The following is a 57671-nucleotide window of genomic DNA, read 5'->3' as shown; positions in this document are numbered from 1 at the left end:
ACCGCCTCCTCGTGCCCGTCGGGGAAGGGACTCCAACTGTCCGGCTGGACCAGGCCGGCCGTGCCTTCACTGCCGCCACCGTCTGCGCCACCAGCACCACCGAAGGTCACCGAGTGCTCGTTGATGCGGGTGAACATGCCGCGGGAGACCAGCGTCCCGTCTGCCACACCCGCCAGGTACTCGGGCAACGCCGGGATACCGGTGTTGGCCACCACCGAGGCCGGACGCCGCCCGTGCTCGGTGTCCTCGCGCACGTGACGTTCCACGTCCCGGCCCCAGGAGGCCTTCGAGTTGTCGAAGGTGTAGTCCACGAAGTTCGGCGGACGGCGCGTGGCCCACACCGTCGACAGCGCACTGCCGGCGCTACCGGATCCCGGCGCGAGTTCCAGCAGGAACTGCACCGCACTGAGCCCACCGCCGACGACCAGCACCTTCTCGCCGGCGAAGTCCTCGCGACGATGGTAGTCCGCGGTGTGCAGCTGCCGTCCGGCGAAACGCTCGATGCCGGGGACGTAGGGGATGTAGGGGTGAGTCCACGTGCCGGTGGCGTTGATGAGCAGGCGGGTGGTGATGCGGGTGCACCGCCCGTCCAGCACCACGGTCAAGGTCAGCGGGCCACTTTCACCACCCTCACCGCCCTCCTCGTCCTCGACACGGATGACCCGCGCCGGGCGCCGCACCCTCAGGTCGAAGGCCTCCTCGTAGTTGCCGTAGTAGTCGGCGACCAGGGAGGACGCCGGCACACCCTCGTCCGGTCGTGGCATCGGCATGCCCGGCAGGTCGGCGATACCGTGGGCGCGGCCCAACGTCAACGAGTCCCACCGGTGACGCCACGCACCGCCGGGCCCGTCGTTGCCGTCGAGCACGAGCAGGTCCCCGCCGGGGGTGTAGCCCTTGCGGACCAGGGCGTGGGCGGCGGCGAGCCCGGCCTGCCCCGCACCGAGGACGACCACCTCGTAGCTCTCCACCGGTGGTCCCGCGTCCGCGCCCATCTACCGGACCTGCTCCAGCACGAGGTCGTCGGCGAGGTAGCTGCTGTGCGAGTCCCACTCGCCCTGCGTCCACAGGTAACCGTCGGTCATGCGGCCCAGGATACGTCCGGCCCACCCGTCCTGCTGCCCCGCCGGTGCACCGTTGACGGTGTCCGCCCCGAACCCCGCGGACGTCGGGTCGCGGCCGTGCACCCCGCCGTTGGCGCCCGTCGTCGCCCCGATCAGGTCTCCCGGCGCGCGCCAGGCGTGGACCTCGGCGTGCCCGTCCAGGGCGTCGACGTGCAGCTCCCCGGTGTCGCGGACCCCGGTGCCGGGGCTGCCGAGCAGGTGGATGGTGTCGGCATCCAGTGGGGTGGACGGGTCGCGTGCCGCCGCGCCGAGCAGGGTGGTGCCGTAGCTGTGCGCCACGACCTGCAGCTCGGCACCGTCGGCGGAGCGTTCGCGCAGCGCCGACTGCGCCCCACGCAGTGCTGGTGCACCGACCCCGGCGTAGGACGGGTTCAGTCCCTGCCCCAGGTCCGCCGGCGCCCGGTAGCCGTGCCAGGCGACGACGGCGTGGCCTGTGCCGCCGATGCGTCCGGCGTTCCCCGCGGAACCCGGCAGTGCCCCGTCGCCGGACGATCCGACGCCGCTGACCAGCGTGGTGACCTTCGGTGCGGTGTGCAGGTCGCCGACGACGACCACCGGCTGCCCGTCGAGTTCCTGCACCGTGACCCCGACGGCGTCCGGGTCCAGGCCGCGTAAGGCCAGCTCCCGGCGCGCGGCGCCGACCGCCTGACGCAGGGAGTCCTCGGTGGCGGCGTCCAGCGGGACGGCCAGGCCGGAGGGCATGGTCACCGCCGCGGCGGCGGCCTGCGCGGCGGCCGGGTCGACGAGTTCGGCCACCGTCGCGGCGTCCAGCGCCGTACGGTCCACCGCCGTGACTGTCGGGGCCTGACCCACTGCGCTCGCCGCCTCGACGACGGCGGCGGTCGCGGTGTCCAGGGCGTCGGTGAGCATCCGGCAGGCGTGCAGGACCATCGACCACGCCGCGGCCAGAGTGAGTAGCGGAGGTAAGGGCGCCGGCGGGGTTACTGTGCCGTCCGCCGAAACGCGCATCCGGAAGGTTCGCGCCATCCCCAGCACGGGCGCGGCCTGATTGCGCGCCGCGGCGAGCAGGGTGGCGTGGTGGCCCAGCACGACCCCCACCCAGTGCGCGGCGATGCAGGACGCCAGGACCCGGTTGGCGCAACTGTCGATACGGTGGCCCATCGCCTCGGCCGCACCACCCGACCAGCCCGGCAACCGGCCGTGCCCGCGCACCGCGCCAGCTGCCTCGCGCATCTGCCCGGACGCCGTGGCCCACTGCCGGGCGGTGGCGGCCGCCTGCTCCAGCGGGGCGTCGGCCAACTCCTGCATGTCCATCAGCGCGCTCCCGCCGTACCGGAGAGGGACCTCGCGGCGTCCTGCTCGGCGGTGCCGACCACCCCGGCGAAGGTCAGCAGGTCGGTGGCGATGACGTCCACCACCACCGACTCCCCGTCGACGGCCTCGGCGACCCGCGTGGTGCCCGCCGCCAGGGCGGCGAACGTCCGGCCCCCGGGCAGGCAGGACGCCGCGGGCAGCGAGCCGGCGACGGCGCGCGCGGCGCCGGCCACCGCGGACGCCTCGGCGTCCAACGCCTGTGAGGTGGTTCTGACCTGGGACAGGTCGATGCCGAACACGGTCATGGTGCCTCCTGGGCTGATGCGCTGGTGCGGTGCTGCCTGCGGTCCCAGGAGAGTACGACGCGGCGGTGGTCGTGGGGAAGCGTGGTCCCCAGGGGCGGGAAAGCTGTGGACAACTTTCGTCAGGTTTCACCTCCGACCCCGCAGGGCTGTGGATAAACCTTCGGCGACCGACCCGGGGCACGCTCAGCCGAGACGGCCCTCCAACCGCTCCACGTAGGCGCGGCTCGTGGCGTCCAATCCCGTGAACGTCACCGACTTGCCGCGGCGTTCGTACTGCTCACGCACGCCCTGCAGCGCGGCCACCGTGGAGGAGTCCCACACCGTGGCGTCGGTGAAGTCCACCGTGACCTGTGCCGGGTCGCCGGCGTAGTCGAACTGGTACACCAGGTCATTCGACGAGGCGAAGAACAGCTGGCCCGTCACCCGGTAGCGGCCGGCACCGGTGTCCCCGACCCGCTCGACGCGCGTCAGGTGCGCCACGCGCCGGGCGAAGGCCACCATCGCGGTGAGCACACCCAGAATCACCCCGACGGCCAGGTTGTCCGTCAGCACCGTGGACACCACCGTGACCAGCAGCACCACCGTCTCGGAGACCGGCATCACCCGTAGAGTGCGCACACTGTTCCAGTCGAAGGTGGTGAACGCCACCACCAGCATCACCGCCACCAACGCCGCCATCGGGATGCGCCCCACCACGTCCGACAGCGACACCGACAACACGATCAGAAACGCCCCGGCCAGGAAGGAACTCACCCGGGTGCGCGCACCGGCCTGCTTCACGTTGATCATCGTCTGGCCGATCATCGCGCAACCGCCCATGCCGCCGAAGAAACCGGTGACCACGTTCGCCACACCCTGGCCCAGTGACTCGCGGGTCTTGTCGGAGTGGGTGTCCGTGAGGTCGTCGACCAGCTTCGCCGTCAACAACGACTCCAGCAGCCCCACCAGCGCCAACGCCACCGCGTACGGGGCGATGATCCCCAGCGTCCCCATCGACAACGGCACGTCCGGCACCCCGAAGCCGGGGAACGACGACGGCAGTTCGCCCTGGTCACCCACCGTCGGCACGTCCCAGCCGAAGACCACCACCGCCAGCGTGATCAGCAGGATCGACGCCAACGGCGCGGGGAACTTCGAGGTCAACCGTGGGAAGCCGATAATCACCAGCAGGCCCACGGCCGTGAGCGGGTAGACCAGCCACGGCACGTCGAAGAGGTGCTGCAGTTGCGCGGAGAAGATCAGGATCGCCAGCGCGTCCACGAAACCCACCATCACCGACCGCGGGATGAACCGCATCAGCTTCGCCACCCCGAGCGCACCCATGACCATCTGCAGTACACCGCCGAGGATCACCGTGGCCAGCAGGTACTCCACCCCGTGGTCGCGGGCGACGGGGAAGACGACCAGGGCGATCGAACCCGCCGCGCCGGACACCATGCCCGGGCGTCCGCCCAGCACCGCGGTCACGCACGCCATGGTGAAGGCCGCGTAGAGGCCCATCATCGGGTCCAGGCCCGCCACGATGGCGAAACTCAACGACTCCGGGATCAGGGCGAACGCGGTCACCAACCCGCCGAGGACCTCGACGGTGAGCAGTTTCGGGCTGCGCAGCGCGCCCAGGACGCTGGCCGGGGAACGTTCGGCGGGAGAGGAGCTCACCCGACAATCCTAGGTCGGTGACGTACCCTTGGCAGCATGCGCATCGCCGTCATCCAGATGAACTCCGTGCCGGACGTCGACAAGAACCTCGAGAAAATCAGATCCTATATCGCCGGGTCCGCCGAGAATGGTGCTGACCTGGTGGTCTTCCCTGAGGCTGCGATGTTCCCCTTCGACGCGGGACGCCTCGACATCATCGCCCAACCGCTGGACGGCCCGTTCGCCCGCGCCGTGGAGAAGGCCGCGAAGGACGCCGGGACCACCGCCGTGGTCGGCATGTTCACCCCGGCCGACACCGTGTACCGCCTGCCGTCCGGTGAGTTGCAGACCGACCCGGTGGAGGGCTCCGGTGAGGCGAACAAGTTCCGCCGCGTGCACAACACCCTGCTCATCACCGGTCCCGGGGGAACCGAGCACTACCACAAGATCCACACCTTCGACGCCTTCGGCTACCGGGAGTCCGACACCGTCAAGCCCGGCACCCGCCGGGTCACCTACGACGTCAACGGCGTGACCATCGGCCTGGCTACCTGCTACGACATCCGCTTCCCCGGGCACTTCTACGCCCTGGCGGAGGCCGGCGCCTCGGTGATGGTGGTGCCCACGGCGTGGACGGACGGGCCGGGCAAGCTCGACCAGTGGCGCACGCTCACCGCCGCCCGCGCGCTGGACACCACCAGCTACGTGGTCGCCGCCGGTCAGGCGCGTCCCGGTTCCCCGGACCGTTACGGGCAGAACGACGGGCCGACGGGCATCGGCCACTCCGTGATCGTCAGCCCGGGCGGGGCGCGCCTGGCGGAGACCGGCTACGTCGCCCAGATCCTCATGGTCGACATCGACCCGAACCACGTGGAGAAGGTCCGCAAGGGCCTGCCCGTGCTCAAGGGGCACCGGCAGGACCGCGAGATCGGGAAGGCCGGTGCCGCCGGCGAGTAGCGGGCGGCACCGGCGGCGCCCCGCCCTTCCTCACGTGCGGCGCAGCAGCCACACGAAGTACGGCGCGCCGACGAGGGCGATCATCAGGCCGGCGGGGATCTGGGCCGGCGCGATCACGGAGCGGCCCAACCCGTCGGCGAGGCAGACCATCGCCGCGCCGAGCACCATCGCCACCGGCAGGACGCGCCCGTGGCGTCCTCCCACCAGGGAGCGGGCCAGGTGCGGGGCGACCAGGCCCACGAAGCCGACGACACCGACGGCCACCACGCTCACCGCGGCGAGCACGGCGGCCAGGGTCAGCAGGCCCAGGCGGGTGCGTTCCACGGGCACGCCGAGGATGCGCGGGGTGTCCTCGTCGACGGACATCAGGTCGATCTGCCGGCGCATGGCCAGCAGCACCGGCAGGGTGAGCAGCAGCACCACGGCGACGGGCACCACGTCGGGGAACGTCCTGCCGTAGGTGGTGCCGGACAGCCAGGTGAAGATGCGCGGGGTGTCGTAGGGGTTGGCGCGCAGCAGCAGGAAGGTGGTCACCGAGGAGATCCCGTAGCCGCAGCCGATGCCGATGAGCACGAAACGGTCGGGCAGCAGGCCACCACGCCACGACAGGGCAGCGACCAGGGCGAACGTCGCCAGGCCGGTGGTCACGGCGAGGGCCACCAGCACGGTGCGTCCGGAGCCGGGCAGCATGGTGGTGGCGATGACCGCGCCCAGGCCCGCGCCGGCGGTGATGCCGAGCAGCCCGGGTTCGGCCAGCGGGTTGCGCACGGTGCCCTGCACCACGGTGCCCGCCACGCCGAGGGCGGCACCGGCCAGCACTGCGGCGGTCACGCGCGGGGCGCGGGTGTCCAGGGCACCGCCGACGAGTCCGGGGGCGGCGTCGCGCAGCCACAGGGCGATGTCACCGAGGCGCAGCCACAGGCTGCCGGCGAGCAGTCCGTAGACCACCGCGGCGACGAGCAGGACCACGGCGGCGACCAGGACGACGAGGAAGCGTCGTCGTGCCTGGGCGGGGGTGGACGTCCCGCCGCGGGCACCGGCGTTGGCGCGCGCGGCGCGCACCACGCCCTGGTCACGCATGCGCATCGCCAGCACCACGATCACCACCGCGCCGAGCAGGGCGGTGGGGATGCCGGTGGGGATGGACGCGGCCTGTTCGGCGCCGAGCACGGCGCGCAGCAGTGCGTCGGCGAGCAGGACGATCAGGGCGCCGACCAGCCCGGTCACCGGGATGAGCACGGCATGGCGGCGCAGTCCGGGCACCTTCGTCGACAGCAGGCGGGCGAGCACGGGCGCGCCGAGCCCGATGAAGCCCAGCGGCCCGGCGACGGTCACGGACAGGGCGGTGAGCAGGACGGCGAGCACCACGGCGATGGTGCGCGTGGCGCGCACCGGCACACCGAGGGTGGTGGCGGTGTCGTCGTCGCCGAGGGACAGGACGTCCAGACGCCGCGACAGCAGCACGGCGGCGAGCAGCACCGCCACGATGACCGGGACGGCGCGGGCGGAGGCGTCCACGCTGAGCTGTGACAGGGAGCCGGAACCCCAGGCGAACAGGCCGGTGGTGTTCTGCTTGAACAGGATCAGCAGCATGCCGGTGACCGCGTCGAGCGCCATGGCGATCGCCGAGCCGGCGAGGATGAGTTTCGTGGTGCCGGTGGCCCCGCCGCGTCCGGAGCCGGCGCCGGTGAGGCTGAGCACCAGGGCCGCGCTGGCCAGGCCACCGCAGAAGGCGACCAGGCCGGACGCCCAGAACGGCACGGTGAGACCGAACGCCGCCACCGCGGTCAGTGCCACGTAGGAGCCGGCGGTGACCGCGAGGGTGTCGGGGGAGGCCAGCTGGTTGCGGGTCACCGACTGCAGCAGGATGCCGGCGACACCCAGGGCGAATCCGACGGTGATCCCGGCGAGCAGGCGTGGCACCCGCGAACCCGACAGCACGCTGTCCACCGGCACACCGTTGACGCTCTGCGGGGCGTCCGGGTGGCCGACGGCGTAGAGCACCAGCTCACGCATGCCCAGTCCGGAGGTGCCCTGGGTGAGGTGCCACAGTCCGACGACGGTGATCGCCACGACGAGCGCGACGATGAGCGCCAGTGGCGCGACGAGCGGTGCGGCGTGCGTCCTGCCGCGGGTCACCTGCCGTGTCACTCTGCGTCGGAGGCAGCCTCGACGGCCTTGACGGCCTCGACGAAGGCGTCGATCAGCTGGATGCAGGAGCGCGGTCCGCCGGCGGCCCACAGGTCGTTGGGGAACTCGTAGGTGTGGTCCTCCTCCACGGCGGAGAGGTTGTTCCAGATCGGGTTGGACGTCATGGCGGCGACGTAGTCGTCCGCGCCGCCCTGGGAGCCGGTGTAGAACAGGTTGGCGTCGCCGACGGCGGTGAGGCCCTCGATGTCGGTCTGGGCCAGGCCGTACGCCGGGTCGACGCCGCCGTCACCGTAGGACTCGTTGACGTCGTCGGTCCAGGCCGAGGTCATGCCGAGCTCCTCGCCGAGCTGCGTCATCAGCGCGCCGCTGGTGTAGGGGCGGATGGTGAGGTTGCCGCTCTCGACCCAGCCGTCGAAGTAGAGGAAGTCGGTCTGGTCGCGGTCCTCGAGGGTGGCCACGGTGTCGGCCAGCTCCTCGCGGGCGGCGGCGAGGTGGTCGTCGAACTCCTGGTTGACCTCCTCGGCACGCGCGGAACGCCCGGTGGCCTCACCGATCATGGACAGGGTGTTCTTCACGGTGCCGATCTGGTCCTCGGCGTCCGCGCCGGTGACGGCCAGGACGGGCACGTCGCGGTCCTCGAGCTGGGTGAGCACGGCGTCGTCCTCGCTGTAGGCCTCGACGATGATGAGGTCGGGGTCGGCGCCGTAGATGGCGTCGAGGTCGGGTTCACCGCGCTCACCGGCGTTGACGACGTCGTCCGGCAGGGCCTCGGCGCTGACGTAGGTGCCGTAGTCGTCGGGGGACGCCACGGCGACGGGGTCGACGCAGAGGCTGATCGCGTCCTCGATCTCCTGCCACTCCAGCACGGCGACGCGGCTGGCGGGCTTGTCGAGTTCCACGGTGCGGCCCAGGCCGTCGGTCATCGACACCGGGTCGGTGCTGGTCTCGACGTCGGCGTCGCAGCCCTCGGCGTTGGAGGTCGGTGCCTCGGAGTCACCGTCGGACGAGCCTGTGTCGGTGGTGCCGCAGGCGGCGAGGGTGAGCGTCGCGGTGGCGACGGCGGCGGTGAGCGCGGTGGCTGTCGCCGGGAATCGGGCCGGGAATCGGGCGGGGAAGCGGCGGCTTCTCGGGAGGTGCATGGTGGTCCTTTCAGGGGGTGGTGCGGACGCGTCCGCGGTCGGCGTGTCGTCCGATGGGGTCGATGCGCAGGCGGCCGGTGCGGGGGTCCACACCGACGTCGACGGGGATGTCGTAGGCGGCGGCGATGTTGTCGGCGGTCAGGACGTCCTGCGGTGGCCCGGTGGCCAGCACGCGGCCGCCGGCGAGCAGGACGAGCCGGTCGGCGACGCGCAGGGCGTGGTCGAGGTCGTGCAGGACGACGCCGATGGTGACGGGCTGGTCGCCGCTAGTGCCGCCGGTGCCGTCGGCCCCGTCCGCGAGGTCGCGGACGAGGTCGAGGATCTCGGTCTGGAAGCGCAGGTCGAGGTGGTTGGTGGGCTCGTCGAGCAGGACCACGCCGGTGTCCTGGGCGAGGCAGGCGGCCAGCCAGGCGCGCTGGACCTCGCCGCCGGAGAGTTCGCCGGCGCTGCGGTCGGCCTTGTCGGCCATGCCCGTGACCTGCAGGGCGTGGTCGACGGCGGCGACGTCCTCGGCGCCGAGCCCGGCGAAGCGACGCCGGTGCGGGTGGCGTCCGAAGCTGACGACCTCGCGCACGCTCAGCCCGTCCGGGGTGGGACGCGACTGGGAGAAGAGGGTGACGCGGGTGGCGAACTCGCGGGGGCTGAGCAGGTGGACGTCGCGGGCGGTCTCACCGTCGCCGAGCCGGACGCTGCCCTGATCGACCGGGTGCAGGCGTGCCAGGGAGCGCAGCAGCGTGGACTTGCCGGAACCGTTCGGGCCGACGAGCGCGGTGACCGTGCCGGGCTCGAGGGTGACCGAGACCCCGTGGACCACCGTGGAGCGGCCGTAGCCGAGGGTGAGGTCGTCGCCTGCCAGGGTCCGGGCGTCGTCAGTGCCTGTCTCGGGGCCTGTCTCTGTGCCTGTCTCAGGGCCGTCTTCAGTGGCAGGGGACATGGGGGTGCTGGGGTCCTTCGGGAGGTGGGGTTCCGGTGGCTTCTTTAGCCTAACCTCAAGAAGCGTAGGGGAACGTAACCCGTGTCCGCAATCTCGTTTTCAGGACATTCGATCCTGGTTTTCGGACATGCCGGACGCGCCGGACGTGCTCGCGGGGAGGTGCGTGCCGGGCGTGGTGCCCATCGTGCGGCGGAAGGTGTCGATGAAGGTGCTGGTCTGCGCGTAGCCGGGCTGTACCGCCACGTCCTGCACCGGCGTCCCGTCGCCGAGCAGGGTCAGGGCGCGCTGGATACGCAGCGTCATGCGCCAGCGTCCGAACGGCAGGCCGGTGGACTCGCGGAAGGCCCGGGTCACGGTGCGTTCGCTGGTGCCCAGGCGCCTGGCCCACACGTCCAGTCCGGAGTGGTCGCCGGGGTTCTCCAGCAGCGCGCGCACCACCGGGGCGATACGCGGGTCGTCGGGGACCGGCAGGTCCAGCGGGGTGTCGGTGGGGTGCAGGACGTCGAAGACGACGGCTTCGGCGCGGCCACGTGCGGCGTCGCTCAGCGTGTCCTGGCCGAGGTACGTCAGCAGCAACTCCAGCACCGGGGTCATCACCACCACCGTGACCTGGGCGGGCGCGGTGAAGTCGCCGGGCGTGCGGTCGGGCGCGAACAGGGTGCCGTAGAGGGTGACGCCCGAGGTGACCTCGCCGGAGTGCTCGGTGCCGGCGGGCAACCAGATGCCGCGGCCCTCGGGCACGGCGAAGATGCGGTCGTGTGCGCGGGTGATCATCGCCCCACGGCGCGCCCACACCAGCTCGTGGGAGTCGTGGCTGTGCGCCGGCCAGCTCGTCGGCGGGTTCGTCGCCCCGGCCGTGACGATGGAGGACGTCCCGGCGCTCACGGTTCGCCGCTCACGGTTCCGCGATGATCTGCTCGGCGTCCACGCCGGCACGCGTGAGGACGCCGACCGCGTCGCGGACGCCCGCGACGTCCTCCCCGGAGACCAGCACGAGGGTGCCGGGACGGTGGGTGACCGGGTCGTCGGCGGCCGCCGCGGCGGCGCCGGGGTCGCCCTCGTCGGCGACCAGCGGAGTGAACGTCAACCACGGGAAGCCCTGCGCCAGACCGCGAAGGTCGGTCAGGCCGTGCAGGTCGCGGGAGTGATCCACGCCCCAGAACAGGTGCACCGGCGGTGAGTCGTCCATCGCCGAGACGTCCAGTACGAGGGCGCGCAGCGCGGCGAGGCCGGCGCCGAGGGCGACCATGGCCACGGCGTCCGGGGCGTCCTGCCCGGTGGGCACGCCCAGCCCGCCGGCCGGGTTGGCGACGACCCAGGTCTCGCCGACGTGCGCGGTGAGCCCGGGGCAGTGGAACTCCAGGTAGCCGGCGTCGTTCGGCGGCAGCGTGGAGGCGAACTGGTGCCAGACGTCCGGGTCGGACGGGGTGCGGACCTCCAGGCTCTGCCCCGGCCAGCCGGTCTGCGGCGACGACGCCTGCAGTCGCACCACCGTGACCTGCGGGGTGCGCGGCACGACCTCCAGGACCTCGGCGGTGATGCTGGCGGGCACGCCGGCCTCGTCGTCCTCCACCGCCCCGAGCGCGACGATGCGCACCGCGTTGTCCACGGCCTGCAGGAGCTCGGTCAGTCCGTCGGGGATGCCGAGCTCCTCGGCGCGACGGTAGGTCAGGTCCGCGCCCGGGTAGGGCACGTCGAAGGCCTCGCACACCGCCCGGCCGGCGGCCTCCGCGGCGGCCCCGTAGTGGGCGGTCGTCACCCCGTACTTGCGCAGGTCACGGCCCAGCGTGGCGAGGTGGAAGGTGCACTCCTCGGTGAACTCCGCACTGTCGCCGACGAGTCCGTCGGCGGCGTAGAGTGCTGCGCGGCGCAGCATCGCCGGGTCTACGGCCGGTGGTGGTACGGGCGTGCCGGCTGTACCGTCTGCTCCTGCCGGGTGGGACGGTACGGCGGTGGGGGAGAGGGGGTCGGCGAGGCGGGCGAAGTGGGCGCGGGTGCGCGCGACAATGCTGGCGGTACCGTCCGCGCCGTCGTCGAGGCGTCCGCGGGCGGTGTCGACCGCACTGCCGAGGTCGGCGGGGCCGGTGGTGGCGGTGGTGCCGTGGCTCTCCTCTGTCATGGGGACCATTGTGGCATGTTCCACTGCCCGGAATGTCGGGTCTCGTCGAGTCCCGTTGAGACCCGTGGGGTTCAGGGGGTCGGGTTATTTCCATTCGTCGGGAATCGAGGTGTTTCCCCGGCCCGTCTCCGCCCGCTAGCGTGACCCGTCATGCAGACAGCTCGGTCTACACGAAGGCCCCTCCTCATCACCGGCGCGGTGCTCCTGTCGTCCGTCCTCGTCAACGGGGCCCTCGTGGCCTGTGGCCAGGCAGGCGCCGACCACGGAGACGACTACGACGGTCCACCGATCAGCGGCGGGACGCTCCGGGCGGCCTTCGACACCGACATCAAGTGCGCGGACGGCCAACAGGTCGGCAACAACACGGCCCTGAACGTGTCCCGGCAGATCACGGACTCGTTGACCGACCAGGACCCCGAGACCGGGGAGATCGTCCCCTGGCTCGCCACCTCCTGGGACATCAACGACGACTCCACCGAATTCACCTTCCACCTCCGCGACGGGGTGACGTTCCAGGACGGCACCGCCTTCACCTCCGCCTCGGTCAAGGAGAACTTCAGGCAGATCGTGGACCTCGGCGCGAAGTCCTCCCTCGGGTCGACCTACCTCGCCGGACTCGAGGGGGTCGACACCCCGGACCCGCACACCGTCACCGTGCGCTTCGCACGACCGAACGCACAGTTCCTGCAGGCCAGCTCCACGATGACCCTGGGTTTCTACTCCCCGGCGACCTTCGGGAAGACACCGGAACAACGGTGCACCGGGGACCTGGTCGGCACCGGTCCCTTCTCCCTCACGGACTTCAACGCCTCCGCCAACGCCACCCTGGAACGCAACGACGACTACGACTGGCCGTCCTCCCTGGCCGACCACGCCGGGCCCGCCTACCTCGACGGGATCGAGTTCACCGTGGTGCCGGAGGCGGGGGTGCGAAACGGCAGCCTCGCCTCCGGGCAGATCGACGTGGACACCGCCGTACAACCCCAGGACGAGGAGCTGCTGGAGCAGTCCGGCTACCCTCTGGTCGAACGGCCCAACCCCGGGGTGAACTACTCCTTCTTCCCCAACTGGTCGACAGGACCGTTCCAGGACGTGCGTGTGCGGCAGGCGGTGAACAAGGCGATCAACCGTGAGGAACTCACCGCCGTGCTCTCCTCACGGCAGAACCCGGCGACCTCCGTGCTGGCGAGCACCACCCCGGGCTACACCGACCAGTCCGACCTGCTCACCTACGACCCCGAGGCCGCGTCGACGTTGCTCGACGAGGCCGGCTGGACGCGCGACGACGACACCTCGACACGCACCCGCGACGGCGAAGCCCTGGAGATCCCCGTGGGCTACTGGCAGACCGCGCCGTTCCTCGAGGTCGTGCAGCAGCAGCTCCGGGCCGTCGGCGTGGACCTGCAGCTGCGCAGGCAGACGATGAGCGAGAGCGCCGCCGACCAGGAGTCCGACACCAACGACATCGACTTCTACAACCTGACCAGGTCGGACCCGGACGTGCTGCGCACCGTCTTCGACGCGTCCGGCCGCAACGTCAACAACCGCGGACCAGGTCGCGCCGACGACCTGCTGGAGAGCAGCCTCACCACCCTGGACCCCCGGGAACGCGCCGACATCGTCGCCGACACCACCACCGAACTCGTCGAACAAGGCCACGTGATCCCCCTCACGGAGCTTTCCGGCATCTCCGCCACCGCCCCTGAGGTGCACGGATTCCGGTACGAGGGGTCCAGTCGGCTGCAGCTCCACGACACCTGGTTGAGCACCGCCGTCACCGAGGGGGACCCGACGTGAACGCCCGTGAGATCGTCCGCCGGACCATCCACGGCACCCTCGTGGTGTGGGCCGCGTACACCCTGACGTTCCTGCTGCTCTACGTCCTGCCGGGTGACCCGGTGACCACGATGCTCAGCGGAACCGGTCAGGTCGAGGCCACCCCGGAGCAGGTCGCCGAACTACGCGCGGCCTACGGGCTCGACGGGTCCCTGCCGTCGCAGTACCTGCGCTCGCTCGGCGGCGTGCTCACCGGCGACCTCGGGACGTCCTACCTCACCGGTGAGGCCGTGACCACGCAGCTGGCGCAGACGGTCCCCGGCACCGTCCTGCTCGCCCTCACGGCCCTGGTCATCGGGGTCGGCGTCGGGGTCCTCACCGCCGTCGGGGCGGTGTACACCCGGCGGCCCCGGGTGGCCGGGCTGCTCGCCGCCCTGCCAGTACTGGGGATCTCGCTGCCGACGTTCTGGGTGGGCCTGTTGCTGCTGCAGGTCTTCTCCTTCCGCCTGGGCTGGGTACCGGCCCTCGGCGGTGGCGGCGTCACCGGTGCCGTCCTGCCGGCACTGACCCTCGCGGTCCCGGTGGCCGCCACCGTGGCGCAGGTCCTGCTGCGCAGCCTGACCGCCACCTGGCGTTCACAGTTCATCGGCACCTTCCGCGCCGCCGGGTTCCCCCGGTGGCGGCTGACCGTCACACACGCCCTGCGGGCGTCCCTGGGCCCGGTGCTCTCCGTCGCCGGCGTGCTCACCGGGGAACTGCTCGGCGGCGCGGTCGTCGTGGAGACCGTGTTCACCCGCAACGGCGTCGGGCGCCTGCTCACCACCGCGGTGACCTCGCAGGACGTCCCGGTCGTGCTGGGCGTGGTGCTGTTCTCCTCGGCCGTCTTCGTGGCCGTGGTCGTCGCCGCCGACCTCCTGCGACCGCTGGTGGACGCCAGGACGGCCCAACCACGCACCGCAGGTGCCCGGGCACCCCGCCCGTCCGCCGTGACCACCGGAAAGGCAACCGCATGACCGCCCCCGCACACCTCCCCCGCGCCCGCCCGGCCACCGCGGTGGCTCCTGTGGTGGCCTCTGTGGCGGCTTCCGGGGTCGTCCTGGTGCTGATCGCCTGGGTCCTCGTGCCGGGCCTGTTCACCTCCGCCGACCCGTTGACCGGGCAGCCGCTCGACCGGCTGCAGGCGCCGGGGACCGAACACCCCTTCGGCACCGACCACCTGGGTCGTGACGTGTGGGGGCGGGTCGTCCACGGCGCACGCGGCTCGCTGGGCACCGCAGCCCTCGCCGTGGCGGTCGGCGCCGTCGCAGGAAGCCTGGTGGGGGCGGTCGCCGGATACGCCGGTGGTGCCGTCGACACCGTCCTGTCCCGCGGCACCGACGTCCTGCAGTCGGTCCCCGGGCTGCTGTTGTCGATCGCGGTGGTCGCCGGGCTCGGCTTCGGCCCCGGAAAGGTTGCCGTGGCCGTCGGTGTCGCGGCGCTGCCGACGTTCGCCCGCGTCGCCCGCGGCGAGGTGCTGCGGTGGCGGACGAGCGCCTTCGTCGAGGCCGCCCGCCTCAACGGTGTGGGGTCCGCCCGGATCCTCTCCCGGCACGTGGCACCGCACGCCCTGGGTCCCCTGGCGGGCCTGGCGATCCTCCAGTTCGGTTCCGCCCTGCTCGCCGTGGCGGCACTGAGCTTCCTCGGGCTGGGAGCACCACCACCGGCACCGGAGTGGGGGCTGCTCGTCGCCGACGGACGCAGCTACCTCTCCAGCGCCTGGTGGCTGACGACGCTCCCGGGGCTCGTCGTCGCGGCCGCCGTCCTCTCCGTCAACATCCTCGCCAACGCGGTGACACGCCGCGCGGCGTCCCCACCACAAGGAGGTCACCATGACCGTCGTACTACATCCCGAAGCACACCCCGAAGAGTCCGTCCGACCGGCGGAGACAAGCAAACAGAATCAGAACCGGCACGTCCCGCCTGAGACGGCCCGGCCACCGGCCCTCGACCTGGCGGGCCTGACCGCCACCTACCGCACCCGTGCCGGGTACTCCCCGGCCGTCGCGGACGTCGACCTGGCCGTCGGGGTGGGGGAGACGGTGGCCCTCATCGGCGAGTCCGGGTCCGGCAAGTCCACCACCGCGCGCGTTGCGGCGGGCCTGGCACAGGACGGCCCCGGCGGTCCCGACGGACTCGCCGTGACGATCTCACACCACCGCATCCTGGGTCGCGACGTCTCCACCGCAGGGCCGGCGGCGTGGAACAGGCTCCACCGTTCGCACGTCGGCTACGTCCCGCAGGACGCCGGCGAGGGGCTCAACCCCGTGCGCACGGTCGGCAGCCAACTCGCCGAGGCGTTCCGCCTGCACGGCGGGGGACGCAGGGACGCGGTCCGTCGGACCGCCGAAGCCCTGCGCGACGTCGGCCTGGACGCGGCGGTGCACGCGCGCCGCCACCCGCACCAGCTCTCCGGTGGACAACGCCAACGCGTACTCATCGCCCTGGCGCTGATCGGCGACCCGGCGCTCGTCGTCGCCGACGAACCCACCTCCGCCCTCGACGTCACCGTCCAGAAGAAGGTCCTCGACCTGCTGGAGGCCCGCGTACGGGATTCCGGCGCCGCCCTGCTGCTGATCACCCACGACCTGGGTGTGGCCCACGGCCGGGCGGACCGCGTCGTGGTCCTCAAGGACGGCCGCGTGGTCGAGGAGGGGGAGACGGCCACCGTGCTGAGCTCCCCGCGGCACGCCTACACCCGGGAGCTCGTCGCCGCCGTCCCCGAGGCCCGACCCGAGGCCCGCCCCGAGGCGCCGCTGCGACGTCCGGACGCCCCGGCGGTGATCAGGGCGAGTGGTCTTACCAGGGTGTTCGTCCCCGGAGCCGCCCCGGCGGTCGACGCCGTCGACCTCACGGTCCGTTCCGGCAGCACGCTGGGTATCGTCGGTGAATCCGGGTCGGGCAAGTCAACGACCGCGCGGATCCTGCTCGGGCTCGAGCCGTTCGACGGCGGCGCCGCGGAGGTGCTCGGCCGCAGGCTCGACGGCAGGGGGAGCCGGGGTCGGAAAGGCGGGGACGCCGTCGCCCTGTCGCGACGCGCACGGCTGATCCACCAGGACCCCACCGGGGCGCTCGACCCCAGGTTCACCGTCGGACGGTCCGTCGCCGAGCCCCTCGACGGATTCGGCATCGGCGACCGCGCCTGGCGTCGACGGCGGGTCGCGGAGCTGCTGGACCTCGTCGCCCTGCCACGGGACACCGTGGACCGGCGTCCGTCCGAACTGTCCGGTGGACAGCGCCAACGCGTCGCCCTCGCCCGCGGTCTGGCGGTCGACCCCGAACTCCTCGTCCTCGACGAACCGGTCTCCGCCCTCGACGTCTCCGTGCAGGCCCGCATCCTGGACCTGCTGGTGGACCTGCGCGACGAACTGGGGTTGACCTACCTGTTCATCAGCCACGACCTCGCCGTCGTCCGCTCCATCGCCGACGAGGTCGCCGTCATGGCGGCGGGTCGGGTGGTCGAGTACGGAACCACGGCGCAGGTCTTCGACGACCCGACCGACGAGGTCACCCGGGCGCTGCTCGCGGCGGCCCCCAGCATCCCCCGGAAGGAGCCCCACCATGTCTGACAGCACGAACACCACGAAACGCCAGGTTCACCTGGCCGCCCACTTCCCGGGCGTCAACAACCACTCCGTCTGGTCCGACCCCGAGTCCGGCTCCCACATCGACTTCGACAGTTTCGAGCACTTCGCCCGCAGCGCCGAACGCGGCCTCTTCGACTTCCTCTTCCTCGCCGAGGGACTCAGGCTGCGGGAGCACAAGGGCAGGATCTTCGACCAGGACGTGGTTGGACGCCCCGAGACCGCCACGGTGCTCGCCGGGCTCGCCGCGGTCACCGGGCACATCGGGTTGACCGGGACCTTCTCCTCCACCTTCAACGAGCCCTATGACCTGGCCCGCACACTGGCCACCCTGGACCGGGTGTCCGGGGGACGGGCGGCGTGGAACCTGGTGACCACCCACAACGCCTTCACCGGGGCGAACTTCCGGCGCGGCGGCTTCCTCGACGGCGCCGACCGCTACCGTCGGGCCGAGGACTTCCTCGCCCTGGCCAGGACGCTCTGGCACTCCCACGACCACGGCGCCGACGGCTCCTTCGCGCACACCTCGGAGTTCTTCGACGTCCGCGGGCACTTCCCGGTGCCCACGACGCCCCAGGTCAGCCCGGTCATCTTCCAGGCGGGCGACTCCCCTGAAGGGCGGGACTTCGCCGCACGCAACGCGGAGGTGATCTTCTCCCGACACTCCGAGGCAGAGGCGGGACGGGAGTTCCGGAAGGACATCGACCGGCGTCTCGCCGCCGTCGGACGCGATGCCGGGGACCTGAAGATCTACCCCGGGATCTCCGTCATCCTCGGTGACACCGCCGCCGAGGCGCAGGAGCTCCACGAGGACGTCCGGCGTCGCCAGGTCACCGGGCCCGGTGCGATCGCCTTCCTCGAACAGGTCTGGGGCACCGACCTCACCCACCTCGACCCGGACGGGCCCCTGCCGGAGCAGGACCCCGACACCGGCAACGCCGACATCACCCGCGGTCGGGTGCGCCACGACAAGGACCCCCGCGCGGTCGCCGACCGGTGGCGCGAGCTGGCACGGGAGCGCGACCTGTCGATCCGCGACCTCGTCACCGAGGTGTCCGGACGTGGCGGCACGCTGGTGGGGACGCCACACCAGGTCGCCGAGCAGTTCGACGAGCTGACCCAGGCACGAGCGGCGGACGGCTTCATCCTGGTTCCGCACCTCTCGCCGGGCGGGTTGGACGGGGTGGTGGACCGTGTGGTCCCTGAACTCCAGGACCGTGGCGTGTACCGGGAGTCCTACCCGGACACGTTCCCGGACAACACCCTGCGCGGCAACCTCGGCCTGCCCGCCTACGACCACCAGTACGCGGAGGTGCCGGCATGACCGTGGTGATCCGGGTGGCCCCGCAGGCCGCCCTCGACCTCCCGGCGCTGCGCGCGCTGGCGCTCGCGCTCGACGGTGCAGGCGGTGCAGACGGTGCAGGTCCCACCGACATCCTGCTGCTCGAGGACGACTTCTCCTCCGGGCAGAACGCGGTCACCGTCGCCGCCTGGCTGGCCGGGCAGACCACGGACCTGAGGATCGTGCCGGAGGTGCCGCTGACCCACACCGAACCCTTCCACGTCGCCACGTCCACCGCCACGCTCGACCACGTCAGCAGGGGACGCGCCGGCTGGTCGCCGACGGTGCAGACCGACACCACGTCCGCCGCGCTGGTGGGCCGGCGTCCCGCCTCGCCCGACGGTGTGTGGCGTGAGTTCGGGGACATCGTCTCCGCCGTGCGCAGATTGTGGACGTCCTGGGAACCGGACGCCGAGATCCGTGACGCGGCGACCGCGCGTTTCATCGACCGTGACAAGGTCCACTACGTCGACGTCGAGGTCACGGACTCGGTGGGGGAGGTGTTCACGGTGAAGGGCCCGTCGATCGTGCCCCGCCCGCCACAGGGCGAACTGCCCACGGTGGTGACGGTCGCCGAGCCGGCGTCGGTGACGGCGGCCGGGGAGGTGGCGGGGGAGGCGTCCGGCGTCCTGATCGTCGGTGACCGGTTCGTCACCGGCGACGGTGGCACCGGCGAGGTCCTGCGGCTCGCCGACACCGCCGACGTCCTCGCCGCGGCCTCCCGGTACTCCCGGGCAACACGGTGAGGGACCTCGGACCCCCGGTCGACTCCGTCGTACTGGTCGGAGCGGGGCCGCGCGCCACCGGGGTGCTGCAGGCCCTGGCCGGTGAACTCGACGGCTCCCGACGGCTGACCGTGCACGTCGTCGACCCGTACCCCTGCGGTGCCGGACGGATCTGGCGGGCGGACCAGCCCGGTCAACTCTGGATGAACAACACCGCCGACGAGATCACCGTGCACCCGGACGGGACCGGCCCCACGCTCGCCGACTGGTCCGGGTCGCCGGGGGCGTTCCTGCCGCGCCGGGAGGTGGCGTCCTACCTGCGCGACGCCTTCGCCCGTGCGGTCGACGCGTTGCCGGAGTGCGTCACCGTGTGCACCTGGCGCACGCGTGCGGTGCAGGTGTCGGTACCCGGTCCCGGCGCGGGCCGGCAGGTCACCCTGCAGGACGGGACGGTGCTGCGCGCCGACGTCGTCGTCCTGGCCCAGGGGCATCTGGACGTCCGGTCCGGTGCGGTTCCCGGTCAAGGCCACACACCGCAGGGCCACACACCGCAGGGCTACACACCGCCGGGCTACACCGCCGACCAGGACCTCACCGGGGTTCCGGCGGGTGCGGACGTCCTGGTGCGTGGTTTCGGTCTGGCGTTCATCGACCTGATGATGCTGCTCAGTGAAGGGCGCAGTGGCCGGTTCGACCGTCGCGACGGCGGCCCGGTGCCCACCTACCGGCCCTCCGGGGAGGAGCCGGTGCTGTGGGTCGGGTCCCGCCGTGGTGTGCCGTACCGGTCGAAGATCGCCGGGGGTGTGACGCCGCGCAGTCCCCGCTACCTCACCACCGACGCGGTGGCACGCCTGCCACGGACGCCGGACGGTGCGCTCGCCGACGGTGCGGTGCGCACGCTGCTGTCTGCGGAGGTCACCGCCGCCCACTACACGGCACTGGCCGACCTGGGCGACCGCGGCAGGTGTGCGGTGGATGCCGGAGGCGTCCACGAACTCACCGACGCCTGGGCAGCGGGCACTGCCGGTGTCACGGCACGAACGGTCTCCGCGTCACTCGGGCACGCCGTCCCCGACCCGGCCGACCGGCTACGGCCCGACCGGTTGGACCGCCCGCTCGCCGGACGCGTGTTCGCCGACCGGGAGGCCCTCGAGGATGCGGTGGTCGGCAACACCCTGACCAACCTTCACCGCGCCACGGGGGGACGCCACCCGCAGGACGCCGCGCTGTACGCCACGCTGGTGGGGGTGCTCCCGGTGCTGCGGGGGCTACTGCGCGCCGCAGACGGGGCACGTCTTTCCGCGCAGGACGAGGCGTTCGTCCGGCAGGTCTGCGCCTCGTTCTCCTACGTGTGCTCCGGGCCGCCGCCGGAGCGGCTCGGCAACCTCCTGGCCCTGCACCGCGCCGGTCTCGTGCGTTTCCTCGGCGCCGACGCCCGGGTGGTGGAGCTGCCCGGGCACCGCGGTGGAGGTTTCCGTGCCACCAGTCCGTCGCTCCCCGGTGAGGCGGTGGAGGCCACCCGTCTCCTCGACGCACGCCTGGCGGACGTCACGGCCTCGCAGGTGTCGGACGGACTCCTGCGTGGGCTCCTGGCGTCCGGCGAGGTGGCCACGGGCCACGGGGACACCGGCGAGGCCGGTGCGGAGGTGTTCCTCGTCGACGCGGAGGGTCGGGCGGTCGGACGGGACGGGCAGGTGCGGGACGACCTCTTCCTCGTCGGTCCGGCGACGTCCTCCCCGGTGCGGGAGGGTTTCGCCAGGCCCGGCACGGACGCCCGGGTCTTCGCCGCGAACAGGTCGGTGGCGCGGTCTGTGGCCAGGTCGCTGGAGGGGACCCGTCTGCTCAACAATGTGATCTAGATCATAGTGAGAACTCTAGGTTGAGTGGAACAGACTCAAGGTTTCCGACGTTGGAACTACCGTAAGCGAAAGTTGACACGAACGCGCTAAAGTAGACACCGGCACGCACACGCAGAGAAGGAGACTGACGATGAGCGGATTCACCCCCACCACCCGAACCCAGGAGGCCATGCAGGCTGCACTGCAGTCGGCCAGCGCCAACGGTAACCCGGACATCCGTCCGGCGCACCTCCTCGTGGCGATCCTCGACCAGGAGGACTCCATCGCCCGCCCCGTCCTGCAGGCCGCCGGCGTCGACGCCGACGACGTCCTGCGCGACGCCCGCGACCTCGTCGCCGGCTACCCGCAGGCGTCCGGCTCCGGGATGGCCAACCCCAACTTCAACCGGGACGCCCTCAACTCCCTGACCGCCGCACAGGAACTCGCCGAGGAACTCGGCGACACCTACGTCTCCACCGAGGTGCTGCTCGCCGGCATCGCCAAGGGCGATTCCGAGGCGGCCAAGGCCCTGCACGACCGCGGCGGCACGTTCGACGCCATCCGTGGCGCCTTCGAGTCCGTCCGCGGCAACCGCAAGGTCACCACCGAGGAGCCCGAAGGCCAGTTCCAGGCGCTGGAGAAGTACTCCACCGACCTGACCGCCCGTGCCCGCGAAGGCAAGATCGACCCGGTCATCGGACGTGACCAGGAGATCCGCCGTGTCGTCCAGGTGCTGTCGCGGCGTACGAAGAACAACCCCGTGCTCATCGGCGAACCCGGTGTGGGCAAGACCGCCATCGTCGAGGGCCTCGCCCGGCGCATTGTCGCCGGCGACGTGCCCGAGTCCCTGCGCGGAAAGAAGCTGATCAGCCTCGACCTGGGCTCCATGGTCGCCGGCGCGAAGTACCGCGGCGAGTTCGAGGAACGCCTCAAGGCCGTCCTCGACGAGATCAAGGAGGCCGACGGCGAGGTCGTCACCTTCATCGACGAGCTGCACACCATCGTCGGCGCCGGTGCCACCGGCGAGTCCGCGATGGACGCCGGCAACATGATCAAGCCGCTGCTCGCCCGCGGTGAACTGCGCCTCGTCGGCGCCACCACCCTCGACGAGTACCGCAAGTACATCGAGAAGGACGCCGCCCTGGAGCGTCGTTTCCAGCAGGTCTACGTCGGTGAGCCGACCGTGGAGGACACCGTCGGCATCCTGCGTGGGCTCAAGGAGCGCTACGAGGTCCACCACGGCGTACGGATCCAGGACTCCGCGCTGGTCAGTGCCGCGTCCCTGTCGGACCGCTACATCACCAGCCGGTTCCTGCCGGACAAGGCCATCGACCTGGTCGACGAGGCCGCGTCGCGTCTGCGCATGGAGATCGACTCGCGCCCCGAGGAGATCGACGACGCCGAGCGCATCGTCCGACGCCTCGAGATCGAGGAGATGGCCCTGAGCCAGGAGACCGACGACGCCTCCAAGGACCGCCTGGTCAAGCTGCGTGCCGAACTCGAGGACGAGCGCGAGAAGCTCAACGGGCTCATGGCCCGCTGGGAGAACGAGCGTGGCTCCATCGACCGGCTGCGCGAGCTGAAGGAGGAACTCGACGGCCTGCGCACCGAGTCCGAGATCGCCGAGCGCGACGGTGACTACGCCCGCGTCGCCGAGCTGCGCTACGGCCGCATCCCGGAGCTCGAGAAGCAGGTCGGCGAGGCGGAGTACGAGGCCGCCCAGGCCGAGGAGCAGCGCATGCTCACCGAGGAGGTCACCCCGGACACCATCGCCGAGGTCGTCTCCGCGTGGACCGGTGTGCCCGCCGGCAAGATGCTGGAGGGCGAGACCGAGAAGCTGCTGGCCATGGAGAAGGTCATCGGTGGACGTGTCGTCGGGCAGGACGAGGCGGTCACCGCCGTCTCCGACGCGGTGCGTCGCTCCCGCGCCGGCGTCGCCGACCCGGACCGTCCGACCGGCTCCTTCCTGTTCCTCGGGCCGACCGGTGTCGGCAAGACGGAGCTGGCGAAGTCGCTGGCGGAGTTCCTCTTCGACGACGAGCACGCCATGGTGCGCATCGACATGTCGGAGTACGGCGAGAAGCACTCCGTCGCCCGTCTCGTCGGCGCGCCCCCCGGATACGTCGGCTACGACGCCGGTGGCCAGCTGACCGAGGCCGTACGGCGCCGCCCCTACACGGTGGTGCTGTTCGACGAGGTCGAGAAGGCACACCCGGACGTCTTCGACGTGCTGCTGCAGGTCCTCGACGAAGGACGCCTGACCGACGGGCAGGGCAGGACGGTGGACTTCCGCAACACCATCCTCATCCTGACCTCCAACCTGGGCGCCGGTGGCAGTGACGAGCAGGTGATGAACGCGGTGAAGGCGGCGTTCAAGCCGGAGTTCATCAACCGGCTCGACGACGTGGTCATCTTCGATGCCCTGTCGCAGGAGCAGCTGACCTCCATCGTGGACATCCAGGTCGCCCAGCTCGCCGAGCGGCTCGCCGCCCGACGGTTCGACCTGCAGGTCACCGAGGACGCCAAGGCATGGCTCGCCGAGCGCGGCTACGAACCGGCCTACGGTGCCCGGCCGCTGCGCCGCCTGATCCAGAAGGCGATCGGCGACGCGTTGGCGAAGAAGCTGCTCGCCGGCGAGGTCCGCGACGGCGACACCGTGAAGGTGGACCTGCCGCGCGACGCCTCCGGGGTCGCCGACCCGACCACCGACGCGCTCACCATCGAGTCGGTCGCGCACGAGGCGTAGTCCGACCCGGACGAACCGACGGTTTCTGTCTGGTCTGACTGACGAAGTCTCCACTTCGCCGGTCATTCCGGACAGGAACCGTCGTTGGCGTTAGGGGGCAGGGGGGGGGCAGGGAGCAGGCTCAGCGCACCGGCGGGTCGAAGAAGGTCGCCGGGTCGATGTCCTCCAGCGCGATCCAGTCGGCGTCTGAACCGGCACCCGCCCCGCCACCGTTGCCGACACCGTCGGGGCAGCGCAGTTCCAGTGCCGTGACCGGACGTTCGTCGATGGTCGACACCAGGGTGTACAACGTCGCCAGAATGTGCGCGCACGGCCTCGACCGGGCACGGCACGTGCAGGTCGCCGTCTCGTCCGGTGCAGCGGGGACGACCGGGACGCCGGCATCGCCGAAGCGGCCGATCAGGTCGTCCGGCAGGTCGCCGCTGGGGTCCGGACGCAGGCCGGCCAGGACGTTCCCCGCAGCGTCCTGCTCGGCGGCGCTCCAGCCGCAGGGGGCGAGCGTCACGGTGTGGGTGGAGGACCCGTCGCGCACCGCCGCAGTCACAGCAGGCGACCCATCCGCCGCATCCGCGCCCGGCAGGACCAGGTCCACCTTGTGGTTGCGGGAGAGGCTGCGGGCCTTGGGCAGCTGGGCGCGCGGTGTCCCGTCGGTGCGTTCCACGGTGCGTAGCCAGGCGCGTCCCCACAGCGTCGCCCCGAACTCGGCCCCGGCCATCAGTACTCCTCCTTCAGGTCGACCACGTCGCGCAGTTCCTCGTCGGACATGCTGGTCAGCTCGGCGCTGTCGTCGCCGGTCACGGCGTCGGCCAGGCCCTTCTTCGCCCGGTGCATCTTCTCGATGTGCTCCTCGAACGTCCCGCCGACGACCATGGTGTGCACGCTCAGCCGGTACTTCTGGCCGATGCGGTGGGCCCGCGCGGTGGCCTGTTCCTCCACCGCCGGGTTCCACCACCGGTCGTAGTGGATGACGTGTGAGGCGCGGGTCAGGTTCAGGCCGAATCCGGCGGCGCGCAGGCTGAGGATGAGCACGGGCGGCGCGTCGTCGTCCTCCTGGAAGCGTCGGACCATCTCGTCGCGGTCGGCGGCGGACAGCCCGCCGTGGAGGAAGGGCAGGGCAGCGCAGCCGAGGTGGTCGGCGAGCCCGTCGGACAGCAGTTCGCCCATCGCCCGGTACTGGGTGAACACCAGGGCCCGCTCGCCGCCGGCGGTGATCTCGGCGAGCATCTCGGCGACCCGGTCGAACTTGCCCGACCGTCCCGGCGCAGGCGTGCCCTGGGCGTGGAGGTACTGGTCGGGGTGGTTGCAGATCTGCTTCAGGGAGGTCAGCAGCGCGAGGATCTGCCCGCTACGTCCTGCGCCGTGGTGGAAGCCGGTGCTGAAGGCGGCGGTGACCGCGTCGCGGTAGAGGCCGCGCTGCGCGGCGGTGAGGCCGCAGTACACGGTGGTGTCGAGGCGCGGCGGGAGTTCGAGCGCGACGCCGTCCTTCGTCCGACGCAGCATGTGCGGTGCGATCGTCGTGGAGAGCCGCGCCGCCGCCGTGCGCGACTGCCGCTGCCGGATCGGGGTGGCGAAGCGGGTGCGGAAGCGTGCGCGCGTGCCCAGGAGCTGCGGTACCGCGACGGAGAACAGCGACCACAGTTCGTCGAGGTCGTTCTCCACCGGCGTGCCGGTCATCAGTACGCGCGCCTCGGCGTCCAACGCCACTGCGGCGCGCGTGACCTGTGAGGACGGGTTCTTGAGCTGCTGGGCCTCGTCGAACACGGCGACGCCCCACGTCCGGGCGCGCAGCGCGGAGTCGGAGCGCACCAGCGGGTAGCTGGTGAGCACCACGGTCCCGGCGGCGATGTCGTCGGGCAGCTCGCGGGTGCTGCCGTGGTAGCGCAGCACCGGCAGCTGTGGCGCGAAGCGGTGCAGTTCGCGTGCCCAGTTGCCCAGCAGCGAGGTCGGGCAGACGACCAGGTGGGCGTGCGCGGGGCGGGACGTCGCGAGCAGCGCGATGACCTGCAGCGTCTTGCCGAGACCCATGTCGTCGGCGAGCAGCGCGCCGCCGTCGTCGCGCACCCGGGCGCGCAGCCAGGCCACGCCCTGCGCCTGGTAGGGGCGCAGGTCGGCGACGACCTGCCCGTCGAGGCGTCCTGCGGTGTCCAGGTCGTCGCGGAACCGGGCGAGGTGGGCGGCGGCGGACGGGATCGCCGCGGCGTCCTCGTCCGGGACCGCGTGCCCGGCGGGTGGCAGGACGCCCGCGACCTCGGCGAGTGCGGCGTCCGTGCCGCGTCCCGCACGGGGACGCAGGACGTTGCGGGACGCCGTGCGCCACGCCCGCGCCGAGGCGTCCAGGTGGCGCACGCGCGTGAGCGTGGACAGGCACCGCGCGGTGGTGAGCAGGTCGGTGACGCACACCTCCACGTCCTCCACCTGCAGACTCTCGCCGTCCGGCACGACGAGACGCGCGGTCGTCGCACGCCCGGTGGGAAGCCCTGCGGCGTCCATCGTGGCGGGAAGGTCGTCGACGCCCCACCAGGCGAAGCCGTGTTCTGCGGGGAGGTACGTGGCCTGGAGGCGGGAGACGGGACGTGGCAGGACGATCATCCTTCGTGCAGGCGGGGGCGGGTGCCGGGCAAGGCTACGGGACGCGCCGCACGCCGCGCATATGGCGACGCGGCTGGGTACAACACTTTCGGGGGTGCGGGGTGCCTGCCGTCGACGACTGGGGAGTCGGGGGAGGACAATCAGGCGTGGGGGGCGTCGTGTAAACGGTCCGACATCAGCAGGAGGTCGAACGGGCCGGCCCAGGACTGAGGGAACACGGTGATGCCGTCGACGAGCGGTGTCGGCCCGGCGCCGGCCGCTGTCGGGTCAGTAGCTGCAGCCGCAGCCGCCTCCGCCAGCGGAGCGTAGGGGCCCAGCGGGTAGCGGGCGCGTGGGTCGCCCGGGGTCCACAGTGCGCCGGCGACCCGGTAGACGCCGAGACCGCCGCCGACCAGGTGGGAGCCGAGGGAGCCGTCGAGCGTGGGGTCGAGGTGCTCGGTCTGCTCGAACAGCAGGATGCGTTCTCCCGGGTGTCCGTCGGCGAGACGGCGCAGGTTGTCGTACTGCACGCGGTCGCGCGCGGCGAGGTCGCGGTGGTCCCCGTCGAAGGAGTCGAGCCCGGTGAAGACGACACGGCGTGAGGACGCGACGCCGGCGTTGTAGGTGCGTAACCACCGCAGCAGCGCGGCGTTGTGCGCCAGCGGCGTGCGGTACCAGGACCACATCGCGGTGACCAGCGCGTCCGGCGGAGCGTCCGGCGGTGCGTCCGGCCCGTCGCCGGCGAGGTAGCGGTCCACGTCGCGGGCCCGTTCGGCGTTGGTCTCCGCGGCGATGAGGCGGAACGCCCCGGAGGTCACGCCGTGCACGATCACCGCGTTGCGGGCGGCGAGGTACTCGGCGCAGTTGTGCAGGCCCTCGGCCCAGCCGATGACGCGGGCGTCGGCGACGAGTGCGTCGACGGCGGCCACGCCGGCCGGGTGAGCGACGGGCAGCAGGTCGCCGTCCGTCACAGCGTCCGTCACAGGGTCCGTCACAGGGGGGAGTCGCCCTGCGCGGCGGACTGCAGCAGCGGCAGGTAGTTGTCCAGCATCCACGGCAGGCTCAGCACCGAGATCGCGCTGGTGGCGTACACCATCGGCGGGTCGACGAGGGGCACGTAGCCGCCGCGTTCGACGGCGGGGATGCGGGCGAAGCCGGCGTCGGACTCCAGCTCCTCCTGGATGTCCTCGCTGAGGTACCAGGAGACCAGGACGTCGGAGTCGATGGAGGACCAGTTCTCCTTGCTCACCGGCACGGAGAAGGACTCCCCGGAGGTCGGCACGCTCGGGGCGATGCTGAAACCGAGCTGCTCGAGCAGCGTCACCCGGGAGTCGGTGGCGAGGTAGGTGTTCAGGCCGTCGGCGCTGGTCCCGGAGGCGAAGGCGATGGTCTTCCCGTCGAACTCGGGGTGCTCGTCCTTGGCGTCGGCGATGAGCTGGTTGGTGTCCTCGACGAGCTGCTCGGCCTCGTCGCCGCGTCCCAGGGCCTGGCCCACGGTGGTGGTCTGGTCCTCCCAGCTGGTCTGCCACGCCTCACCGGGGTAGGCCACGGTGGGGGCGATGTCGCTGAGGCGTGAGTACTGCTCGTCGGTGACGCCGGAGTTCACGGCGAGGATCACGTCCGGCTCGAGGTTGAGGATGTCCTCGAAGGGCAGGTCGTCGGACGACGCGTCGAGCAGTTCCGGCTCGGCGCCGTCTGTGTCGTCGCTGCCGTCGAGCGCCTCCCGGTCCCAGGGCAGCACGCCGGTGTCGTCACCGGTGTCGCCGCTCATGTCCTGCATGCCGACGGGGGTCACGCCGAGGGCGAGGGCCACGTCCTGGCTGCCCCACCCGATGGTGACGACACGCTCGGGCTCCTCCTCGATGGTGGCGGCGCCGAGGGCGGAGTCGATGGTGACGGGGAAGGCGTCGGCGTTCGCGGAACTCGAGGATCCTGAAGAGCCAGAGTCGTCTGAATCATCGGAGCAGGCGACGAGCGAGACGGCGACCGCCGTGGCGCAGAGGGCCGCGGAGACGCGGCGCAGGGGGACGAATCTGACGGTCATGGTGATCCTCATTGTTCGGGACGGTGAATAGTCAAGAGGATAGCCTACACTTCACCGCGGACATGACATCTGTCACGTCGATCCCGTGACATCCGCGCACCAGCTCATGACAAACCCCTCTACCTGCACCGACCCCGTCCCGGCAGGATCAGGGGTATGAGTACAGCACCCGTCATCAGCGTCACCGACCTGACCCGCACCTACCAGGCGAAGAAGTCCAAGGACGCCTACACCGCCGTCAAGGGGATCTCCTTCGACGTGGACAAGGGCGAGGTCTACGGCCTGCTCGGCACCAACGGTGCGGGCAAGACCTCCACCCTCGAGATCGTCGAGGGCCTCGCCGCCCCGTCACAGGGCACCGTGCGCGTCCTGGGCATGGACCCGGTCGCCGACCGCGCGCGGATCCGTCCGGAACTCGGCATCATGCTGCAGTCCGGCGGGCTGCCCAAGGAGCTCACCGTCGCCGAGACGATGCGCATGTGGGCGGGCACGTGCTCCACCCCGTTGCCGGTCGACGACGTGCTCGGCGAGGTGGACCTGAACCACCGCACCGACGTGCGCGTCGGTTCGCTGTCCGGTGGCGAGCAGCGTCGCCTCGACCTCGCCTGCGCACTGCTCAACGACCCGGGCATCGTGATCCTCGACGAGCCGACCACGGGCCTGGACCCGGAGTCGCGCGCCCGCACCTGGGAGTTGCTCGCGGCGTTGAAGGACCGCGGCGTGACGATGATCCTGACCACCCACTACCTGGAGGAGGCGGAGCATCTGGCCGACCGGATCGCCATCATGGACGCCGGCGTGATCGCCGTCGAGGGCCGGCTGGACGACCTCGCCGCCACCGAGGGCGCCGAGATCAGCTTCACCCTGCCGGACGCCGGCGCCGCCGGCGGGAACCGCGCAGGACGCCCGCAGGACGTCTTCCCGTCCTTCCCCGGCGCGCAGGTCACCCGTGACGGGGTGCGGCTGCGTATCGAGACCTCCCGGCTGCAGGAGGACACCCACCGCCTGCTCGACTGGGCCGCCGCCAACGACGTCACCCTCGGTCACTTCTCCGCCCGCCCCGCCAGCCTCGAGCGCGTCTTCGCCAAGATCGCCGGACGCGACAGCACCGTCTGAAAGGACCCGTCATGACCACCACCGCACGTGAAACCACCCGTACAGAAGTCCACTCCACCGGCACCGCCGGAACCTCCCTCCGGCGCTTCGTCGCCCTGGCCCGCGCGGAGACCCTCCAGTTCCGCCGCAACAAGACCCTGCTCGTCAACGCCACGCTCATCCCCATCGGCTTCGGCCTGGCGATGTTCTTCATCCTCTCCGGCGACGACGAGCAGTCCAAGGTCGAGGCCGCGGCAACGGCGCTGGAGTACTTCCTGCTCTTCGCGCTGATGTTCGTGCAGTTCTACACCGTGCTGTCCATGGTGACCACGCGCCGGGACGAGGGCGTGCTCAAACGCCTGCGCACCGGTGAGGCGCGCGACGCCGAGATCCTCGGTGCGTCCTCCTTCCCCGGGGCGGTGCTGACCATCGTGTTCACGGTGCTGATGTCGGTGCTGCTCATGGTCTTCGGCGCGCCGGGACCGGTGAATGTGCTGCCGCTCATCGTCGCTGTGCTGCTCGGCCTGGCGGTCACCAGTGGTCTGGCCCTGGTGACCAGCGGGTTCACGAAGAACCCGGAGGCCGCGCAGATCACCTCGATGCCGGTGATGCTGCTGATGTTCGCCACGATGGGCAACTTCCGTCAGCTCTACCCGGAGGGTGTGGACGAGGTCCTCGCCCGCACCCCGTTCGCCCTGATCTTCGACCTGGCCCAGTACGGCTGGGCGGGCAGCACCACCGTGGGCCGGATGGACGGCGTCGCCGCGTTGGGTGCCGGGGAGGTCCTCGCCGAGACGTGGCCGATGATGCTGATCCTGCTGGCGTGGGCGGCGGTGTGCGTGTGGGCCGGTGCCCGTTACGTCCGCTGGGACGTCCGGCGCTGACGTCCGGCACCACTGCTTAAATGGGGACCATGAACCCGACCGTGCTGGAGTCCGTCACCCGCCCACGCAGGACGTGGCGCGGGCTCGGCGGCGGCGCGAAGCTCGCCGTGTACACGCGCCTGTCCATGCAGTTGATGGTCGCCATGTTCGGCGTCCTCGCCGTCGTTCTCCCGCTGGCCGTCGCCGGCCAGGGGCCCACGCTCAGCCTGTGGCAGCAGGCCCTGGTGGCCGGGTCGGGGCTGGTGCTGACCGTCGCGGCCCTGCTGGTCGTGGAGCGGCGCCCGGAGTTCAACACCCGTCCGCGGCGTCCCACCGGACGGCTCGTGGCCGCGACGGGCGCGGCCACCGCGGTCGTCTGGACGCTCGGCGTCCTGCTGTACGTGGCGGGTTCGTCCACCACGGCGGTGACGGGGCTGTGCCTGGTGTTCATCGCCATCATCGTCGCCCCGACGGCGGTGCTGCCGTGGCTGCCGTGGCGCTGGACGCTCACCCTGGTGCTCTCGGCGGCGACGTCGGTGCTCATGTGGGACGAGCTGGAGTGGCTGCCGTTGTTCTTCGGGACGTTCCTGATGACCACCGTGGTGGCCTCGGCGTGGACGGTCAACATCGCCAAGCAGCTCGACCGCGCCCGCCTGACGGACGCCGCCCTGCAGGTCAGCGAGGAACGGCTGCGGTTCTCCCAGGAGCTGCACGACACCCTCGGTCAGCGTCTGGCGGCGATGTCGTTGAAGGCGGAGCTGGCGCGTGCGCTGGTCGCGCGCGGCGACGAGCGTGCCGACGGTGAACTCGCGCAGCTCCAGGAGCTGGCGCGGACCTCCGTCACCGAGATGCACGAGGTGGTGGACGGCTACCGGGCGGTCAACCTGTCCACGGAGGTCGACGGCGCGCGGCAGCTGCTGCACAGCGCCGGCGTCCACCTGGACGTCGACGGCGACCCCACGACGCTGTCCGAGCCGATGCGCGAGCTGGCGGCGTGGCTGGTGCGCGAGGGGACGACGAACGTGGTGCGTCACTCCTCGGCCACGCGCGTGCGGCTCGACTTCACGCCCGGGTCGGCCGAGGCGGTGACGATGAGCAACGACGGCGTGACCCGCGGCATCGAACGGCTGTCGGGCCTGGCGGGGATCCGGCGTCGCGCCGAGCCGATCGGCGCGGAACTCGTCGCCGAGCGCGACGGTAACGTCTTCCGCGTGACCCTTCGCCTGCCCGGTGAGTAGAGAAAAAGGAGCAACCATGAGTGCAGAACCCGTCCGGGTGGTCGTCGTCGACGACGAGTCCCTCGTCGCCAGCTCACTGTCGACCCTGCTGTCGCTGGAGGACGACCTCGACGTCGTCGCCACCCTCGGCTCCGGCGAGGAACTGCTCGACTGGTGCCGGACGCACCACGCGCCGGACGTCGCCGTCACCGACCTGCAGATGGGCGGCATCGACGGGGTGGAGACCGCCGCCAGCCTCCCCGAGGGCGTCGCCGTGCTGATCGTCACCAGCCACGGGCGTCCCCGCCAGCTCAAGCGGGCGCTGGCCGCCGGCGTCGCCGGTTTCGTGCCCAAGACGTCCTCCGCCGCGGAGTTCGCCACCGCGGTGCGCACCGTGCACGCCGGACGCCGCTGCCTCGACCCGGAGCTCGCCGCCCAGGCGATCGGCGCCGGCGAGTCGCCGCTGACCGAGCGCGAGACCGAACTGCTGGAGGTCGCCGGGCAGGGCGGCTCCGTCGAGCAGATCGCCGAGACCGTGCACCTGGCGGCGGGCACCACCCGCAACTACCTGTCCTCGGCGATGTCGAAGACGGGGGCGGCCACGCGTTTCGAGGCCTGGCGCATCGCCCGCGACCGTGGCTGGTTGTAGGGGGCCGGTTGTGAGCTTCGCTATGCGGGGCGGCGGCGGCACGCTTTCCCTCGTAAACTGGTCCGCATGACCCTGAGCCAGCCCGACACCCCCGCGACAACGACCGCCGAACCCTTCATCTCCGCCACCGACCTCTTCGAGGGCAGCAGCCGTGGCGAGCGGATGATCGTCCTCGACTCCGACTGGGAGTGGGGCGAGCACGCCGCCTGGAACCTGTACGTGACCAGGCACATCCCCGGTTCCTTCTTCTGCGACCCCGGCACCATGCTGTCCGGCTCGCCGTCGGCGACCGCCGGGCGTAACCCGCTGCCCAGCCGGGCCGTCCTGCAGCACTTCGTCGACGACTGGGGCATCCAGCCCGGCGTCCCGGTGCGTATCTACGACCGCGGCGGGCTGATCTACGCCGCCCGCGCGTGGTGGATCCTGCGGTGGGCGGGCGTCACCGACGTGCGCGTCCTCGACGGCGGGACGCCGGCCTGGCTGGCGGCCGGCGGCGACATCGCCGCCGGTATCGGCTGCCTGCGTGGACGCGGGACGTTCGAGGTCCTCGCCGGTGGCGCGCCGAGCATGCCGACGACGTCGCTGGACGAGGTGAAGGAGATCTCCGCCGCGGCGTCCACCGGGGCGGCGGCACCGCTGCTCATCGACACCCGTCCGGCGGACCGCTTCGAGGGACGCCGCGAGCGGCTGGACCGTCGCGCCGGCCACATCCCCGGCGCGATCGGCGTCCCGGTCGCCGAGCTGCTCGACGACGGCCGCGTCCCGTCCCCCGAGGTCGTGCGTGGGCGTCTCGCCGAACACGGCATCACCGGCGACGACGTCGCCGCCGAGACCGTGGTCTACTCCGGGTCGGGCGTGAGCTCGGCCCTGTTCATCGCGCTGATGGAGCACGCCGGGCTGCCGGTGGCGCGCCACTACGTGGGTGGATGGTCGCAGTGGTCCTCCGACCGTTCGCGTCCGGTGGCGTTGGGGTAGTCTCAGGAAAGGAAGAACTTTTCTGGACGAAATAACGCGGTTATGCCCCGACGCGTGTGCCTCACGTTCTATCCTTTGGCCACCGACGCTCATCACCGCAACGGACCGGGAGGCAACATGGAGGACGCAGGGAAGTCAGTGACCGGGTCCGTCTCGGGGTCCGTCTCGGGATCTGTCGCCGGGGCGGGGACCGGCACGCTCGACGTGGTGACCCCCATGCCCGGCACCGTCGCGCCACTGTCGGCCGTGCCGGACCCGCTGTTCGCCGCGGGCACGGTCGGGCCCGGCATGGCGGTGGTCCCGGACCCCGGGGTGGAGTACGTGACCGTGTGCTCGCCGGTGGCCGGCGTGCTCACCCGGCTGATGCCGCACCTCTTCCTCGTCACCACCGACGGCGGGCTGCCGGTCCTCGTGCACATCGGGATCGACACCGCGCAGCTCGACGGGCAGGGCTACTCCACCCACGTCGAACAGGGCACGCGCGTGCAGGTCGGCCAGCGGGTCACCACCTACGCACCCTTGTCCATCGGGCGGCTCGGCTTCGACCCGATCGTGGCGGTGGTGATGATGCAGCAGGACGGTGGCGTCGAGGAGGGGCTCATGCCCGGCGAACCGTCCGAGCCAGGGGACGTGTTGTTCCGGTTCTGAAGGTTTACCCCTATGCTGGGGGGATGCTCCGCCGTTTCACCACCGTGTCGTGTGTCCTCCTGATGCTCCTGGGAGTCACCCGTCTCGGCGACAGGGTGGACCCGCAGTGGGGGGAACTGCTCTTCTACGGCTACTTCGGGGTGCTGTTCCTGCTGATGCTCGGCGGTATCGTGTTCACCGAGCGCGGCTACTTCGGCCCGGCGCGGCACCCCGTCAACCGCGTGTTCGTGGGGCTGAGTTGGGCGGGCACGATCGGCGCACTGGTGCTGATGCTCGAACTGGTGCTGGGCAACGCCATGTTGCTGTGGGTCAACGTGATCGCCAGCGCGAGCATGTTCACCGGCATCGTCGGCGCCGCGGTGGTGGCGCTGTCCGCCAGGCCGTGGCGCGACCTGTTCTACTCGCGCAGGCCGTGATGTCGGCCTGAGCTCGGCCTTGAGTTCGCCTTGAGCTCGCCTACAGCCCGTGTTTGGCGGCGATGATCCCGCCCATCGTGTCGCGCGGCAGCAGCCGGGCGGCGGGGAAGGCGAACCGTGCGCTCGACCCGGTGGCGTAGAGCGGGCGGGGCCGGGCGTCCGAGACCGCCCTGAGGATCTCACCTGCCACCGGTTCGGCGGTGATGCCGTCGGCCTCGTTGTTGTTGAGGTGGGTCAGCATCGTGGCGAACTCCTCGGCGTAGGGGCCGTGGTCGTCGACGTAGATGGTGCGACGCTCGGAGAGCCCGGTGTTGATCGCACCGGGTTCCATCACGCTGACCCCGATGCCGAAGCGGGCGACCTCGCGGCGTGCGGAGAAGGCGAAGGCCTTGATGGCCGCCTTCGAGGCGCCGTAGCTGCCGCGGTAGGCCAGCGGGAAGCTGCCGAGCATGGAGCCGACGAACACGATGCGTCCGCGTCGGGCGGCTCGCATCTGCGGCAGCAGGGCCTGGGTGAGTTCGACGTGCCCGATCACGTTGACCTGGAAGAGCCTCTCCAGGGCGTCGCGGGGGAGCTCCTCGAGCGGGCCGTTCTGGCTCTCCCCGGCATTGTTGACCAGCACGGTGACCGGGCCGGCGCCGATCTTCGCCAGCTCGTCCGGCACACCGGCGATGGAGGTGGGGTCGCCGAGGTCCAGGGGGATGAGTTCCACACCGTCCGGCGTGTTCGCCCGGGCGGCCTCCGAGCCGGGGTCGCGGGAGGTGCCGATGACCCGGAACTGCCGTTTCACCAGTTCTTTCGCCGTCGCGGCACCGATGCCTGAGGTGGCTCCGGTGACCAGGGCCGTGTCACCCTGACGTGGCACGGGCAGCTTCGGGGCGCGGAAGCGGGCGAGGACACCGGGCGCGGACGTTTTCTTCATGCAACCAGTGATACCCCTTCGGCGGTGCGTCCGTCAGGATATGCCGATGACGCAGTTCCCTGGCGTGCTCGTGGTGCCGGACGCCGAGACCTCGATGCGGTCCAGGTCGCCGTTGAAGATCTCGGCTCCCGTCGAGTATGTCGTCGCGGTGACCTCGAGTTCGAAGGTCGTGTCGGTGGTGGTGCCGTCATTCTCGACGTAGGTGATGTCCACCGTGTCGCCGGGTTTGCCGTGGTAGGTGACGTGCGGCGTGTTCTTCTCGTGGTCGATGTCGATGACGCCCGGGTCACAGGCGCCGTCGGCGTCGGACGCCCCGAGCACGGGCGCGTCGCCGTCGCGCGGCGCGGCGTCCTCATCCGTGCCGGACGTGTCGTTCTCGCCGGACGCCGTGGCGTCCTGCGTCGTAGCGTCCTGCGCCTGTTCGGAGTCCCGGGCCGACGGGGTGCAGGCGCAGAGCGCCGCCGCGGCGGCGAGCGCCAGGGTGGTGAGCGTGGTCTTCTTCATCGGGCCTCGGAGAGTGGAGAGCGGGGGAGGGTTGCCGGAATCGTAGGTGGCGTCCTGTCGGGCGTCAATCGCCGCGCGGCACCGACCCCGCGCCACGTGCCGGATCCGCCCTTTCCACGGCACGCGCGGCCCGAATCCGGCACGCGACGCGGGGTTGCCTCGCCCACCCCGCCCACACCCGCACCCCACCCGCGATCCGGCCGTTTGTGGTGTGCCACGCCACAGCCGCGGTTATACTGACCGCGAAACGTCCACAACTGAATCCGCCGTTCGCAGCCACTGTGGGAGAGGCCGGCACCAGCACCGGCCGCCGTAGGAGCAACACCTCCCCGTCGACACTCTCAGGCACCAGCACCATTGTGGCGAGGCAGCTCTGGAAAGAGCCGGTCACCGTCGTCCGTGACCCGGCCGCCGAAGGAGAAAAAGCTCTCAGGCACCATCGACAGAGTGGGGAGGGAGTACACCCGTGTCCGCACCACAGCACACACAGGAAGAGACCCCCTGACACATGGCTACGCCCCACGACGCATTCCCGAACCGTCATATCGGCCCTGACGCGGCCGCGACCGCGGAGATCCTCAGCACGCTCGGCTACGGCAGCACCACGGAGCTCGCCGCCGCGGCCCTGCCCGCCAGCATCGCCCAGCAGGGCCCCATCGGCCTGGCCCCGGCGCTCGACGAGACCGAGGCGCTGGCCACGCTGCGTGGTTTCGCCGCGAAGAACACGGTGAAGAAGCAGCTCATCGGCGCCGGCTACCACGACACGGTCACCCCGGCGGTGATCCGTCGCAACGTGGTGGAGAACCCGGGCTGGTACACCGCCTACACGCCGTACCAGCCGGAGATCTCGCAGGGCCGCCTGGAGGCGTTGCTGAACTTCCAGACGATGGTCAGCGACCTCACGGGCCTGCCGGTCGCCGGTGCGTCCCTGCTGGACGAGGCGACCGCCGTCGCCGAGGCCGTGCAGATGATGGCGCGGGTGAACACGAAGGCGGCGAAGAAGGACGGTGTCGTCCTGCTGGACGCCGCCCTGCACCCGTCGAGCATCAACATCACGCGTGCGCGTGCCGCGGCGGTGGACATCGCGGTGGAGATCGTGGACGTCACCGCCGAGCAGATCGCCGCACGGCAGGACGCGCTGATCGGCGTGGTCGTGTCGAACCCGGGCACCACCGGCGGGTTGCGCGACGACCTCACCGAGGTCGTCGACGCCGCGCACGCGCAGGACGCCCTGGTCACCGTGGCCTGCGACCTGCTGGCGCAGGTGCTGGTCACCTCGCCGGGTGAGTCGGGTGCGGACATCGCGGTGGGTTCGGCGCAGCGTTTCGGTGTGCCGTTGTTCTTCGGCGGCCCGCACGCGGCGTTCCTGGCCTGCCGGGAGTCCATGCAGCGTAAGCTGCCGGGCCGCATCGTGGGTGTGTCGGTGGACGCCGAGGGCACCCCGGCCTACCGCCTGTCGCTGCAGACCCGTGAGCAGCACATCCGCCGCGACAAGGCGACGTCCAACATCTGCACCGCCCAGGCGCTGCTGGCCGTGGTGGCCAGCTTCTACGCCGTCTGGCACGGCCCGCAGGGCCTGCGAGAGATCGCCACGGCGGTGCACGGCCGGGCGACCGCGCTGGCCGTGGGCCTGTCTGAGGCGGGCTTCGCCCTCGCCCACGACCGTTTCTTCGACACGGTCACCGTGCAGGTGCCGGACGCCGCGGCGACCGTCGCCGCCGCCTGTGGGGCGGGCTTCAACCTGCGCCACGTCGACGAGAAGCACGTCGGCATCTCCGTCGGCGAGTCCACGACGGACGCCGACGTCGCCGAGCTGCTCGCCGTCGTCGCCGGCGCGCGTGGTTCGGTGGCCACGGCGTCCTTCACCGCGCAGGACGGCCCGCTGGCCGACCTGCTGCGCACCGACGACATCCTCACCCACCCGGTGTTCCACTCGGTGTCCTCGGAGACGCAGATGATGCGCTACATGCGTCGTCTGGCCGGGCGAGACCTTGCGCTGGACCGCACGATGATCCCGCTGGGCTCGTGCACCATGAAGCTCAACGCCGCGGTGTCGATGGAGCCGATCACCTGGCCGGAGTTCGCCGGCATCCACCCGATGGTGCCGGAGGACCAGGCCACCGGCTGGCTGGAGCTCATCGACGACCTGGAGGACCGGCTGGCGAAGATCACCGGCTACGCCGCGGTGTCGGTGCAGCCCAACGCCGGCTCGCAGGGTGAGCTCGCCGGCCTGCTGGCGATCCGTCGTTTCCACGTCGCCAACGGCGACGACCAGCGCACGCTGGTGCTCATCCCGGCGTCCGCCCACGGCACGAACGCCGCGTCCGCCGCCCTGGCCGGGCTGAAGGTCGTCGGCGTGAAGAACGCAGACGACGGCTCGATCGACCTCGACGACCTCGACGCGAAGATCGCCAAGTACGGCGAGCAGATCGCCGGCATCATGATCACCTACCCCTCCACCCACGGGGTGTTCGAGGAACACGTGCGCGACGTGTGCGCGAAGGTGCACGACGCCGGCGGCCAGGTCTACATCGACGGGGCGAACCTCAACGCCCTGGTCGGGCTGGCGCAGCCCGGTGAGTTCGGCGGCGACGTCAGCCACCTGAACCTGCACAAGACCTTCACCATCCCGCACGGCGGCGGCGGCCCGGGCGTGGGCCCGGTGTGCGTGGGCGAGCACCTCGTGCCGTTCCTGCCGTCCGACCCGTGGGCCGACGTGACCGTGGAGCCCGGCGTGCAGGAGGGGCGCCCGGTCTCCCAGGCGAACCAGGGTTCCGCCGGCGTGCTGCCGATCTCGTGGACCTACATCGCCATGATGGGCGACGAGGGCCTCACCGAGGCCTCGCGCATGGCGCTGGTCAACGCCAACTACATCTCCCGCCAGCTCGCCGACAGCTTCCCCACCCTCTACACCGGGGAGAACGGCCTGGTCGCCCACGAGTGCATCCTGGACCTGCGTGAGCTGACCAAGCAGTCCGGCGTGACCGCCGCGGACGTGACCAAGCGCCTGATGGACTTCGGCTTCCACGCCCCCACGCTGGCTTTCCCGGTGGCGGGCACGCTGATGGTGGAGCCCACCGAGTCCGAGGACAAGGACGAGCTGGACCGCTTCATCACCGCGCTGCGCACCATCCGCGCCGAGATCGACGAGGTCATCGCCGGGGACGTCGCGGTGGAGGACTCCGTCCTGCGCCACGCGCCGTTCACCGCCACCTCGGTGGTGCGCGACGACTTCGCCGACGCCGTCTCGCACGGCCACTTCTCCCGCGAGAAGGCCGCCTTCCCGGTGGCGTCGCTGCGTCGCGACAAGTACTTCCCGACCGTGCGCCGCATCGACGACGCCTACGGCGACCGCAACCTGATGTGCTCCTGCCCGCCGCTGGAGGACTTCGACATCGAAGCTGCTACCGAGAGCGAGAACTGATGACCAAGCACACCGCACTGCACCCGGTCCACGAGAAGCTCGGCGCGAAGTTCACCGACTTCGGCGGCTGGGACATGCCCCTGAAGTACGACAAGGAGCTCGAGGAGCACCGGGCGGTCCGTGAGGCCGTGGGCGTCTTCGACCTCTCGCACATGGGCGAGGTCCGGGTCACCGGGCCGGACGCCGCGGCCTTCCTCGACCACGCCCTGGTCTCGCGCCTGTCGGCGGTGAAGGTCGGTAAGGCGAAGTACTCGATGATCTGCACCGCGGACGGCGGCATCATCGACGACCTGATCACCTACGTGCTCGCCGACGAGGAGTACCTGGTGATCCCCAACGCCGGCAACGCCCCCGCCGTCGCCGAGGCGTTGCGCGAGCGTGCGGAAGGCTTCGACGTCACGCTCACCGACCAGACCGACGACATCTCCCTGATCGCCGTGCAGGGCCCGCAGGCCGCCGCGGTGATGCTGGAGATCGTCGAGGCGGTCACCGACGCCCCCGAGGCGTCCGGCGCGGGAGAGACCGTGCAGGACGCCGTGGGCGGGCTGGGCTACTACGCCGCCTTCCAGGGCACCGTCGCCGGCGTGCCGGCGATTATCGCCCGCACCGGCTACACCGGTGAGGACGGTTTCGAGATCTTCGTGGAGAACGGGACCGACGGCGCACAGGCGACCGCCGTGTGGGACGCGGCGCTCGCCGCCGGTGCCCCGCACGGGGTGCGCCCCTGCGGCCTGGCGGCGCGCGACACGCTGCGCCTGGAGGCCGGCATGCCGCTATACGGCAACGAGCTGAGCCTGCAGCTCACCCCGGTGGACGCCGGGCTGGGCATCCTCGCGGCGACGAAGTCCAAGGAGGAGTTCGTCGGACGCGACGCCATCGTGCGCGCCAAGGAGGAGGGCACGAAGCAGACGCTCATCGGCCTGGTCGGCGAGGGACGCCGCGCGGCGCGAGGCGGCTACGAGATTCAGGACGCCGAGGGCGTCCGGCTCGGCGAGGTCACGTCCGGCGCACTGTCGCCGACACTGGGCCACCCGGTGGCGATGGGCTACGTCGCCGCCGAGGCGGCCGCCGAGGGCGGCGTGGCGTCCGTGGGATCGACGGTGACCGTCGACATCCGCGGCAAGGCCCACCCCTACACCGTCGTTGCGCTGCCGTTCTACACGCGCCAGAAGTAACATCCACCCTGACTGCACCACCCTGACTGCACTTTTCGACTGCACCATTGTTCTGAGGAGAACCCCATGACTGCACTGCCCACCGACCGCCTGTACTCCGAGGAGCACGAGTGGGTGAACGCCACCTCCGTCGCCGCCGGTGACACCGTGCGCGTCGGCATCACCCACATCGCCGCCGAGGCGCTGGGCGAGATCGTCTTCGTCGAACTTCCCGAGGTCGGCACCGAGGTCGAGGCCGGCGAGCCCTACGGCGAGGTCGAGTCCACCAAGTCCGTGTCCGACATCTACGCCCCGGTCTCCGGCGAGATCACCGCGGTCAACGAGGGCCTCGAGGACAACGCCGGCGTGATCAACGACGACCCCTACGGCACCGGCTGGCTCTACGAGGTGGCGGTCTCTGAGGCCCCCGCCGACGGCGAGCTGATGGACCACGAGGCGTACGCCGCCGACAACCAGTAGGGGCCGGAGCGGGCCGGACTTCTCGTGATCGTTTCGCTCGCCGCCACTGCAGGGCGGTGTACCGGTGATCGGGGTCCGGGGGACGCCGCGTGCCGGTGGTTCCCGGCTACACCGTCACCTCGTTTATGCTTGGCATGATGTCTTTCGCCGTCCTCGTCCTTCTGCTCGGGCTCGCGCTGCTGGTTCTCGCCGCGGGCCTGTTCTGGCGTGCGTCGAAGGGCCCCTCCCAGACGCACGCACCGGCGCCTGTCCCCGAGCAGGTGCCGGACCCCGCACCCGCCCCGACCGCGGATCCGGTGCAGGACGAGTCGACCGAAGACCTGCAGGACGACCTGCCGGAAGAGGCGCAGGACGCCGCACCGGCGGCGCACCCGGAGCCGGAACGTGAGCCGGAGGCTATCCCCGAGCCGGCCACGGAGCCGGAGGCGGAGCCCATCCCGGAATCCACGCAGGACACCGCTGACACGACCGGCACAGGCGGTACCGCCACCTCCACCGACGCCGCGGCGTCGTCCAACGGCCTGTTCGCCGGGCGTCGTTCGCGACGACAGTGGGCGCAGTCCCACGGCTACGAGTACGCCAAGGAGGACCGGTACCTGCCGGGGGAGTGGCCGGACAGTCTGATGACGCTGATCAGCGCCGACGCCGTCACCGGGTCCGCGGCGACCGTGGCGCGCGACCTGGTCTCCGGGTTCACCGGCGGCCACCAGTTCCACCTCGCCGAGGTCAACGGGGTGACGGTGGTGGCGTTGCGTCGGGAGTTCTTCTCCCCGGTGCGCGTGCACCTGTCCGACACCGCCGGCATGCCCGCCGGGATGCGTCACTCCGAGCTCTGCGACCGTCCGCCGTACACCGGCTACTCCACGGACAACCGTGCACTGGACCGGATGCTGGACAGCCGGGTGGAGGGGGCGTTGCACGCCCTGGCAGGCTCGGTGTCGGACATCGCGTTCAGCTCCACCTGGGTGGCGTTGAAGATGGGCCGCAGGACCGACCCGCCGATCTGGGACCACGTGCTGGTGCAGGGGCGTGCGCTGGTGGACGCCTCGCGGGTCCTGCCGCCGCGCGTGACCTCGGTCGAGCTCGACCTGAGTGGTGCCGACCCCACGCGTCCGCGCGTGCGTGCCGCGGCTGCGGCGTCGGCGGCGACTGCGGCGGAGGCCACCGAGGCGCAGGACGCCGGGTCCGCCGCGTCCGGCGAGCGCCAGGCCCCGGCGCATCGCGGGCACCTGCGGGCGGTGCCGGACGCGGCGCGTCGGGCGTCCTCCGCCGAGGGCGCGGAAGGCACGGACACAGGCTCAGCCACAGACGCCGTCTCCGACGTCGACGTGGAGGCCGCCGGCACGGACGGGGACACCGGGCGTCCGCGGATGGAACGCTCGAGCACCCCGGTGGACTTCCCCACGCGCTCGCAGGGACAGACGATGGGGGACACCTCGTCGTTCCCGGAGTACCCGGAGGACGGGGACGCCCCGGACGGAGCCGCGCCGGACCCCGACCCGATCCCCGCGGTCGGGGAGGATCCTGACCACAGCCGTACGGCGTCCGGTGGCGGGCCGCGGGTGATCCGCACCGCCGAGCAGCGCTCCACCATCTTCGGCGAGGACCCGGCCGACAGTGACACCGGCGCAACCGGTGCCACCACCTCCGCCGAGGTGGACATCCTGGGTACTGCGGAGCAGTCCTCGCGGGGGCGCCACCGTGCGCCGTCGGCCCGCCACGCCCGCCACATCGGTGAGTCGGGTGAGTACCCGGAGGTCGACGCGGAGGTCGTCGACCCCGAGGACACCTGAACCCCGTAAGATCCACACCGGACATACCCTCCCGATAACCCACGCAGATAGTTAGGACGCCTCCATGAGCACGCCCACCGTCAACGCCGACAAGTTGCAGCGACTCGCCGAGCTGGTCACCGAACTCTCCGTCGTCCGCGGCCGGGTGACGCTGTCCTCCGGCAAGGAGGCCGACTACTACGTCGACCTGCGCCGCGCCACGCTGCACCGCGAGTCCTCGAAGCTCATCGGTGAACTGCTGCGCGAGCTCACCGCCGACTGGGACTACGTCGCCGTCGGTGGGCTGACCCTGGGGGCCGACCCGGTCGCCACCGCCGTGATGCACGCCGGTGACGGGGTGGACTCCTTCGTGGTGCGCAAGGAGACCAAGAAGCACGGCATGCAGCGTCGTATTGAGGGCCCGGACATCGAGGGCAAGCGCGTGCTGGTCGTGGAGGACACGACCACCACCGGCAACTCGCCGCTGACCGCCGTCGCCGCGGTGCGTGAGGCGGGCGCGACCGTGGCCGGTGTGGCCACCGTCGTCGACCGCGCCACCGGTGCGAAGGACGTCATCGAGGCCGAGGGCGTGGAGTACCGCAGCCTGCTCGGCCTGGAAGACCTGGGCCTGGCCTGATGTCGCGCGCCCGGAACTCGCCGTGGCGCGCGGGCTACCTCGCCGCCGGTGCGGCCTCCGTGGTCGCCGCCGCGGCGGGACGTCGCGGTGACCGGGCGACCAGGCTGGTCAAGCCCGCGCTGATGCCGTTGCTCGCCGGGCACGCCTGCACGCGCGCAGGACGTGGCGGTGGTGCCGGACGCCTGCCGGTGGTGCTCGCCGGGTTGGCCGGCGGGCTGCTGGGCGACGTGGTGCTCATGGGCGAGGCCGGGCGCAGTGATGACGCCGCCACCCGTGCGCGCAACCTGAACCTGGGTTCGGCGGCGTTCAGCGTGAACCAGGTGGCCTACATCGTCGAGCTGTGGCGACGCGGGCACCGTCCGCGCCGTTCGACGGTGGCGTTGCGGCTGCCGGTGCTGGCCTCCGGGATCGTCACCGCGGCGAGCGGTGCGCCGGCCGCACTTCCCGCGGCCGCGGGCTACGGCTCGGCGTTGGCGGCGACGTCCGTGCTCGCGTCCGACCCGCAGGTCGGGGACGCTGACGCGCGTGCGGACCTCTCCGGGGTGGGCCTCGGCGGCAACCTCTTCGTCCTGTCGGACGGGCTGATCCTGGCGCGTCTGGCGTTCCTGCGTGGTGACTCGCCGCTGGTGCGGCGCCTGGACGGTGTGGTCGACGGCCTGGTCATGGCGACCTACGTGGCCGCGCAGCTGCTGATCGTCGAGGGACTGACAGGACGAGAGAGGTGACCGGCCCCACGGAGTGGTTCGATCATCCGGTCGGCGTGGGCCCCTGGGAGCAGGAGTACCCGGGTGTGCCGGTGCCGGAGGACGCGCACTTCGACCCGGAGCTGCTGGCGAACGGGGACCGTCGCAACGTCGTCGACGGGTACCGGTACTGGCGTCTGGAGGCGATCGTCGCCGACATCGACTCGCGGCGTCACCGGCTGCACATCGCGATCGAGAACTTCGAGAACGACTCCAACATCGGCACCGTGGTGCGCACCGCCAACGCCTTCGCCGTGGACACAGTGCACATCGTGGGCCGGCGGCGGTGGAACCGGCGCGGGGCGATGGTCACCGACCGCTACCAGCACCTGATGCACCACCCGGACACCGACTCGGTCACCGCCTTCGCCCGCGAACACGACCTGACGGTGGTGGCGGTGGACAACACCCCGGGCTCGGTGCCCCTGGAGACCGCCCGGCTGCCCGAGCGGTGCCTGCTGCTGTTCGGCCAGGAGGGCCCGGGCGTGACGGCCCAGGCGCAGGACGCCGCGGCGTTGACGGTGTCGATCGCGCAGTTTGGTTCGACCCGCTCGATCAACGCCGGGGTGGCGGCCGGCATCGCCATGCACACCTGGGTCCGCCAGCACGCGGACCTGGGAAACGCATGGTGAAGTTCTGCTGACGGTCCGTGAGAACCATTGGCAGGGCAGGGGATAAAAGGTATGCTCATATCGTTTTGAACCAACTTATGAGAAAGTTCGCTGCTTAATGAGCAATTCCTCCGCCCCCGCCAATGCCGCAGACACCACTGACGCCACCGCCGCCGACCAGGCCTCGGCCGACACGTCCGCCGAGGGACGTCGCGGCGGACTGATCCTGCTGGCCACCGGTGCCGTGCTGACGGTTCTCGGCGTGATCGTCGCCCTCGTGGCCGGTTCCGACGCCACGGTGGCGATCCGTCGTTCGGAGATGGGGGTGTGGGCCATTCTGCTGCCGGGTGTCTTCGGAATCCTCGTCGGCATCTACGGCTACACCGTGCGGCAGGCCTACCAGGCCAAGGGGGCGGGCAAGGCCTTCATCGTCGTCTCCGTGCTGGTGGCGCTGCTCTTCCTGCGCATGGCCTACAGCGCATTCTGAGCCGTGCACGCCTGACCCTCCGACGTTAAGGACATCAGTGCCCCTCTCCACACTGACCTCCGCCCAGTCCTCCCTGCGCCCGACCGGAATCGGGTGGTGTGGCCGATGAGCGACCGGGAGTTCATCCTGCGCAAACTGGCGACCAACCTCGGCATCCTCGTGCTGATCATCGCGGTCGTCGCCGTCCCGTTGCTGTCGCTGCGCGCCGTGGCGGCCGAGACCGGAACCTTCTCCGGTGACCCGGAACGCGAGCTCACCGTGCTGAAGGACGGGGCGTCCGACGGTGCTGCCGGCGTCACCGGTGACGAGATGGACATCATCGCCGACATGGACGACGTTGACACCGTGACCGTCGGCGACGGCGCCGGCATCCACGCCGACACCGCCGGCGAAGTCGACGGCGACGGCTGGAACGGGCTGGTCTACGAGTACCGGCCTTCGGCCCGGCCGGACGGCGTCTCCGACGGCTTCTCGCTGGAAGGCGACCAGATCCTGGCGCCCGACTCCCTCGACGGGCACGACTTCACCGCGGACCTCGGCCGCGACATCGGCGTCTCCTCCACCGTCAAGACCGGTGAGTCGACCGGCACCTCCAAGAGCTCGTCGATGCTGGTCGCCGGCACGTACGCTGAGACGCAGGCCGGTCTGCCGCCCAATGCCTTCTTCGGTTCCCACGACCTCGTGGTCTCGTTGCTGGCGAAGCGTGAAGGGGTCAGCGAGCGGGAACTGACGAGTGACGTCGGGTTCGACACGGTCGCCGTCACCGTCGCGCAGGACGGCGACGCCGACGCCGTGGTGTCGGCGTTGGAGAGCCGGGGGTACTCGGCCGGTGCGGACAAGGACCGGCCCGGGGGCGTCCTCGGGGCACTGACGGGGGCGCCCGTGCTCGTCGCCGTCGTCCTGTTGTCGTTCATGCTCGTCGTCGGCATGCTCGCCACCGGCGCTGCGCGCCCTCCGTCCACGCGTGCCGGTGTGGTCGGCGCGGGTGCGCGCGGTGCGGTGGCCGGGGGACTGGCCGGCGCGGCGGTCGGGGTCGGGGTGGTCACCACCGTGGTGGGGGTCGACAACCTCGTCCCTGACATCCTGGTGGTCGCCGTGGGCACGTTCGCCGTCCTGGTCACACTGGTGTTGGCGGTGTCGTGGACGTCGGTGCTCGTGTCGGAACGACGGTACGGGGAGCTGGGGTCCAGGGGGCATTGAGCCTCAGGGTACGGTTATAACGAGGTTTTATTTCACAGAGTTAAGGATGCCCCGGTTCCCATGATCCGTCGTTTCACCACGCCCCTGTCCCTCGCCGTCCTCCCGTTGGCGGCCTCGTTCGCGCTTGTGTCGTGCGGTTCCGACGACGCCACGGCGTCCGACGAGACCACCGCCGCCGTCGAGGTCCCGGACGCCGGCCAGCCGGCCTCCGGCGCCCCGTCCGACCTGATCATCGATGACACCCTGACCCCGGAGGGCTACGAGTACACCCCGCCGGCAGCTGAGGGGGAGCCCTCGCTGGCGGAGATGCTCAGCGAACTCTCCGACAATCCGGAGCTCGCCGACGCCGAAGGTCTCGTCGGTGGCCAGGCGCTCGGTGAGGTCGCCATCGCCGACCCCTTCCAGTGCACCGGTCTGGCCATCGACGGACTGACCGTCATGGACTGGATGTTCCGTCCCGCCGGTTCCACCGCCACCGCCGGCTACACCCTGCTGGACAACGACGAGGACGGTGTCTACGTCATGGTCACCACCGACGAGGTGGACCCGCAGACCTTCCCGGCGGACGTCTCCGAGTGCGCGGAGTTCACCCGCGAGATGGCCGACGAGACCGACAACACCCTGCAGCACTACTCCGCTGAGCCGGTGGACGTCACCGTCGAGGGTGCGGACGTCCTGGGTGCGGCCCGGGTGACGATGACCGGGGTCGACCTCAACGGCGAGCCCATCGAGGGTGAGGGTGTCGGCGAGTCCCTGACCACCGTGACCGCCACGGTCAACGGTGTCACCTACACCATCGCCGCGTCCGACGCGACGGGCACGGAGCTGGTCAGCAGCCTGGCGTCCGCACAGGCGCAGCGCATCGCCGCGGCCAACGTGTGACCCGGCATTTCCGTTGACGGGATGCTGTTTACGCAGTTCATGGAGGGTGTAGCGGGGAATATTCGTTCCCGTGGCCGCGCGGTACGGTCACTGGCGACGTTGCCACCTCCTCCAAGTTAAGGATGCTCATGGTTCCCATGACCCGTCGCTACCGCACGCCCCTGGCCCTCGCCGCCCTCCCGCTGGCGGCCTCGTTCACGCTCGTGTCCTGCAGTTCCGGGGGCGCCGAGATCGCCGCGGACGAGGCGACGCCGCAGGACACGATGGAGAACCGGCCGGCCTCCGACACACCGTCGGACGTCCTGCTGGACGGGTCGAGCGCCCCGGAGGGGTACTCCTACGAGGCGCCCGATCCGGCGGACATGGCTGAGCTCGCGAAGTTCTTCGACGGCGAGGAGGACGCCCCGACCCAGGCGACGACGCCGCCGCAGTGCGCCGGCCTGGCGGTCGACAGCGGGTTGCTGATGGAGTGGATGCTGGAGCCGACCGACCGGACCGCCGTCGCGTCCTTCACGCTCGACGGCGACGACGAGTCCGGCGTGTTCGTGTGTGTGACCAGGGGGACGCCGCAGGACGGCCTGCCGGACGCCGCGGAATGCGGCGAGTACTTCCGGGACATGGACACCGAGATGGGGACGATGGAGAAGTACTTCGTCGCCGAGCCCGTCGACGTGGAGCTCGACGACGTGGACGAGCGGACGGCCGCGGACGTGACCGTCACCGACCTGCTCCTGGGCGGCGAGGAGCTCGACTCCGAGGCGGTGGGGGAGACCGTTCTGTTCGTCGCCGCCACCGCCAACGGCTGGACGGTGAACGTGATCGTCGCAGGTGAGGCGGATGAGGAGCTGGCCCTGGCGCTGGCCCAGGAGCAGGTCGACCGGATGCGCGTCGTGTAGGACCGGTTGCGTACCGCCCGGTACACTATGTACTGTACCGGTTGGAACACAAAGGCGTTCGCCTGAACTGTTCCACGCTGCGGCATCCGCCTTGGCGTGCGTCAGCACAGAACGGGAGAACCGTGCCGGAGGCAACCACGCCACAGGTAACGAGGCCACTGATCCGCGCCACGGTGCGGTCCTACCTCGACGGCATCAACAACGGCGGTGGGCGGGACGTCCTCGCGCTCTTCGCCGAGACGGCGACGGTCGAGGACCCGGTGGGTTCCGACGTCGTCGCGGCGTCCCGCTGGTACGCCGAACCGCTCGACCCGGCGGTCCGCGTCCGGCAGGTCGCCCCGGTCTCTGTGTCGTCGGACGCGCGTGCGGCTGCCGTGGCCTTCGAACTCCGGATGCCGTGGGATTCACGGCAGGTGAGCGTCGACGTGGTCGACGCAATGGAGTTCGACGAGCACGGAAAGATCACCTCACTGCGGGCCTACTGGTCACCGCAGGACATCCCGTCCGAGAACAGCCAGGAGAACACCATGCCCACCACAGTCCATGCATCCGATCTTCCAGACTCTCCACACTCTCCCCCGACCGCACTCGGCACATGGTCGTGGGGCGCCGGCAGCGTCGGCGGTGACGAGGTCTTCGGCAACCACCTGGACGAGGGCCAGCTGGAGGAGGTCGTCGCCACCGCCTTCGACAAGGGGTTCACCCTCTTCGACACGGCCGCCGTCTACGGCGAGGGAAGCTCCGAGCGCATCCTCGGCACACTGCTGGCACCGTACGACCGTGCCAGCTACCGGTTGTCGACGAAGTTCACCCCGCAGCTCGCCGGCCCGGAGAGCAACGCCGTGGAGGCGATGCTCGAGGGCAGCCTGGAGCGGCTGCGCACCGACCACGTCGACATCTACTGGATCCACAACCCCGCCGACGTGGAAAAATGGACCCCGCAACTCGCGCCGCTGGTGAAGGACGGTCGGGTGGGCAGCGTCGGGGTGTCCAACCACAACCTGGAGGAGATCACCCGTGCCCGGGAGATCCTCGCCGCCGAGGGGGTGGAACTCGCCGCGGTGCAGAACCACTACAGCCTGATCTACCGCGCCTCGGAGGACGCCGGCATCCTGGACTACTGCCGCCGCAACGGCATCACCTTCTACTCCTACATGGTCCTCGAACAGGGGGCGCTGACCGGGAGGTACGGCGCGCACAACCCGTTGCCGGAGGGCAGCTACCGGGCGGCGACGTACAACGACATCCTCCCGAAGCTCGGCGAGCTCACCGACGCTCTCGTGGCTGTCGGCAAGGAGCACGGGTCCCGCGGTTACTCGGCGGCCGAGGTGGCCACGGCGTGGGCCTTCGGCAAGGGGACGGTCCCGATCATCGGCGCGACCAGGGCGAGGTACCTCGACTCGCAGGAACGCGCGGCGGAACTCTCACTCACCGTCGATGACGTCGAACGGCTCGAACGACTCGGCAAGGCGGCCAGTGTGGACACCCGTGGCTCCTGGGAGAACCCGATGGCGTAGGTGCGACCACCGCACCCCACGACGATAACCGTCCGGCGCAAAGGCCGTCCGGACTGAATAAAAGGAGGTTGACATGGTTGACATCAACGGAGCAGTTGTCCTGGTGACCGGGGCGAACGGAGGGCTGGGGTCGGAATTCGTGACGCAGGCCCTCGCACGCGGGGCGTCGAAAGTGTACGCAACCGCCCGACATCCCCGGGAGTGGGACGATGAGCGCATCGTCCCGCTGACGTTGGACGTCAATGACATCGACTCGATCACGTGGGTGGCTGAACGCGCCTCCGATGTGACGGTGCTCGTCAACAACGCCGGTGTCTCTCCCCGGACGCCCCAGCTCATGGAAACCGGGATAGCGGAGTTGAACCGGGTGATGGCGACGAACTTCTTCGGTCCCGTCCTGGTGACGCAGATGTTTTCACCGGTTCTCGCCAAAGCGGAGTCTCCTGCCGTCGTCAATGTTCTTTCGGCGGCGAGTTGGAACTCAGTGGGCGGGATCTACAGTGCGTCCAAGGCGGCGTTCTGGTCAGCGAGCAACTCCTCCCGGGTGGAGCTCGGAAAGCTCGGAATCCACGTCCTGGGGGTTCATGCGGGATTCATCGACACTCCGCTGTCTGCGAACATTCCCCTGCCGAAAATCTCCGCCTCCAGTGTCATCGACGACACCTGGGATGCCCTGGAGCGTGGGGACTACGAAGTCCTCGTCGATGAGACGTCACTCAAGGCCCGCAGGGAATTGTCCGGGGACATCTTCGAGCAGTACCCGGAACTGGCCGACCTGCACAGCGAACCGGAGCTGTGATCCTCTCCTCCGACAGGAGGAGAGGAACGCAGCCTGAACCGTGTCGCCTACACGAACACCGACTCCGGTTCGGGACGCTGTTCATCACGGGCGGCACGCGCCCGGTCGGCGATGGAGGTGTGGTTGAACAGCAGGTTGAGTCCGAAGGCCGCCAACGCGGCCAGGACCACACCGTCGGAAAGAAGGGTCTGCGCCCACTCCGGGAAGTTCGACCAGATGTCGGAGGAGAACTTCGACAACAGCCCCAAAGCCACCGCCAGGGCGATGATCGTGGAGTTCACGGTGTCGGTGAGATCGACCTTGCACAGGGTGTTCACACCCACCGCGGCGATCGAGGTGAACAGGATCAGGGAGATCCCGCCGACCACCGGGTCCGGCAGTGCGGCGATGACCGCACCGGTCACCGGTGTCAGCCCCAGCACCAGCAGGATCACCCCGGCCGTCGCCGTAACGTAGCGCGAGTGCACCCGCGTGGTGCGCACCGCGCCGACGTTCTGGGTGAAGACGGTGTCGAAGAACCCGTTGAACACACCGCCGAGGACGCCGGACGCCGCGTCGCCCACGAGCGTGCGCGCCACGTCCGAGCGCGACGTCTTCTTCCCCGTGATCTCGGACAGCGCACTCACGCTGGCGATCGTCTCGGCGAAAAGGAACATCATGACCACCGACATCGACAGCACACCGACCAGGGGGAACTCCGGGGCACCGAAGTGGAACGGCTTGACCATGGCGAACAGCGGTTCGTCGCCGACACCGGAGAAGTCCAGCAGTCCGGCGGGCCAGCAGACCAGCACGCCGACGATCGTCGCGATGATCAGCGACGCCTTGGCCACCACACCGCGGGCCAGACAGGACAACCCCACCGCGATGAGCACCACGAGGGCGGCGATGCCGATGGACGCCGGGCTGGCGTAGTCCGGATTGTCCTGGCCGTCGACCATCGGTCGGCCGACCACGAGGCCGGCGGAGACTCCGATGAGCGAGACGCCGAGGAACAGCAGGACGGTGCCGGTGACCAGCGGAGGGAAGTACTTCAGCAGCTTGCTGAACGGCCAGGCGAGCACCAGGCCCACCACACCGCCGGCGAGCATGCAGCCCCAGATCGCGGGCAGCCCGTAGGTCTGCCCGATGGAGATCATCGACGCCACCTGGACGAAGGCGGCGCCGCCGATGATCGGCATCCGCCCGCCGGCCACACGTCCCACGCCGAGGGACTGGATCAGCGTGATCACACCGGCGACCAGTAGGTCGGCGTTGACCAGCATCGCCACGGTCTCCCGGTCGAGGCCCAACGCCGCGCCGAGCGCGAGCGGGACGGACACGCACCCGACGTACATGATCAGGACATGCTGGATGCCGAAGGTGAGGTTGTGGCGCCAACCGAAGTTGGTGTCCACGGCGGACCCGTCGGTGGAGAAGCCGACGTCCTGCCCCTGCTGCGTGGTGGTGGCGGGGTCGTGGGCGCGCGGCGGCGTCCGGTCGGCCCGGTCGGCGCGGTTGAAGGTGGCGGTCATGGGTGAGGATGCTCCTGAGCGAGGTGGTGCTTGAGCGGTGGTGGGGGAGGGGACGGACCGGGGGACGACCCCCGGTGCCGGACTACTTCGCGGACTCGGCCTTGCTGAAGTTCGCGCGGATGCGCATGTCCAGGTACTCCCCGGCGGTCATCTGCTCGTACTTGCGGTCGGGCCCCTCGATCACCGCGTCGCGGTCGGCCTGGGCGAAGTAGGGCATGGAGTAGCGCTCGGGGATGTCCACGCCCACGTCGGCGGCCTTGACCCGGTGGAAGTTGGACTTCAGCCGGTCGTCGCTCCAGCGCATCAGCATGTCACCGATGTTGCAGGTCAGGATGTCGGTGAAGGCGGGCACGGGCGTCCAGCTCTGCACGTCCTGCCCGGCGTCCGCACCCGGCATGACCTGCAGGCCAGACTCGCCGTCGGTCTGGAACAGTAGGGTGAGGCAGTTGAAGTCGGTGTGTGCGCCGGCACGCCACACCGGGGCGCCGTTCTCGTCGGCGACGTTGTCCTCCGCGGCCACGGCCATGTAGTGGATCATGCGCAGCGTGCACTGGTGCAGCTCGGAGTCGGGGTTGTGGACCTTGGTGAAGTAGTCGCGTTCGAAGCCGAGCTTCACGGCGAAGAACTCGAGGATGCGCATCGCCACGTCGTGGCAGCGGCTCTCGAAGTCCAGGGTGTCGGCGCGGAAGTCCGGCAGGGTCTCCTCGTCGAGCCACAGGCCGTCCATCAGCGGGCGGGTGACCTGGTAGCTCTCCTTCTCGTCCGGCGTGCCGGTGGACGGGCGGATCTGGGACTTGTGCTCGAAGCCGACGTTCTTGCCCTTCGGCTTGGCCACGGTCTCCAGGGTCTCCTTCGGCAGTGCGAACAGGCGGCGCGACTCGGCGAAGGCGGCCTGGATCTCGTCCTTGGCGATGCCGAAGTTCTTCAGCTGGAAGAAGCCGATGGTGGTGGCGGCGTCCCAGAGTTCCTCCGCCTTGGCGTCCCACTGCTCGTCGCTGAGGTCCCAGTTGTTGACGTCGATGACGGGGACGGCACGGTCGGTGGTCTCGGTGCCGACGCCGCCCATCCTCGCCTCGAGGTCGAGCTCGGCGTTGCTGTAGTTGTCGGTCGTGCTGGGCGTGGTGGTCTGAACCATGATGGTCCTTTCACGTCACGCGGTTTCCCCTACGGTCGTACGCTCCGTCATCCCGACGCCGTGCGATGAAGACCCGGCTGAGCCGCTGTTGGTCTTGGTACGGGACTCAATCTATGAGTCCGGCATTTCGAGGTTGTGCCGCTTCTGTGACGACTGTGTTGCCGACGTGGCGGCCCGGTAAACAGCTAGAATCGACCGCACTCGGCAGCCGTCGAGCATGCCGGCCACACCCCTTGGAGGACCACGTGAAGCTGCCGAAGCCTTTTGCCCGCCGCGGGAAGAACAAGAAGGACGCACCGGACGTCCCCGGCCCCGTCGCCGAAGAGGAGCTGTCGGAGGAGTCACGCGAGGCGTTGAAGGGCATCGCCGACCTGGACGAGCCGGACGGCAGGATGGCGAGCCAGTTCTTCCGCGCCGTGGACAAGGCCTCCGAGGTGCAGTCCCCGGTGATCGAGAAGTACGTCGACCACATCCAGCGCAGGCACCGCCGTAAGTCGGTCGCCCGTCAGCAGCGCGTGATCGACCGGCACTTCCGCACCCTGGCCACCGGCACGGGTGCGGGTACCGGTGCACTGGCGTTCTTCCCCGGGATCGGCACGGTGCTCAGCATGGGTGCCGCCGGCGGGGAGGCTCTCGGTGTGGTGGAGGTCTTCGCGCTGTACACGCTGGCCAGCGCGCGGCTGCGCGGTGTGGACATCAGCCACCGGGAGGCAAGGCGCCGGCTGATCCTGTTCAGCATCGCCGGTGCCGCCGGTAACGACGCGGTGTCCGCGGCGTCCGGCAAGAAGGGTGTGACGGGGCTCCGGAAGCTGGGCAGCGCCAGCGAGGCGCAGAAGCGCAACATCAACTCACGTCTGGGACGCATCGCGTTCCGGCAGCTGCGCCGACGGATGACGGGTGCCGCGTTCGCGAAGATGCTTCCCCTGGGCATCGGCGCGGTGCTGGGTGCGCGGTCCAACCGCAAGCTCGCGCACATGATGATCCGTCACACCCACGCCGTGCTCAGCGAGGAGGGCAAGGCCCGCTGAGGCGGTCTCTCATCAGGTCGGGGTACGGACGGCGACAGGTTGGTGGTCCCGCATCTGATCGACGATCTCTCCACCACGGGTGAGGGCAGGATGCTTCGTCTCATCGGGGGTGAATAGGAAAGCCGGGAGCACCGCGATTCCGCCTCCTGCCCGACATTGTGGCGCGCAGCGGGTTAGGGTTCTGGCATGACGGGCCGCGGACGGACCGCGCCCATGCGCCCCAGTACTCCCCGGAAAAAGGACACCCCTCAATGCGCCGATCCACCCGAGCCCTCGCCGCCTGCCTGCTGCTGTCCGCCAGCGTCGGCTCCGGCACCGCCGCCGCCAGCGCGCCGTCCGACACCGCACAGGACGCACCGTCCGAAGCAGCGTCCGACGTCAAGAACGTGGTCACCTACGGTGACTCGTACGCCGCCAACCCGCACCAGATCGTGGGCATGGCGAACCAGTACGAGGAGCTCAAACCGTTGCTCGCCGACTACCCGCGCACCGGGCAGCTCGAGTCCGGCAAGGAGTGCCTCCAGGCGCCGGACAACTGGCCGCGCCTGCTGGAGAACGGCGGCGAACTCGACGTGAGCGACTGGTCCTGCACCGCCCAGACGTCACGCACGATGCTCGACCGCATCGACGCCAGCATCGACGCCGGCGACCTCACCGCCGACACCGACTCCGTCGTCTTCCCCGTCGGCCTCAACAACTTCGGCCCGTGGGGTCAGAAGGACGGTCTGGACGTCACCGACTTCGACGCCGTGCAGGACGCCTACGCGTCCGACATGCGCGATGCCGCGCGCCGGGTGCGCGCCGTCGCGCCGGACGCCGAGCTCGTCATCGGCGGTATGCCGCAGCTCACCGCCGGTGACACCTTCTGCTTCGTCAACGTGGTGCCGGACCGTCCGTTCGGTCTGCCCGTGGAGTACCTGACGCGCGTGCAGGACGCCGCGCAGTCGATGCAGCGCGACAGTGCCGCCGAGATCGGCGCCGAGTTCGTGGACCTGCGGGCGAACAGCCAGGGCCACGACTCCTGCGCCCCCGACCAGCAGCGCTACATCGCCGGGCTCATCGACACCACCACCCCGGACTACAAGATGATCGTGCACCCCTCGCAGCTCGGCCAGGAGTTCATCGCAGGGCAGGTATCTGCTGCGCTGTAGGGTAGTCGGTGTAGCCGACGGCGGGGTCCGCCCCTTCGTCGGCGTAGAACGTCGAGGGGTCCGGGGTGTTCCACTCCAGGCCCTCGGCGATGCGTTCGGCCAGGTCAGGGGTGGCGATGTAGTCACGGCCGAAGGCGACGGCGTCGGCGCTCCCGCTGGCCACGATCCGCTCGGCGTCGGCGACGCTCATCTCCTCGTTGGCGATCACCGGCCCGCCGAAGTTGTTTTTGATCAAGGTGAGCCGGCTGTCCTCGGCCTCGATCTCGCGGATGAACAGGAACGCCACGTCGCGGCGTCCGAGCTCGGTGGCGACGTGACCGAAGACCGTCGCCGGGTCGCTGTCACCCATGTCGTGCTCCTCGCCGCGCGGGCGCAGGTGCACGCCCACCCGGTCGGCGCCCCACACGTCGATCGCGGCGTCCACGATCTCGAGCAGGAAGCGGGCACGGTTCTCCACCGATCCGCCGTAGCGGTCCTCGCGGTGGTTGGTGCTGTCCTGCAGGAACTGGTCGATGAGGTAGCCGTTGGCGGCGTGGATCTCCACACCGTCGAACCCGGCCTCCTTCGCGTTCTGCGCCCCGCGGCGGAAGTCCTCGACGATGCCGGGGATCTCCTCGGTCTCCAACGCCCGCGGGGTGGTGTACGGACGTTTCGGACGCAGCCCGCGCACGCGTCCTGCCGCCTGCACCGCGCTCGGGGCGACGGGGGTGTCGCCGCCGAGAAGCTCCGGGTCGGAGATCCGTCCGACGTGCCAGAGCTGCAGGAAGATCCGTCCGCCGGCGTCGTGGACGGCGTCGGTCGTCTGCGTCCAGCCCTGCACCTGCTCCTCGTTCCAGATGCCCGGGGTGCCGAGGTAACCCACGCCCTGGGGTGAGACGGAGGTGGCCTCGCTGATGATCAGCCCGGCCCCGGAGCGCTGGCGGTAGTACTCTGCCATCAGCGCGGTCGGCACGCGTGACTCTCCGGAACGACGCCGGGTCAGCGGCGACATGATCACCCTGTTGGGCAGCTCCAGGGCGCCGAGGTGCAGTGGTTCAGACAGGTTGGACACGGTGTTCTTCTTCCCTTGCATTCTTGCTTCGTCGCTTCGTTGCGTTTTCCGTCAACCATGGTCCCCGTCCCGAGGGGTGTTAGCCAGAGCCTCCCTGATGGTGCGACTGGCGGAGGTACCACTGACAGGGTCATGCTCGTGCGCCGGCGAGGGTGCCTGGGGAGGGGAGACGGCACCTAGACTCGGGCGCATGAACCACGCAGACGCCGCACCCGGGCCGGGCAGTTCCGGCAGCCATTCCGGTAGTCTCGGCGAGTTCCTGAAGTCCTGCCGGGACGCCATCACCCCGGCGACGGCGGGCATCGAGGATCGCAGCCGGCGGCGCAGGGTCCCCGGTCTGCGGCGCGAGGAGGTCGCCCAGCTGGCCGGGGTGTCCGTGGCGTACTACGTCCGGCTCGAGCAGGGGCAGGCGCACAACGCCTCCGACGAGGTGCTTCTCGCCCTGGCCCGGGCGATGCAGCTGTCGGCCACCGAGACCGAGCACCTGCTGGACCTGGCGCGTCCCTCCCCGGTGAAGCCGGTCACCCGCTCGCGTGCGGAGCAGCCGCACCCGCGGGCGCTGGCGATGCTCGACGCGCTCGGCGACCAGCCGGCGGTGCTGCTCGGAAGGCGTAACGACGCCCTGGGGTGGACGCCCACCGGCCACGCACTTCTGGCACCGCACCTGCCGTTCGACACGTCGGACGCCAGGACGCGTCCGTCCCTGCCGCGGTTGCTCTTCCTCGACGAGACGGTGCGGGGCATGTACCGCGACTGGGAGGCGGAGGCGCGCACCTACGTGTCCTACCTGCGCTTCGTCAGCGGTAAATACCCGGACGACGCCCGCCTGGCGGAGCTCGTCGGCGAGCTCTGCATGAAGGACGCCGACTTCGCCGCCCTGTGGGCCACCGGCAGGGTCGGGACCTGCACGGCCGGGCGTAAACGTTTCCTGCACCCGCGGGTCGGGGAGATCACGGTGGACTTCCAGATCTGGTTGCAGGCCGACAGCCCCGACCACCGCCTGGAGGTGTACGCCCCGGCGGATGAGGCCTCGGCGGACGCGATGACCATTCTCCAGGGCATCGCACAGGAGAGTCGGTCGGGGAACGCTCCGGAGGTCCGGTGCTCGGCGCCTGATCACGAAACCCCACGCGGATGTTGGTCTGTGGGAGTAGGACCGACATCTGCGCGGGGTTTCAGGACGGGGTGCTGAGGATCACCAGAACTTGTTGACCCAGGCGGAGTAGCTGGCACCGCCGGGCAGGAAGACCTGGCCGAGGGAGTAGATGTCGGTCGTGCCGATCCCGCGGACGAACGTTCCCGGTCGGGTGTCGCAGTTGCCCTGCGTGTATCCGCCGAAGACCGGCCCCATGTCCACGTCACGGTTGATGGTGCACGACACGGCGCCACCTCGTTCGATGGTGCTGATCGGGACGGCGCTCGCGGCCGGGGCGGCGAGCCCGGCGACCAGGCCGGCACCTGCTGCGGCGACAGCGGCGCGGGTGGCCCAGCGGCGGGCGTTGGACGATTTGGTACGGGTCATGAGACATCCTCCTGTGTCGGAATAAGCGTTGATAGAGGTGCGGATGCCGGGGAACGTCATACCGCCGACATCATCGCAAAA

The 57671-nt window shown here is 70.7% G+C and carries 51 protein-coding genes and 1 riboswitch (1 of these 52 running past the window's edge); of the genes, 32 read left to right on the top strand and 19 right to left on the bottom strand.

Features of this window, described 5'->3' with window-relative positions; genetic code table 11:
- The 4 genes from ACT3TD_RS05015 to ACT3TD_RS05000 form a co-directional block, all read right to left on the bottom strand.
- A protein-coding gene (locus ACT3TD_RS05015) for an NAD(P)-binding domain-containing protein (RefSeq protein WP_301442170.1) crosses the window boundary here: on the bottom strand, positions 1-992 show its 5' portion. The gene continues 223 nt to the left of window position 1, outside the view; the window shows 992 of its 1215 coding nt (coding positions 1-992); it begins with the start codon at positions 990-992; its stop codon lies off the left edge, out of view.
- Positions 993-2396: an alpha/beta hydrolase gene (locus ACT3TD_RS05010; RefSeq protein WP_301442169.1), complete on the bottom strand. Its 1404-nt coding sequence runs from the start codon at positions 2394-2396 to the stop codon at positions 993-995.
- Positions 2396-2701 carry a hypothetical protein gene (locus ACT3TD_RS05005; RefSeq protein ID WP_301442168.1) on the bottom strand — a complete coding sequence of 102 codons (306 nt, stop codon included), beginning with the start codon at positions 2699-2701 and terminating at the stop codon, positions 2396-2398. Before ACT3TD_RS05005 ends, ACT3TD_RS05010 begins: the two co-directional genes overlap by 1 nt.
- 183 nt (positions 2702-2884) lie before the next feature.
- A complete protein-coding gene (locus tag ACT3TD_RS05000; RefSeq protein WP_301442167.1) occupies positions 2885-4360 on the bottom strand; it encodes a SulP family inorganic anion transporter in 1476 nt (491 codons plus the stop codon).
- Positions 4361-4396: 36 nt separating this feature from the next.
- On the opposite strand from ACT3TD_RS05000, the gene ACT3TD_RS04995 reads away from it, so the two are divergent.
- Entirely contained in the window at positions 4397-5296 is a 900-nt protein-coding gene (locus ACT3TD_RS04995; RefSeq protein ID WP_441579085.1) for a carbon-nitrogen hydrolase family protein, read from the top strand.
- A 30-nt stretch (positions 5297-5326) separates the two neighbouring features.
- Here the strand turns inward: ACT3TD_RS04995 and ACT3TD_RS04990 are convergent, their stop codons facing one another.
- The 5 genes from ACT3TD_RS04990 to ACT3TD_RS04970 all read right to left on the bottom strand — a co-directional run bounded on the left by ACT3TD_RS04990 (position 5327) and on the right by ACT3TD_RS04970 (position 11639).
- Positions 5327-7447: an iron ABC transporter permease gene (locus tag ACT3TD_RS04990; protein WP_441579084.1), complete on the bottom strand. Its 2121-nt coding sequence runs from the start codon at positions 7445-7447 to the stop codon at positions 5327-5329.
- Positions 7444-8586 carry an ABC transporter substrate-binding protein gene (locus tag ACT3TD_RS04985; protein ID WP_301442164.1) on the bottom strand — a complete coding sequence of 381 codons (1143 nt, stop codon included), beginning with the start codon at positions 8584-8586 and terminating at the stop codon, positions 7444-7446. The genes ACT3TD_RS04990 and ACT3TD_RS04985 overlap by 4 nt, the downstream gene beginning before the upstream one ends.
- Before the next feature lie 10 nt (positions 8587-8596).
- Positions 8597-9520 (bottom strand): ABC transporter ATP-binding protein, encoded by a 924-nt coding sequence (locus tag ACT3TD_RS04980; RefSeq protein WP_441579083.1) that lies wholly within the window; start codon positions 9518-9520, stop codon positions 8597-8599.
- Between the two features lie 99 nt (positions 9521-9619).
- Positions 9620-10405, bottom strand: coding sequence for an AraC family transcriptional regulator (locus tag ACT3TD_RS04975; protein WP_441579082.1), 786 nt, complete (start codon positions 10403-10405; stop codon positions 9620-9622).
- A gap of 10 nt (positions 10406-10415) precedes the next feature.
- A complete protein-coding gene (locus ACT3TD_RS04970; RefSeq protein ID WP_301443807.1) occupies positions 10416-11639 on the bottom strand; it encodes a hypothetical protein in 1224 nt (407 codons plus the stop codon).
- 150 nt (positions 11640-11789) lie between these two features.
- Between ACT3TD_RS04970 and ACT3TD_RS04965 the strand changes: the two genes are divergently transcribed.
- From ACT3TD_RS04965 to clpB, 8 genes are all read left to right on the top strand, one after another.
- Positions 11790-13436, top strand: a complete 1647-nt coding sequence (locus ACT3TD_RS04965; RefSeq protein ID WP_301443806.1) for an ABC transporter substrate-binding protein — start codon at positions 11790-11792, stop codon at positions 13434-13436.
- Positions 13433-14428 (top strand): ABC transporter permease, encoded by a 996-nt coding sequence (locus ACT3TD_RS04960; protein ID WP_301443805.1) that lies wholly within the window; start codon positions 13433-13435, stop codon positions 14426-14428. The genes ACT3TD_RS04965 and ACT3TD_RS04960 overlap by 4 nt, the downstream gene beginning before the upstream one ends.
- Positions 14425-15378, top strand: coding sequence for an ABC transporter permease (locus ACT3TD_RS04955; protein WP_441582448.1), 954 nt, complete (start codon positions 14425-14427; stop codon positions 15376-15378). The genes ACT3TD_RS04960 and ACT3TD_RS04955 overlap by 4 nt, the downstream gene beginning before the upstream one ends.
- Positions 15284-17020 (top strand): nickel ABC transporter ATP-binding protein NikE, encoded by a 1737-nt coding sequence (gene nikE / locus ACT3TD_RS04950; protein WP_301444135.1) that lies wholly within the window; start codon positions 15284-15286, stop codon positions 17018-17020. Before ACT3TD_RS04955 ends, nikE begins: the two co-directional genes overlap by 95 nt.
- Positions 17013-18359 (top strand): NtaA/DmoA family FMN-dependent monooxygenase, encoded by a 1347-nt coding sequence (locus tag ACT3TD_RS04945; protein WP_441579080.1) that lies wholly within the window; start codon positions 17013-17015, stop codon positions 18357-18359. Before nikE ends, ACT3TD_RS04945 begins: the two co-directional genes overlap by 8 nt.
- A complete protein-coding gene (locus ACT3TD_RS04940) occupies positions 18356-19123 on the top strand; it encodes an LLM class flavin-dependent oxidoreductase (protein ID WP_301443821.1) in 768 nt (255 codons plus the stop codon). The genes ACT3TD_RS04945 and ACT3TD_RS04940 overlap by 4 nt, the downstream gene beginning before the upstream one ends.
- Positions 19120-20961, top strand: coding sequence for an FAD/NAD(P)-binding protein (locus ACT3TD_RS04935; RefSeq protein ID WP_301443820.1), 1842 nt, complete (start codon positions 19120-19122; stop codon positions 20959-20961). The genes ACT3TD_RS04940 and ACT3TD_RS04935 overlap by 4 nt, the downstream gene beginning before the upstream one ends.
- Before the next feature lie 130 nt (positions 20962-21091).
- Positions 21092-23686 (top strand): ATP-dependent chaperone ClpB, encoded by a 2595-nt coding sequence (clpB, locus tag ACT3TD_RS04930; RefSeq protein ID WP_441582446.1) that lies wholly within the window; start codon positions 21092-21094, stop codon positions 23684-23686.
- 121 nt (positions 23687-23807) lie between these two features.
- Here the strand turns inward: clpB and ACT3TD_RS04925 are convergent, their stop codons facing one another.
- The 4 genes from ACT3TD_RS04925 to ACT3TD_RS04910 form a co-directional block, all read right to left on the bottom strand.
- Complete coding sequence (locus ACT3TD_RS04925) at positions 23808-24401, bottom strand: SWIM zinc finger family protein (RefSeq protein WP_301444192.1); 594 nt, start codon at positions 24399-24401, stop codon at positions 23808-23810.
- On the bottom strand, positions 24401-26275 hold the full coding sequence (locus ACT3TD_RS04920; RefSeq protein WP_441579078.1) for a DEAD/DEAH box helicase: 1875 nt from the start codon (positions 26273-26275) through the stop codon (positions 24401-24403). The genes ACT3TD_RS04925 and ACT3TD_RS04920 overlap by 1 nt, the downstream gene beginning before the upstream one ends.
- 140 nt (positions 26276-26415) lie before the next feature.
- Positions 26416-27237, bottom strand: coding sequence for an erythromycin esterase family protein (locus ACT3TD_RS04915; RefSeq protein WP_301443122.1), 822 nt, complete (start codon positions 27235-27237; stop codon positions 26416-26418).
- An 8-nt stretch (positions 27238-27245) separates the two neighbouring features.
- On the bottom strand, positions 27246-28298 hold the full coding sequence (locus ACT3TD_RS04910; protein ID WP_301443121.1) for an iron-siderophore ABC transporter substrate-binding protein: 1053 nt from the start codon (positions 28296-28298) through the stop codon (positions 27246-27248).
- A gap of 156 nt (positions 28299-28454) precedes the next feature.
- Here ACT3TD_RS04910 and ACT3TD_RS04905 point away from each other — a divergent pair, with 156 nt between their 5' ends.
- The 7 genes from ACT3TD_RS04905 (at position 28455) to ACT3TD_RS04875 (ending at position 34161) form a co-directional block, all read left to right on the top strand.
- Positions 28455-29414 (top strand): ABC transporter ATP-binding protein, encoded by a 960-nt coding sequence (locus ACT3TD_RS04905; RefSeq protein ID WP_301443120.1) that lies wholly within the window; start codon positions 28455-28457, stop codon positions 29412-29414.
- Between the two features lie 11 nt (positions 29415-29425).
- Complete coding sequence (locus ACT3TD_RS04900; RefSeq protein WP_301443119.1) at positions 29426-30277, top strand: ABC transporter permease; 852 nt, start codon at positions 29426-29428, stop codon at positions 30275-30277.
- 29 nt (positions 30278-30306) lie between these two features.
- Complete coding sequence (locus ACT3TD_RS04895) at positions 30307-31494, top strand: sensor histidine kinase (RefSeq protein WP_301443118.1); 1188 nt, start codon at positions 30307-30309, stop codon at positions 31492-31494.
- Positions 31495-31510: 16 nt separating this feature from the next.
- Positions 31511-32122: a response regulator transcription factor gene (locus ACT3TD_RS04890; protein ID WP_301443117.1), complete on the top strand. Its 612-nt coding sequence runs from the start codon at positions 31511-31513 to the stop codon at positions 32120-32122.
- Positions 32123-32188: 66 nt separating this feature from the next.
- Entirely contained in the window at positions 32189-33097 is a 909-nt protein-coding gene (locus tag ACT3TD_RS04885) for a sulfurtransferase (RefSeq protein ID WP_301443116.1), read from the top strand.
- 117 nt (positions 33098-33214) lie between these two features.
- Positions 33215-33745, top strand: a complete 531-nt coding sequence (locus ACT3TD_RS04880; RefSeq protein WP_301443115.1) for a PTS sugar transporter subunit IIA — start codon at positions 33215-33217, stop codon at positions 33743-33745.
- Between the two features lie 23 nt (positions 33746-33768).
- Positions 33769-34161 (top strand): hypothetical protein, encoded by a 393-nt coding sequence (locus ACT3TD_RS04875; protein ID WP_301443114.1) that lies wholly within the window; start codon positions 33769-33771, stop codon positions 34159-34161.
- Between the two features lie 40 nt (positions 34162-34201).
- Here ACT3TD_RS04875 and ACT3TD_RS04870 read toward each other — a convergent pair whose 3' ends face one another.
- Positions 34202-35083 (bottom strand): SDR family oxidoreductase, encoded by an 882-nt coding sequence (locus tag ACT3TD_RS04870; RefSeq protein ID WP_301443113.1) that lies wholly within the window; start codon positions 35081-35083, stop codon positions 34202-34204.
- Positions 35084-35116: 33 nt separating this feature from the next.
- Positions 35117-35587 (bottom strand): hypothetical protein, encoded by a 471-nt coding sequence (locus tag ACT3TD_RS04865; RefSeq protein ID WP_441579076.1) that lies wholly within the window; start codon positions 35585-35587, stop codon positions 35117-35119.
- A 363-nt stretch (positions 35588-35950) separates the two neighbouring features.
- Positions 35951-36043, top strand: a riboswitch (glycine riboswitch).
- A gap of 52 nt (positions 36044-36095) precedes the next feature.
- On the opposite strand from ACT3TD_RS04865, the gene gcvP reads away from it, so the two are divergent.
- From gcvP to ACT3TD_RS04800, 13 genes are all read left to right on the top strand, one after another.
- On the top strand, positions 36096-39011 hold the full coding sequence (gene gcvP, locus ACT3TD_RS04860; RefSeq protein ID WP_301444019.1) for an aminomethyl-transferring glycine dehydrogenase: 2916 nt from the start codon (positions 36096-36098) through the stop codon (positions 39009-39011).
- Entirely contained in the window at positions 39011-40186 is a 1176-nt protein-coding gene (gcvT, locus tag ACT3TD_RS04855) for a glycine cleavage system aminomethyltransferase GcvT (protein ID WP_441579449.1), read from the top strand. Before gcvP ends, gcvT begins: the two co-directional genes overlap by 1 nt.
- Before the next feature lie 66 nt (positions 40187-40252).
- Entirely contained in the window at positions 40253-40645 is a 393-nt protein-coding gene (gcvH, locus tag ACT3TD_RS04850) for a glycine cleavage system protein GcvH (protein WP_301443534.1), read from the top strand.
- Between the two features lie 137 nt (positions 40646-40782).
- The gene (locus ACT3TD_RS04845; RefSeq protein WP_301443533.1) at positions 40783-42438 is read left to right on the top strand and encodes a hypothetical protein; all 1656 of its coding nucleotides are present in this window, start codon (positions 40783-40785) and stop codon (positions 42436-42438) included.
- A gap of 64 nt (positions 42439-42502) precedes the next feature.
- A complete protein-coding gene (pyrE, locus tag ACT3TD_RS04840; RefSeq protein ID WP_301443532.1) occupies positions 42503-43054 on the top strand; it encodes an orotate phosphoribosyltransferase in 552 nt (183 codons plus the stop codon).
- Complete coding sequence (locus ACT3TD_RS04835) at positions 43054-43779, top strand: lysoplasmalogenase family protein (RefSeq protein WP_301443531.1); 726 nt, start codon at positions 43054-43056, stop codon at positions 43777-43779. The genes pyrE and ACT3TD_RS04835 overlap by 1 nt, the downstream gene beginning before the upstream one ends.
- Positions 43776-44429 carry a TrmH family RNA methyltransferase gene (locus ACT3TD_RS04830; protein WP_301443530.1) on the top strand — a complete coding sequence of 218 codons (654 nt, stop codon included), beginning with the start codon at positions 43776-43778 and terminating at the stop codon, positions 44427-44429. Before ACT3TD_RS04835 ends, ACT3TD_RS04830 begins: the two co-directional genes overlap by 4 nt.
- Positions 44430-44526: 97 nt before the next feature.
- A complete protein-coding gene (locus ACT3TD_RS04825) occupies positions 44527-44895 on the top strand; it encodes a hypothetical protein (protein WP_301443529.1) in 369 nt (122 codons plus the stop codon).
- 105 nt (positions 44896-45000) lie between these two features.
- Complete coding sequence (locus ACT3TD_RS04820; RefSeq protein ID WP_441579450.1) at positions 45001-46095, top strand: hypothetical protein; 1095 nt, start codon at positions 45001-45003, stop codon at positions 46093-46095.
- 60 nt (positions 46096-46155) lie between these two features.
- A complete protein-coding gene (locus ACT3TD_RS04815) occupies positions 46156-46977 on the top strand; it encodes a hypothetical protein (RefSeq protein WP_441579451.1) in 822 nt (273 codons plus the stop codon).
- A 128-nt stretch (positions 46978-47105) separates the two neighbouring features.
- The gene (locus ACT3TD_RS04810; RefSeq protein ID WP_301443656.1) at positions 47106-47873 is read left to right on the top strand and encodes a hypothetical protein; all 768 of its coding nucleotides are present in this window, start codon (positions 47106-47108) and stop codon (positions 47871-47873) included.
- 122 nt (positions 47874-47995) lie between these two features.
- Positions 47996-49390, top strand: a complete 1395-nt coding sequence (locus ACT3TD_RS04805) for an aldo/keto reductase (protein ID WP_441579452.1) — start codon at positions 47996-47998, stop codon at positions 49388-49390.
- A 73-nt stretch (positions 49391-49463) separates the two neighbouring features.
- Positions 49464-50189 carry an SDR family oxidoreductase gene (locus ACT3TD_RS04800; RefSeq protein WP_301443654.1) on the top strand — a complete coding sequence of 242 codons (726 nt, stop codon included), beginning with the start codon at positions 49464-49466 and terminating at the stop codon, positions 50187-50189.
- A gap of 47 nt (positions 50190-50236) precedes the next feature.
- On the opposite strand, the gene ACT3TD_RS04795 is transcribed toward ACT3TD_RS04800, so the two are convergent.
- Positions 50237-51703, bottom strand: coding sequence for a uracil-xanthine permease family protein (locus ACT3TD_RS04795; protein WP_441579453.1), 1467 nt, complete (start codon positions 51701-51703; stop codon positions 50237-50239).
- A gap of 82 nt (positions 51704-51785) precedes the next feature.
- Positions 51786-52838, bottom strand: coding sequence for an isopenicillin N synthase family dioxygenase (locus ACT3TD_RS04790; protein WP_441579454.1), 1053 nt, complete (start codon positions 52836-52838; stop codon positions 51786-51788).
- A gap of 245 nt (positions 52839-53083) precedes the next feature.
- Between ACT3TD_RS04790 and ACT3TD_RS04785 the strand changes: the two genes are divergently transcribed.
- Positions 53084-53866, top strand: a complete 783-nt coding sequence (locus tag ACT3TD_RS04785) for a hypothetical protein (RefSeq protein ID WP_301443878.1) — start codon at positions 53084-53086, stop codon at positions 53864-53866.
- 251 nt (positions 53867-54117) lie between these two features.
- Complete coding sequence (locus ACT3TD_RS04780; RefSeq protein ID WP_441579455.1) at positions 54118-55017, top strand: GDSL-type esterase/lipase family protein; 900 nt, start codon at positions 54118-54120, stop codon at positions 55015-55017.
- On the opposite strand, the gene ACT3TD_RS04775 is transcribed toward ACT3TD_RS04780, so the two are convergent.
- Positions 54986-56068 carry an alkene reductase gene (locus ACT3TD_RS04775; RefSeq protein WP_441588367.1) on the bottom strand — a complete coding sequence of 361 codons (1083 nt, stop codon included), beginning with the start codon at positions 56066-56068 and terminating at the stop codon, positions 54986-54988. The two genes, ACT3TD_RS04780 and ACT3TD_RS04775, sit on opposite strands and share 32 nt — an antisense overlap.
- 190 nt (positions 56069-56258) lie before the next feature.
- Between ACT3TD_RS04775 and ACT3TD_RS04770 the strand changes: the two genes are divergently transcribed.
- Complete coding sequence (locus ACT3TD_RS04770) at positions 56259-57260, top strand: helix-turn-helix domain-containing protein (protein ID WP_441579457.1); 1002 nt, start codon at positions 56259-56261, stop codon at positions 57258-57260.
- 3 nt (positions 57261-57263) lie between these two features.
- On the opposite strand, the gene ACT3TD_RS04765 is transcribed toward ACT3TD_RS04770, so the two are convergent.
- Positions 57264-57590 (bottom strand): hypothetical protein, encoded by a 327-nt coding sequence (locus ACT3TD_RS04765; RefSeq protein WP_441579458.1) that lies wholly within the window; start codon positions 57588-57590, stop codon positions 57264-57266.
- Between the last annotated feature and the right edge of the window lie 81 nt (positions 57591-57671).

This window comes from Corynebacterium sp. AOP36-E1-14 (assembly GCF_052377495.1).
In the GTDB taxonomy this organism is placed as follows: domain Bacteria; phylum Actinomycetota; class Actinomycetes; order Mycobacteriales; family Mycobacteriaceae; genus Corynebacterium.
The sequence above is the reverse complement of the archived record's forward strand: the minus strand, read 5'-3'. Positions and strand labels throughout refer to the sequence as shown.

Bases quoted from the DNA above. Each gene is read 5' to 3' on its own strand.
- ACT3TD_RS05010 (WP_301442169.1), bottom strand. From the start codon at position 2,396: ATGGACATGCAGGAGTTGGCCGACGCCCCGCTGGAGCAGGCGGCCGCC.
- ACT3TD_RS05005 (WP_301442168.1), bottom strand. From the start codon at position 2,701: ATGACCGTGTTCGGCATCGACCTGTCCCAGGTCAGAACCACCTCACAG.
- ACT3TD_RS04995 (WP_441579085.1), top strand. From the start codon at position 4,397: ATGCGCATCGCCGTCATCCAGATGAACTCCGTGCCGGACGTCGACAAG.
- ACT3TD_RS04985 (WP_301442164.1), bottom strand. From the start codon at position 8,586: ATGCACCTCCCGAGAAGCCGCCGCTTCCCCGCCCGATTCCCGGCCCGA.
- ACT3TD_RS04980 (WP_441579083.1), bottom strand. From the start codon at position 9,520: ATGTCCCCTGCCACTGAAGACGGCCCTGAGACAGGCACAGAGACAGGC.
- ACT3TD_RS04970 (WP_301443807.1), bottom strand. From the start codon at position 11,639: ATGACAGAGGAGAGCCACGGCACCACCGCCACCACCGGCCCCGCCGAC.
- ACT3TD_RS04965 (WP_301443806.1), top strand. From the start codon at position 11,790: ATGCAGACAGCTCGGTCTACACGAAGGCCCCTCCTCATCACCGGCGCG.
- ACT3TD_RS04955 (WP_441582448.1), top strand. From the start codon at position 14,425: ATGACCGCCCCCGCACACCTCCCCCGCGCCCGCCCGGCCACCGCGGTG.
- nikE (WP_301444135.1), top strand. From the start codon at position 15,284: ATGACCGTCGTACTACATCCCGAAGCACACCCCGAAGAGTCCGTCCGA.
- ACT3TD_RS04945 (WP_441579080.1), top strand. From the start codon at position 17,013: ATGTCTGACAGCACGAACACCACGAAACGCCAGGTTCACCTGGCCGCC.
- ACT3TD_RS04940 (WP_301443821.1), top strand. From the start codon at position 18,356: ATGACCGTGGTGATCCGGGTGGCCCCGCAGGCCGCCCTCGACCTCCCG.
- clpB (WP_441582446.1), top strand. From the start codon at position 21,092: ATGAGCGGATTCACCCCCACCACCCGAACCCAGGAGGCCATGCAGGCT.
- ACT3TD_RS04925 (WP_301444192.1), bottom strand. From the start codon at position 24,401: ATGGCCGGGGCCGAGTTCGGGGCGACGCTGTGGGGACGCGCCTGGCTA.
- ACT3TD_RS04920 (WP_441579078.1), bottom strand. From the start codon at position 26,275: ATGATCGTCCTGCCACGTCCCGTCTCCCGCCTCCAGGCCACGTACCTC.
- ACT3TD_RS04910 (WP_301443121.1), bottom strand. From the start codon at position 28,298: ATGACCGTCAGATTCGTCCCCCTGCGCCGCGTCTCCGCGGCCCTCTGC.
- ACT3TD_RS04905 (WP_301443120.1), top strand. From the start codon at position 28,455: ATGAGTACAGCACCCGTCATCAGCGTCACCGACCTGACCCGCACCTAC.
- ACT3TD_RS04900 (WP_301443119.1), top strand. From the start codon at position 29,426: ATGACCACCACCGCACGTGAAACCACCCGTACAGAAGTCCACTCCACC.
- ACT3TD_RS04895 (WP_301443118.1), top strand. From the start codon at position 30,307: ATGAACCCGACCGTGCTGGAGTCCGTCACCCGCCCACGCAGGACGTGG.
- ACT3TD_RS04890 (WP_301443117.1), top strand. From the start codon at position 31,511: ATGAGTGCAGAACCCGTCCGGGTGGTCGTCGTCGACGACGAGTCCCTC.
- ACT3TD_RS04885 (WP_301443116.1), top strand. From the start codon at position 32,189: ATGACCCTGAGCCAGCCCGACACCCCCGCGACAACGACCGCCGAACCC.
- ACT3TD_RS04880 (WP_301443115.1), top strand. From the start codon at position 33,215: ATGGAGGACGCAGGGAAGTCAGTGACCGGGTCCGTCTCGGGGTCCGTC.
- ACT3TD_RS04875 (WP_301443114.1), top strand. From the start codon at position 33,769: ATGCTCCGCCGTTTCACCACCGTGTCGTGTGTCCTCCTGATGCTCCTG.
- ACT3TD_RS04870 (WP_301443113.1), bottom strand. From the start codon at position 35,083: ATGAAGAAAACGTCCGCGCCCGGTGTCCTCGCCCGCTTCCGCGCCCCG.
- ACT3TD_RS04865 (WP_441579076.1), bottom strand. From the start codon at position 35,587: ATGAAGAAGACCACGCTCACCACCCTGGCGCTCGCCGCCGCGGCGGCG.
- gcvP (WP_301444019.1), top strand. From the start codon at position 36,096: ATGGCTACGCCCCACGACGCATTCCCGAACCGTCATATCGGCCCTGAC.
- gcvT (WP_441579449.1), top strand. From the start codon at position 39,011: ATGACCAAGCACACCGCACTGCACCCGGTCCACGAGAAGCTCGGCGCG.
- gcvH (WP_301443534.1), top strand. From the start codon at position 40,253: ATGACTGCACTGCCCACCGACCGCCTGTACTCCGAGGAGCACGAGTGG.
- ACT3TD_RS04845 (WP_301443533.1), top strand. From the start codon at position 40,783: ATGTCTTTCGCCGTCCTCGTCCTTCTGCTCGGGCTCGCGCTGCTGGTT.
- pyrE (WP_301443532.1), top strand. From the start codon at position 42,503: ATGAGCACGCCCACCGTCAACGCCGACAAGTTGCAGCGACTCGCCGAG.
- ACT3TD_RS04835 (WP_301443531.1), top strand. From the start codon at position 43,054: ATGTCGCGCGCCCGGAACTCGCCGTGGCGCGCGGGCTACCTCGCCGCC.
- ACT3TD_RS04825 (WP_301443529.1), top strand. From the start codon at position 44,527: ATGAGCAATTCCTCCGCCCCCGCCAATGCCGCAGACACCACTGACGCC.
- ACT3TD_RS04820 (WP_441579450.1), top strand. From the start codon at position 45,001: ATGAGCGACCGGGAGTTCATCCTGCGCAAACTGGCGACCAACCTCGGC.
- ACT3TD_RS04815 (WP_441579451.1), top strand. From the start codon at position 46,156: ATGATCCGTCGTTTCACCACGCCCCTGTCCCTCGCCGTCCTCCCGTTG.
- ACT3TD_RS04810 (WP_301443656.1), top strand. From the start codon at position 47,106: ATGGTTCCCATGACCCGTCGCTACCGCACGCCCCTGGCCCTCGCCGCC.
- ACT3TD_RS04800 (WP_301443654.1), top strand. From the start codon at position 49,464: ATGGTTGACATCAACGGAGCAGTTGTCCTGGTGACCGGGGCGAACGGA.
- ACT3TD_RS04795 (WP_441579453.1), bottom strand. From the start codon at position 51,703: ATGACCGCCACCTTCAACCGCGCCGACCGGGCCGACCGGACGCCGCCG.
- ACT3TD_RS04790 (WP_441579454.1), bottom strand. From the start codon at position 52,838: ATGGTTCAGACCACCACGCCCAGCACGACCGACAACTACAGCAACGCC.
- ACT3TD_RS04780 (WP_441579455.1), top strand. From the start codon at position 54,118: ATGCGCCGATCCACCCGAGCCCTCGCCGCCTGCCTGCTGCTGTCCGCC.
- ACT3TD_RS04770 (WP_441579457.1), top strand. From the start codon at position 56,259: ATGAACCACGCAGACGCCGCACCCGGGCCGGGCAGTTCCGGCAGCCAT.
- ACT3TD_RS04765 (WP_441579458.1), bottom strand. From the start codon at position 57,590: ATGACCCGTACCAAATCGTCCAACGCCCGCCGCTGGGCCACCCGCGCC.